The 56386-nt window shown below is 63.9% G+C and carries 54 protein-coding genes and 2 pseudogenes (2 of these 56 running past the window's edge); 32 read left to right on the forward strand and 24 right to left on the reverse strand.

Going from position 1 to position 56386, the window contains the following annotated elements; translation table 11 throughout:
* Window positions 1-30, reverse strand: the start of a protein-coding gene (locus tag KZJ38_RS19115) for an FAD-dependent oxidoreductase (protein WP_219797735.1). It extends 1611 nt beyond the left edge of the window; only the first 30 of its 1641 coding nucleotides appear in the window; it begins with the start codon at window positions 28-30; its stop codon lies beyond the left edge, outside the window.
* Between the two features lie 420 nt (window positions 31-450).
* Between KZJ38_RS19115 and KZJ38_RS19120 the strand changes: the two genes are divergently transcribed.
* Both KZJ38_RS19120 and KZJ38_RS19125 read left to right on the forward strand, forming a co-directional pair.
* Entirely contained in the window at window positions 451-945 is a 495-nt protein-coding gene (locus KZJ38_RS19120; RefSeq protein WP_219797736.1) for a (2Fe-2S)-binding protein, read from the forward strand.
* Between the two features lie 12 nt (window positions 946-957).
* The gene (locus KZJ38_RS19125; protein WP_219797737.1) at window positions 958-1758 is read left to right on the forward strand and encodes an FAD binding domain-containing protein; all 801 of its coding nucleotides are present in this window, start codon (window positions 958-960) and stop codon (window positions 1756-1758) included.
* Between the two features lie 130 nt (window positions 1759-1888).
* Here KZJ38_RS19125 and KZJ38_RS19130 read toward each other — a convergent pair whose 3' ends face one another.
* Together KZJ38_RS19130 and KZJ38_RS19135 are read right to left on the reverse strand one after the other, a co-directional pair.
* On the reverse strand, window positions 1889-2608 hold the full coding sequence (locus KZJ38_RS19130; protein WP_219797738.1) for a dienelactone hydrolase family protein: 720 nt from the start codon (window positions 2606-2608) through the stop codon (window positions 1889-1891).
* 3 nt (window positions 2609-2611) lie between these two features.
* Entirely contained in the window at window positions 2612-3394 is a 783-nt protein-coding gene (locus KZJ38_RS19135; RefSeq protein WP_219797739.1) for a class II aldolase/adducin family protein, read from the reverse strand.
* A 371-nt stretch (window positions 3395-3765) separates the two neighbouring features.
* Between KZJ38_RS19135 and KZJ38_RS19140 the strand changes: the two genes are divergently transcribed.
* Genes KZJ38_RS19140 through KZJ38_RS19155 form a run of 4 tightly spaced genes read left to right on the forward strand, consistent with a single transcriptional unit; the run spans window position 3766 to window position 9873 of the window.
* Window positions 3766-5142, forward strand: coding sequence for an MFS transporter (locus KZJ38_RS19140; RefSeq protein ID WP_219797740.1), 1377 nt, complete (start codon window positions 3766-3768; stop codon window positions 5140-5142).
* Window positions 5139-7559 carry a xanthine dehydrogenase family protein molybdopterin-binding subunit gene (locus KZJ38_RS19145; RefSeq protein WP_219797741.1) on the forward strand — a complete coding sequence of 807 codons (2421 nt, stop codon included), beginning with the start codon at window positions 5139-5141 and terminating at the stop codon, window positions 7557-7559. The genes KZJ38_RS19140 and KZJ38_RS19145 overlap by 4 nt, the downstream gene beginning before the upstream one ends.
* Window positions 7556-8314, forward strand: coding sequence for an enoyl-CoA hydratase/isomerase family protein (locus KZJ38_RS19150; RefSeq protein ID WP_219797742.1), 759 nt, complete (start codon window positions 7556-7558; stop codon window positions 8312-8314). Before KZJ38_RS19145 ends, KZJ38_RS19150 begins: the two co-directional genes overlap by 4 nt.
* Entirely contained in the window at window positions 8311-9873 is a 1563-nt protein-coding gene (locus KZJ38_RS19155) for a UbiD family decarboxylase (RefSeq protein ID WP_219797743.1), read from the forward strand. The genes KZJ38_RS19150 and KZJ38_RS19155 overlap by 4 nt, the downstream gene beginning before the upstream one ends.
* 94 nt (window positions 9874-9967) lie before the next feature.
* Here the strand turns inward: KZJ38_RS19155 and KZJ38_RS19160 are convergent, their stop codons facing one another.
* From KZJ38_RS19160 to KZJ38_RS19180, 5 genes are all read right to left on the reverse strand, one after another.
* Complete coding sequence (locus KZJ38_RS19160; RefSeq protein WP_219797744.1) at window positions 9968-10699, reverse strand: DUF2278 family protein; 732 nt, start codon at window positions 10697-10699, stop codon at window positions 9968-9970.
* Window positions 10700-10895: 196 nt separating this feature from the next.
* Entirely contained in the window at window positions 10896-11780 is an 885-nt protein-coding gene (locus tag KZJ38_RS19165) for a LysR substrate-binding domain-containing protein (protein ID WP_219797745.1), read from the reverse strand.
* Window positions 11781-11937: 157 nt separating this feature from the next.
* Window positions 11938-12663, reverse strand: a complete 726-nt coding sequence (locus tag KZJ38_RS19170; RefSeq protein WP_219797746.1) for a maleate cis-trans isomerase family protein — start codon at window positions 12661-12663, stop codon at window positions 11938-11940.
* 35 nt (window positions 12664-12698) lie between these two features.
* Complete coding sequence (locus KZJ38_RS19175; protein ID WP_219797747.1) at window positions 12699-13712, reverse strand: alpha/beta fold hydrolase; 1014 nt, start codon at window positions 13710-13712, stop codon at window positions 12699-12701.
* A gap of 92 nt (window positions 13713-13804) precedes the next feature.
* Window positions 13805-15139: an MFS transporter gene (locus KZJ38_RS19180; RefSeq protein ID WP_219797748.1), complete on the reverse strand. Its 1335-nt coding sequence runs from the start codon at window positions 15137-15139 to the stop codon at window positions 13805-13807.
* A 391-nt stretch (window positions 15140-15530) separates the two neighbouring features.
* Between KZJ38_RS19180 and KZJ38_RS37185 the strand changes: the two are divergent.
* Together KZJ38_RS37185 and KZJ38_RS19190 are read left to right on the forward strand one after the other, a co-directional pair.
* Window positions 15531-15641, forward strand: a pseudogene (locus KZJ38_RS37185) (hypothetical protein); the annotation flags it as partial.
* A gap of 91 nt (window positions 15642-15732) precedes the next feature.
* Window positions 15733-16248: an inorganic phosphate transporter gene (locus tag KZJ38_RS19190; RefSeq protein WP_219797749.1), complete on the forward strand. Its 516-nt coding sequence runs from the start codon at window positions 15733-15735 to the stop codon at window positions 16246-16248.
* Between the two features lie 81 nt (window positions 16249-16329).
* On the opposite strand, the gene KZJ38_RS19195 is transcribed toward KZJ38_RS19190, so the two are convergent.
* Genes KZJ38_RS19195 through KZJ38_RS19205 form a run of 3 tightly spaced genes read right to left on the reverse strand, consistent with a single transcriptional unit; the run spans window position 16330 to window position 18148 of the window.
* Complete coding sequence (locus KZJ38_RS19195; RefSeq protein ID WP_219797750.1) at window positions 16330-16974, reverse strand: glutathione S-transferase family protein; 645 nt, start codon at window positions 16972-16974, stop codon at window positions 16330-16332.
* A gap of 56 nt (window positions 16975-17030) precedes the next feature.
* Window positions 17031-17918 carry a transcriptional activator NhaR gene (nhaR, locus tag KZJ38_RS19200; RefSeq protein WP_219797751.1) on the reverse strand — a complete coding sequence of 296 codons (888 nt, stop codon included), beginning with the start codon at window positions 17916-17918 and terminating at the stop codon, window positions 17031-17033.
* Window positions 17915-18148 (reverse strand): hypothetical protein, encoded by a 234-nt coding sequence (locus KZJ38_RS19205; protein ID WP_219797752.1) that lies wholly within the window; start codon window positions 18146-18148, stop codon window positions 17915-17917. Before KZJ38_RS19205 ends, nhaR begins: the two co-directional genes overlap by 4 nt.
* 113 nt (window positions 18149-18261) lie before the next feature.
* On the opposite strand from KZJ38_RS19205, the gene KZJ38_RS19210 reads away from it, so the two are divergent.
* The 4 genes from KZJ38_RS19210 (at window position 18262) to KZJ38_RS19225 (ending at window position 21511) form a co-directional block, all read left to right on the forward strand.
* Window positions 18262-19650 carry an ATP-grasp domain-containing protein gene (locus KZJ38_RS19210; RefSeq protein ID WP_219797753.1) on the forward strand — a complete coding sequence of 463 codons (1389 nt, stop codon included), beginning with the start codon at window positions 18262-18264 and terminating at the stop codon, window positions 19648-19650.
* Window positions 19647-20660, forward strand: a complete 1014-nt coding sequence (locus tag KZJ38_RS19215) for a hypothetical protein (RefSeq protein ID WP_219797754.1) — start codon at window positions 19647-19649, stop codon at window positions 20658-20660. The genes KZJ38_RS19210 and KZJ38_RS19215 overlap by 4 nt, the downstream gene beginning before the upstream one ends.
* 63 nt (window positions 20661-20723) lie before the next feature.
* Window positions 20724-20861 (forward strand): DUF3563 domain-containing protein, encoded by a 138-nt coding sequence (locus KZJ38_RS19220; RefSeq protein ID WP_219797755.1) that lies wholly within the window; start codon window positions 20724-20726, stop codon window positions 20859-20861.
* Between the two features lie 152 nt (window positions 20862-21013).
* Window positions 21014-21511, forward strand: a complete 498-nt coding sequence (locus KZJ38_RS19225; protein ID WP_219797756.1) for a DUF805 domain-containing protein — start codon at window positions 21014-21016, stop codon at window positions 21509-21511.
* 4 nt (window positions 21512-21515) lie between these two features.
* Here KZJ38_RS19225 and KZJ38_RS19230 read toward each other — a convergent pair whose 3' ends face one another.
* From KZJ38_RS19230 to KZJ38_RS19245, 4 genes are all read right to left on the reverse strand, one after another.
* A complete protein-coding gene (locus KZJ38_RS19230) occupies window positions 21516-22379 on the reverse strand; it encodes an alpha/beta fold hydrolase (RefSeq protein WP_246641806.1) in 864 nt (287 codons plus the stop codon).
* A 130-nt stretch (window positions 22380-22509) separates the two neighbouring features.
* The gene (locus tag KZJ38_RS19235; protein WP_219797757.1) at window positions 22510-22647 is read right to left on the reverse strand and encodes a DUF3563 family protein; all 138 of its coding nucleotides are present in this window, start codon (window positions 22645-22647) and stop codon (window positions 22510-22512) included.
* Between the two features lie 258 nt (window positions 22648-22905).
* A complete protein-coding gene (locus KZJ38_RS19240) occupies window positions 22906-23739 on the reverse strand; it encodes a class I SAM-dependent methyltransferase (protein ID WP_219797758.1) in 834 nt (277 codons plus the stop codon).
* 418 nt (window positions 23740-24157) lie between these two features.
* Entirely contained in the window at window positions 24158-24406 is a 249-nt protein-coding gene (locus tag KZJ38_RS19245; RefSeq protein WP_219797759.1) for a hypothetical protein, read from the reverse strand.
* Between KZJ38_RS19245 and KZJ38_RS19250 the strand changes: the two genes are divergently transcribed.
* From KZJ38_RS19250 to KZJ38_RS19265, 4 genes are all read left to right on the forward strand, one after another.
* Window positions 24396-24857, forward strand: a complete 462-nt coding sequence (locus KZJ38_RS19250; RefSeq protein WP_219797760.1) for a (2Fe-2S)-binding protein — start codon at window positions 24396-24398, stop codon at window positions 24855-24857. The genes KZJ38_RS19245 and KZJ38_RS19250 overlap by 11 nt on opposite strands.
* A 3-nt stretch (window positions 24858-24860) precedes the next feature.
* A complete protein-coding gene (locus KZJ38_RS19255) occupies window positions 24861-27059 on the forward strand; it encodes a xanthine dehydrogenase family protein molybdopterin-binding subunit (protein ID WP_219797761.1) in 2199 nt (732 codons plus the stop codon).
* Window positions 27060-27631: 572 nt separating this feature from the next.
* Window positions 27632-28099, forward strand: coding sequence for a hypothetical protein (locus KZJ38_RS19260; protein WP_219797762.1), 468 nt, complete (start codon window positions 27632-27634; stop codon window positions 28097-28099).
* Window positions 28099-28299, forward strand: a complete 201-nt coding sequence (locus KZJ38_RS19265) for a hypothetical protein (RefSeq protein ID WP_219797763.1) — start codon at window positions 28099-28101, stop codon at window positions 28297-28299. Before KZJ38_RS19260 ends, KZJ38_RS19265 begins: the two co-directional genes overlap by 1 nt.
* A gap of 46 nt (window positions 28300-28345) precedes the next feature.
* On the opposite strand, the gene KZJ38_RS19270 is transcribed toward KZJ38_RS19265, so the two are convergent.
* On the reverse strand, window positions 28346-29236 hold the full coding sequence (locus tag KZJ38_RS19270) for a LysR family transcriptional regulator (RefSeq protein ID WP_219797764.1): 891 nt from the start codon (window positions 29234-29236) through the stop codon (window positions 28346-28348).
* Window positions 29237-29365: 129 nt separating this feature from the next.
* The gene (locus KZJ38_RS19275; protein WP_219797765.1) at window positions 29366-30259 is read right to left on the reverse strand and encodes an amidohydrolase family protein; all 894 of its coding nucleotides are present in this window, start codon (window positions 30257-30259) and stop codon (window positions 29366-29368) included.
* A 610-nt stretch (window positions 30260-30869) separates the two neighbouring features.
* Between KZJ38_RS19275 and KZJ38_RS19280 the strand changes: the two genes are divergently transcribed.
* The 4 genes from KZJ38_RS19280 (at window position 30870) to KZJ38_RS19295 (ending at window position 35344) form a co-directional block, all read left to right on the forward strand.
* On the forward strand, window positions 30870-31643 hold the full coding sequence (locus KZJ38_RS19280; protein ID WP_246641556.1) for a D-2-hydroxyacid dehydrogenase: 774 nt from the start codon (window positions 30870-30872) through the stop codon (window positions 31641-31643).
* Window positions 31627-32988: an MFS transporter gene (locus KZJ38_RS19285; protein WP_219797766.1), complete on the forward strand. Its 1362-nt coding sequence runs from the start codon at window positions 31627-31629 to the stop codon at window positions 32986-32988. Before KZJ38_RS19280 ends, KZJ38_RS19285 begins: the two co-directional genes overlap by 17 nt.
* A gap of 135 nt (window positions 32989-33123) precedes the next feature.
* The gene (locus KZJ38_RS19290; RefSeq protein ID WP_219797767.1) at window positions 33124-34470 is read left to right on the forward strand and encodes an MFS transporter; all 1347 of its coding nucleotides are present in this window, start codon (window positions 33124-33126) and stop codon (window positions 34468-34470) included.
* An 85-nt stretch (window positions 34471-34555) separates the two neighbouring features.
* Window positions 34556-35344, forward strand: a complete 789-nt coding sequence (locus KZJ38_RS19295) for a class II aldolase/adducin family protein (protein ID WP_219797768.1) — start codon at window positions 34556-34558, stop codon at window positions 35342-35344.
* Between the two features lie 13 nt (window positions 35345-35357).
* Here the strand turns inward: KZJ38_RS19295 and KZJ38_RS19300 are convergent, their stop codons facing one another.
* From KZJ38_RS19300 to KZJ38_RS19325, 6 genes and pseudogenes are all read right to left on the reverse strand, one after another.
* Complete coding sequence (locus tag KZJ38_RS19300; protein WP_219797769.1) at window positions 35358-35750, reverse strand: RidA family protein; 393 nt, start codon at window positions 35748-35750, stop codon at window positions 35358-35360.
* Between the two features lie 69 nt (window positions 35751-35819).
* A complete protein-coding gene (locus KZJ38_RS19305) occupies window positions 35820-36644 on the reverse strand; it encodes an isocitrate lyase/PEP mutase family protein (RefSeq protein WP_219797770.1) in 825 nt (274 codons plus the stop codon).
* Between the two features lie 64 nt (window positions 36645-36708).
* A pseudogene (locus KZJ38_RS19310) lies at window positions 36709-37185 on the reverse strand (methylated-DNA--[protein]-cysteine S-methyltransferase); the annotation flags it as partial.
* A gap of 92 nt (window positions 37186-37277) precedes the next feature.
* Window positions 37278-39200, reverse strand: a complete 1923-nt coding sequence (locus KZJ38_RS19315) for a methyl-accepting chemotaxis protein (RefSeq protein ID WP_246641557.1) — start codon at window positions 39198-39200, stop codon at window positions 37278-37280.
* Window positions 39201-39482: 282 nt separating this feature from the next.
* Window positions 39483-41867 (reverse strand): tetratricopeptide repeat protein, encoded by a 2385-nt coding sequence (locus KZJ38_RS19320; RefSeq protein ID WP_219797772.1) that lies wholly within the window; start codon window positions 41865-41867, stop codon window positions 39483-39485.
* Window positions 41868-42063: 196 nt separating this feature from the next.
* Window positions 42064-42999 carry a LysR family transcriptional regulator gene (locus KZJ38_RS19325; RefSeq protein ID WP_219797773.1) on the reverse strand — a complete coding sequence of 312 codons (936 nt, stop codon included), beginning with the start codon at window positions 42997-42999 and terminating at the stop codon, window positions 42064-42066.
* Between the two features lie 156 nt (window positions 43000-43155).
* Here KZJ38_RS19325 and leuC point away from each other — a divergent pair, with 156 nt between their 5' ends.
* The 12 genes from leuC to KZJ38_RS19385 all read left to right on the forward strand — a co-directional run bounded on the left by leuC (window position 43156) and on the right by KZJ38_RS19385 (window position 55482).
* Window positions 43156-44592, forward strand: a complete 1437-nt coding sequence (gene leuC / locus KZJ38_RS19330; protein WP_219797774.1) for a 3-isopropylmalate dehydratase large subunit — start codon at window positions 43156-43158, stop codon at window positions 44590-44592.
* On the forward strand, window positions 44585-45244 hold the full coding sequence (gene leuD, locus KZJ38_RS19335; RefSeq protein ID WP_219797775.1) for a 3-isopropylmalate dehydratase small subunit: 660 nt from the start codon (window positions 44585-44587) through the stop codon (window positions 45242-45244). Before leuC ends, leuD begins: the two co-directional genes overlap by 8 nt.
* Before the next feature lie 106 nt (window positions 45245-45350).
* On the forward strand, window positions 45351-46370 hold the full coding sequence (locus KZJ38_RS19340; RefSeq protein WP_246641558.1) for a 4-hydroxythreonine-4-phosphate dehydrogenase PdxA: 1020 nt from the start codon (window positions 45351-45353) through the stop codon (window positions 46368-46370).
* 118 nt (window positions 46371-46488) lie between these two features.
* Window positions 46489-47376, forward strand: coding sequence for an alpha/beta fold hydrolase (locus KZJ38_RS19345; RefSeq protein ID WP_219797777.1), 888 nt, complete (start codon window positions 46489-46491; stop codon window positions 47374-47376).
* Window positions 47377-47507: 131 nt separating this feature from the next.
* Entirely contained in the window at window positions 47508-48836 is a 1329-nt protein-coding gene (locus KZJ38_RS19350) for an MFS transporter (RefSeq protein ID WP_219797778.1), read from the forward strand.
* Between the two features lie 239 nt (window positions 48837-49075).
* Complete coding sequence (locus tag KZJ38_RS19355; RefSeq protein WP_219797779.1) at window positions 49076-50164, forward strand: porin; 1089 nt, start codon at window positions 49076-49078, stop codon at window positions 50162-50164.
* Between the two features lie 138 nt (window positions 50165-50302).
* On the forward strand, window positions 50303-51436 hold the full coding sequence (gene ribBA, locus KZJ38_RS19360) for a bifunctional 3,4-dihydroxy-2-butanone-4-phosphate synthase/GTP cyclohydrolase II (protein ID WP_219797780.1): 1134 nt from the start codon (window positions 50303-50305) through the stop codon (window positions 51434-51436).
* Window positions 51437-51522: 86 nt separating this feature from the next.
* The gene (gene ribH, locus KZJ38_RS19365; RefSeq protein WP_219797781.1) at window positions 51523-52050 is read left to right on the forward strand and encodes a 6,7-dimethyl-8-ribityllumazine synthase; all 528 of its coding nucleotides are present in this window, start codon (window positions 51523-51525) and stop codon (window positions 52048-52050) included.
* Window positions 52047-52484, forward strand: coding sequence for a transcription antitermination factor NusB (nusB, locus tag KZJ38_RS19370; RefSeq protein WP_219797782.1), 438 nt, complete (start codon window positions 52047-52049; stop codon window positions 52482-52484). Before ribH ends, nusB begins: the two co-directional genes overlap by 4 nt.
* A gap of 72 nt (window positions 52485-52556) precedes the next feature.
* Window positions 52557-53753, forward strand: coding sequence for a pyridoxal phosphate-dependent aminotransferase (locus KZJ38_RS19375; RefSeq protein WP_219797783.1), 1197 nt, complete (start codon window positions 52557-52559; stop codon window positions 53751-53753).
* Between the two features lie 140 nt (window positions 53754-53893).
* The gene (locus KZJ38_RS19380; protein ID WP_219797784.1) at window positions 53894-54184 is read left to right on the forward strand and encodes a helix-turn-helix domain-containing protein; all 291 of its coding nucleotides are present in this window, start codon (window positions 53894-53896) and stop codon (window positions 54182-54184) included.
* Window positions 54181-55482, forward strand: a complete 1302-nt coding sequence (locus tag KZJ38_RS19385; RefSeq protein ID WP_219797785.1) for a type II toxin-antitoxin system HipA family toxin — start codon at window positions 54181-54183, stop codon at window positions 55480-55482. The genes KZJ38_RS19380 and KZJ38_RS19385 overlap by 4 nt, the downstream gene beginning before the upstream one ends.
* Window positions 55483-55629: 147 nt before the next feature.
* Here KZJ38_RS19385 and KZJ38_RS19390 read toward each other — a convergent pair whose 3' ends face one another.
* Window positions 55630-56386 carry the 3' portion of a transglycosylase SLT domain-containing protein gene (locus tag KZJ38_RS19390; protein WP_219797786.1) on the reverse strand. The gene runs 452 nt beyond the window's last position, so the window shows 757 of its 1209 coding nt (coding positions 453-1209); its start codon lies off the right edge, out of view; its stop codon occupies window positions 55630-55632.

A 56386-nucleotide genomic window follows, 5' to 3' on the forward strand; every position in this document is an offset into this window, starting at 1 on the left:
GGCGCCGATGACCAGGATTTCGCATTCCAACAAGTCTGGTTTGGCTGTCATGTGAATTTGATTTTTTGATTGCATCGGCTTCGCGTCCCGCGCAATGGGCTCAGGCCCCGCGCACTTTGCGATCCTTACTAAATGAAAAAACATCGTGAGAGCACCGCCGATTCGATCGCTCTGTCTCCGTCCGTCCTCGTGTTTATTCGCTGCATTATTCGCAATGCGAATATCGATTCGCAAACAGTTTATGGTCGGGCGACTGTGTTGTCAACTCGTTGCGGCGCGGGTCGACGACGCTCGAGGCGCGCTCCTTGCGCGCTGATTGACAGTCGCATCCGCGAACCACTACTATTTGCTATGCGTTTTGTTATCCGCTTTGCAAATTAAAGCGGCGCAAGGCGGCAATCGCGCCTGGTCCGCGGTTGCTGCATGACGCCGCCCTCTGGAGGAGCACACATGCGTCGAATTACGCTAACGGTGAACGGGCAGCCATCGTCGGCTGAGGTGGAAGGCAGAACCCTGCTGGTCGAACTGCTGCGCGACAAGCTGGGCCTGACCGGCACGCATGTCGGTTGCGATACGAGCCAGTGCGGCTGCTGCGTCGTGGAGGTGGACGGCAACTCGGTCAAGTCGTGCACGTTCCTTGCCGTTCAGGCCGATGGCGCCACGGTCAGAACCATCGAAGGGCTGACTGCGGCGGACGGCACGCTGCATCCGATGCAGGAAATGTTTCGCCAGCACCACGCGCTGCAGTGCGGCTACTGCACGCCGGGCATGATGATGAGCGCGATCAACCTCGTCGAAACGCATCCGGAAGGGCTCACGTCCGAGCAGATCCGTCATGCGATGGAAGGCAATCTGTGCCGCTGTACCGGCTATCACAACATCGTGCGTGCGATCGAGGCCGCGTGGCCGCTGATGCAGGCCGATGCGGTGCCGGCTGCGCAATAGCGGGAGGCTCAGATGTACGACTTCGAATATGTGAAGCCCTCCGCCATTGAGGATGCGGTCAGAACGCTAACGGACGACGACGCGGCCAAAGCGCTCGCGGGCGGCATGACGTATATCCCCGTGTTGAAGCAGCGCTTCGGTCAGCCGTCTGTGGTGGTGGATTTGAGCGGCCTGGGGCTGGCCTCGATCCGCCGCGAAGACGACACGCTCGTGATCGGCGCGATGACGCCGCATGGCGTGGTAGCGGCGTCGCCCATCGTCCAGCAGGCGATTCCAGCGCTCACCTGGCTTGCGGGCCATATCGGCGACCGTCAGGTGCGGTACCGCGGCACGATCGGCGGTTCGCTCGCCAATAACGATCCTTCCGCGTGCTATCCGTCAGCCGCGCTCGCGCTCGGTGCGACGATCAGAACCGATCGGCGCGATATCGCAGCCGACGATTATTTTCAGGGGATGTTCACCACCGCGCTCGAGCCGGGCGAGTTGATCACGGAAGTCAGGTTGCCGATTGCCGAGCGTGCCGCGTATGTGAAATTTCCGAACCCCGCATCGCGCTATGCAATGGTTGGCGTGTTCGTGGCGAAGACGGCCGCGGGTGTGCGTTTGGCCGTGACCGGCGCCGGGCAGGACGGCGTGTTTCGTCATCGCGCGTTCGAGCAAGCGCTCGAGCGGTCGTTTAGCTCCTCAGCACTCGATGGCATCGAGACGCCGGTCGACTTGATGAACAGCGACATTCACGCGGGCGCTGCATATCGTGCGCATCTGGTTGGAGTGATTGCGCGGCGTGCGGTCGATATTGCAGCAAGCGCTTGAGAGGTGACTTCGTGGCCGCCTTTAAAGGCGGCTGCAACGAATCACCTTGAATAGCGATTCGCTTTCATACGGCGCCGCACGGCACGATGCGGCGCCATACAGTGCCGCTCCGCACCGCGCGGCTGACCAATCAGTTCGCCGCAGGCAAACCCAACACTTCACGCAACATCACCAGGGTCCGCGTGTCTGCTTCTGAAGCAGCTTCCGCGTGATGTCTATCAGTGCGTGACGGATTAAAGAAGCCGTGCTTTGCTTCAGGATAAAGGCGCACATCGACGCGCGGGTTAGGCCGCGACGCCGCTTCGATCCGCTCGACGAGCGTCACGGGGATTTGCGCATCCTGTCCGCCAAAATGCAGCAGCAGACGCGACTTCGCTTTTGCAATCTCGTCGACGTAATCGCTCAGTTGCACGCCGTAGAACGACACGCCGCCGTCGATCTCGCCCCTCGCGCCCAGCAGCGTCGCGAGTTTGCCGCCGATACAAAAACCGATCGCGGCAACTCGATGGTGCTCGCCCGAACGCTGTTTAAGCCACGTCACCAGCCGGCCAATATCGGCGAGCCCAAGATCGGTGTCGTAACCGCGCATGAGTTCACCTGCCCTCGCACGGTCCGGCTCGACATAGCCGAGCGAAATGCGCGGCTCGACACGCCAGAACAGATCCGGAATCAGTACCTCGAAACCTTCGCTTGCCAGCCTGTCGGCGACATCGCGCATCGCCGCGTTCACGCCGAAGATTTCATGCAACACGATGACAGTCGGCGCCGCTGTATCGCCTGCCGGAGCGACGCGGTACGCCTGCATGCCGAAGTCATGGCCGTCCGGCAGCGCAATCCATTCCCTCTGCATCGCTTATTTCCCTCGCGCGTTATCCGTATCGTGCTGGCCGTGCTCGCCGCCGCAGCAACTGCATGCGCCCACGCGAGACAGCTTGACGCGATTGGTCCAGTACTCCCACGCGCGCGTATAGGCCGGCGAATCAATCGGCGTTTTATGGCGAATCGCGATTTCACCCGGCGAGAGCGGTTTGATCTCGCCGCCAAGGCTCAGCGCCGCCATCATCACGCGCGCATTGAGCGGCAGATAGATTGCCGACTTAACCACTTCGATCAGCGTGCGGCCGACGGCAGTAAAGCCATGTCCGCGCATCAGCGTGACGCTGTTGCCGGCTAGCGTGCTCGCGAGATCGTCCGCTTGCTCGATGCTTTCCACGAGGATGTTCGTGTCGCCGAAACGGTCGCGAATGTCCCAGACCGGCACGTGCTCGCCGATGCCCGACGCGGTGTTGAGCACCGGCTGCAACGGCCGCGTGCTGATGGTGAACGGCAGCACGTCGGCCGCGTGGCTATGAATGACCGCGTTGACATCGGGCCGAGCCGCATAAACGCCCGCGTGAATAAACCGCTCGAGATACGGCTTCTTGCCGCCGGGCACGACCGGCTCGCCGTCGAAGCCGAATTCGAGAATGTCGTCAGCCGCGACGAACTCCGGACTGCGCGAACACGACAGCAGGAACCGCTGCGGATTCTCCGGATGCCGGACACTGACATGACCGTAAGCATCCACGATGTTTTCGTTGGCGAGGATGTGATTGGCCATCACAAGGTCCTGTATCGCCGCATCCAGCACATTCATCAATCGTCTCCGTTAATTTGCACAGCAAATATCAAAACGCACAGCAAATAGTACGGCGTTGCCGACTGGACTGTCAACGGAATGCCGCCGGCCCCTTGAAAAAGCCTGCAAAAGCCGGCGAAAGCCCCGCGAACCTCAGCCTGTCACCGCTGAAAGGCCCGTTTTAATTGACAGTCCCACCGCGTCGACTTTAAAATTCGCAATGCGCATCATATTTCGCTTAGCGAATTGAAGGCGCAAGGTAGACTGCGGTGCTGATGGGCTGACGCGTAGAAGCGCAAGCCGGGCGAGCCACCCATCAGCGAACATTGCAGCATATGAAAACGAGCCGATAAAAGCGCATGCAACCGTGCAGCGCAAGGAGACACGGCATGGCTGAACCGATCAACGTCGTCGAAATCATCGATACTCACAAAATCAGCTGGTTGCAGATACGCGTTGCAATACTCGGCGCGATCACGCTGATGCTCGACGGCTTCGACAACCAGATGATTGGCTATGTGGCGCCCGCGCTGAAGTCGGCGTGGCATCTGAGCGCCGGCGCGCTCGGCCCGGTGTTCAGCGCCGGCGTATTCGGCGTCGGCCTCGGCAGTATCCTGATCGGTCCGTTCGGCGACCGCTTCGGCCGCGTGAAAACCCTGCTCTTCACGGTACTGTGCTTTGCGCTGTTCTCCCTGCTGCTCGCGCAGGCCACCTCCATTAACGAGCTCACGGTGCTGCGCTTTTTCATCGGCCTCGTGCTCGGCGCCGTCATTCCGCTCGTGGTCGTGCTTTGCAACGAATACGCGCCGCTTCGACACCGCGCGAAAATGGTCACGATGATGACCTGCGGCTACGCGGTCGGCGCGGCATCGGGCGGCTTCCTGTCCGTGCATATGGTGCCGCTGTTCGGCTGGACCTCGGTGTTCTATGTCGGCGCCGTGTTGCCGCTGCTGCTCGGCATCGCGCTGATGCTGTGGATGCCCGAATCGATCCGCTTTCTCACCCTGCGCAACGACAACGCGCGCATTGCGGCGATCCTGAGCAAGATCGCGCCGTCGCTGAGCTTCCCCGTCGAAGCGCGCTTCATGATGCTGACCACGGGCCGCGACACCGGCAAAAACGACGCGTTCTCGCATGTGCGCGAACTCTTCACCGAAAACCGCACGCGCATCACGCTGCTGCTGTGGACCTGTCTTTTCATGAATCTCGTGGTACTGAACTTCATGAACAACTGGCTGCCCACGCTGGTGATTCAAACCGGCTTGCCGGTGCCGCAAGCGCTGCGCACCGCCACGATGCTGCAATTCGGCGGCTTTATCGGCATCGTGCTGATGGGGCTGTTCGCCGACCGGTTCGGCTACTACAAGGTGCTCGCCGCCGTGTTCGCGCTGGGCTGTGTTGGTATCGCGATGATCAGCCAGGCAGGCACGTCGCAAGCCGGCCTGATGGTCACGATCTTTATGGGCGGCTTCGCCGTAATCGGCTCGCAGATGACGCTCGGTGCGCTGTCCGCCACGCTGTATCCGACGCGAATCCGCGCAACGGGTTCGAGCTGGGCGTTCGGTGTAGCGCGGCTGTTGTCGGTAGTCGGCCCGTTTGTCGGCGGTCTGATGATCGCGCGCCACTGGCCGCTCGCAACGATCTTCTACTGCGCAGCCGCGCCGATGCTGTTCGCGATGGTCGCCGTGCTGCTGATGATGCGCAGCCGCCAACCGCCGAGCACGCGCCAGGAAGCGCGTGTCCAGACCAGCCGGGGTTTGTCTTGAGCAAGTCGCCATCCGTTCATAACGGCATCGGTCAACCGGTGCCGCGTCGCGAAGACCTGCGTCTGATCCAGGGACAAGGTTGTTTCAGCAACGACTTCTATCTGTCCGGTCAGGCCCACGCGTACTTCATTCGCTCTCCTCATGCGCACGCGGAAATCGTATCGATCGATGCCTCGGCGGCGCTCGAACTGGAAGGCGTGATCGCTGTGCTGACCGGCAAGGACGTCGAGGCCGATGGGCTCAAGTCGCTGCCGCACCGCCCCGTGCTCGGGCATCACGCGGACGTCAAGCTCACCAACACCGACGGCTCGGAGAAGTTTGTTTCGCCGCATCTGCCGCTGCCGCCCGACCGCGCGCGCTTCGTCGGCGAGGCCGTAGCCGTGGTCGTTGCCGAGACGGTGGAGATTGCGAAAGATGCGGCCGAGCTTGTCACTATCGAATACGAGGCGCTGCCGGCAGTCACCGGCACGCTCGCGGCGGCCGCACCCGACGCACCGCGCGTGTGGGACGAGCACGCGAATGTCGCGCTCGATGCGCAACTCGGCGACGCCGAAGCGACCCACGCCGCTTTCGCACGCGCCGCCCATGTGACTTCAATCAGGACGTGGATTCAGCGGCTAACCGGCGTGCCGATGGAACCGCGCGCCGCGGCCGCCAGCTACGATCCGAAAACGCAGCGCTATACGCTGTTCGCCGGCAGCGGCAACGTGGTCCGTCAGAAGCGCGAGCTCGCGCACATCCTCGGCATCGAGGAACCGATGGTGCGCGTGGTCGCGCGCGACGTCGGCGGCAATTTCGGCACGCGCAATGCGTTCTACCCCGAGTTCGCGATGATTGCGTGGGCGTCGCGGCGCATCGGGCGCCCGGTGCACTGGAACTGCGAGCGCCAGGAGGCGTTTCTTAGCGACTACCAGGGGCGCGACCTTTACGTCGATGCGGAAATCGCGCTCGACAAAGACGGCAAGTTTCTCGCGCTGCGCGGCTCGAACCTCAGCAACGTTGGCGCGCATACAGTGTCGTTCGTACCGTTGACGAAAGGCATCGGCCTGATGAGCAGCGTCTACGATATCCCGAGCGCACATTTTCGCGGACGCGCGGTCAACAGCAACACGCCATCGACGAATTCGTATCGCAGTGCAGGCCGGCCCGAAGCGATGTTCGTCATGGAGCGGCTGATCGATATGGCCGCGCGCGAACATGGCTTCGATCGCGTCGAGCTGCGCCGGCGCAATCTGATTCAGCCCGATCGTTTCCCGTACGCGAATCCGCTTGGCCTCACCTACGACAGCGGCGCGTATCCGCACACCATGGAACGCGCGCTCGAGCTCGGCAAATGGCAGACGTTCGCGGAGCGCCGCGCGGAAGCGCGCCAGCGTGGCAGGCATCGCGGCATCGCTGTCGCGAACTATGTCGAGATCACCTCGGGCATGCCGCGCGAGCGCGCCGAAGTGACGATTCAGCCGGGCGGAACCGTCGAGGTGGTGATCGGCACGCTGTCGAGCGGTCAGGGACACGAAACAAGTTTTGCGCAGTTGATCACCGAATGGTTCAACGTGCCGATCGAGCAGGTGCGCATCATCACGGGCGACACCGACATCGTGCCGGCCGGCGGCGGCTCACAGTCAGGCCGGTCGATGCGACTGGCAGGCATTGTGATCGGCAAGGCAAGCGAAGCGTTGCTCGCAAGGTCGAAACGTATCGCCGCGCATTTGCTGGAACTCGACAATCACGAAGAAGCGAAAGCCGTGCGCTTCGAAAACGGCCGCTTTACGGCAACCTGCAGCGGCAGCGGCAGCGACGGTGCGTCCAAGTCCTTCGATATCTTCGACATTGCCGCTGCAGCGACCAACCCCGATAGCACCCTGCCCGACGACCTACGCGGCCCGCTCGCCGCCGTATCCGACGAAACCGTGCAGGTCGCCGGCTATCCATTCGGCAGCCATGTCTGCGAAGTCGAAGTCGATGCCGATACGGGCACGGTCGAACTGATCGATTACATCGCCGTCGACGACGTCGGGCAAGCGATCAATCCGCTGATCCTGCATGGCCAGGCGCATGGCGGCATTGCGCAAGGCGTCGGGCAGGCGCTGCACGAGCGCTGTTACTACGAAGACGGCAGCGGCCAGTTGCTGTCCGGCTCGTTTATGGACTACCAGATTCCGCGCGCGTCCGATCTGCCCGACTTCATCACCGAGATCAGCGAGACGCCGTCGCCGACCAATCCGCTCGGCGTGCGCGCGGGCGGCGAAGGCGGCACGACGCCGGCGCTCGGCTGCGTCATCAACGCGATCGTCGACGCGCTCGCTGAATTCGGCGTCACCCATATCGACATGCCGGCGACACCGGAACGCGTGTGGCAAGCGATCCAGGACGCGCGCCAACAAAACAACGCCAGCCCGGCGGGAGCGAATCAATGAGCGGCACAATCATTCGGCAGTTACACGGACGCTGCCTCGAACTCACGATCGACAACGAAGAGCACGGCAACGCCATGTCCGACGAAATGGCGCGCGAACTGGCCGACATGCTCGACAGCGCAGCGGACGAAGCCGACCTCGTCGTGCTGCGCGGCGCCGGCGCCGACTTCTGCAGCGGCCGCATGTCGATGGGCAAGCGCAGCGGCGTCCAGCCGCAGGCGCTCGACCGGCGGCGCAAAACCGAGGTGATCTTCCGCTGCTACGACGCATTCCGCGCGACACCGGTGCCGGTAATCGGCGTCGTGCGCGGCCGCGCGCACGGCTTCGGCTGCGCGATCGCGGGGCTCTGCGACATCACGCTCGCAGCAAGCACGGCGACGTTCCAGATTCCCGAAATGGCCCACAACATCTTGCCGACCATGGTGATGTCGGCCTTGATCGATCGCGTGCCCGCCAAGGAACTGGCGTACCTCGTCTATTCGACGCGCGAGATCGACGCAGCGGCGGCGCAAGCCTATGGCCTCGTCAGCGAAGTCGCGCCCGACGCGACGCTCGATGCGGCCTGCAGCGCGCTGACCGCATCGATGCTGAACATGCCGCGCGCCGCACTCGTCGGCACCAAGGAATATCTGCGCTCGGCGCCGGACATGCCGATCCGCGGCGCGGTGGATTACGCGCAGAACCTGCACGCCACGATCAATTCGTCAAACGAAATGCTCAAGCAGAAAGATCAAGCCAACCAGGACCAACGATGAGCCACCCCGATACTCCCTTCGACTTCGATAAATTCCGTCTGCGACGCTTCGTCGAGAAGCTGATCGAAGCCGGTGAAGTCGCGATTCACGAAGACCCCGTTTCGCTGGCGGACCTGAGCGCGCGCGTCGATGAAACGGCGAAGGCGTCGCTGTTCAAACAGGTCGGCGACGAGAAGTTCGAGATGATCGCCGCCGTATCGGGCAGCCGCAAACGGCTCGCGATGGCCTTCGGCGTCGACGAAAGCAAGGTGATCGACGAGTACACGCGGCGCATGGCGAATCCGCAGAAGGTGGTCGAAGTATCGTCGGCAAGCGCGCCGGTGCATCAGGTTGTGATCACCGGCGACGACATCGATCTGATGAAGCTGCCGTTCCACCTTCAGCACGAATACGACGGCGCGCCGTATATCTCGTCGGGCATCGACTATAGCGTCGACCCCGCGACGGGCCGCACCAACGTCGGCTGCCGGCGCCTGATGTTTCGCAGCCGGAATACGATGCGCGCGAATCTGTCGCAGCCGTCGGACCTCAAGCGCGTGTATCTCGCCTGCGTCGAGCGCGGCGAAAAGCTGCCAGCGAGCTTTGCGATCGGCTCGCATCCGCTCGACTATCTGGCGGCCGGCTTGCGTATTCCCGTCGATGAATTCGGCCTCGTCGGCACGCTGCGCGGCGAGTCCGTGCCGATGGTGCGCGGCCTGACCAACGGCGTGCTTGCGCCGGCCGACGCCGAGATGATTGTCGAAGGCTACTTCGACGAGCTCGGCTATCGCGAGAAGGAAGGTCCGTACGGCGAGTTCTACGGCTACTACGGCCCCGTGCATATGGACCCCGTGTTTCACGTCACCGCGATCACAATGCGCAAGGACGTGCTGCACCAGACGGTGCGTCATAGCGGCCGTTATCTGAGCTGGACTGAATCGGCGAATCTCGGCGGCCTCAATTCGGAGCTGCAGATGTGGCGCCTGCTGCGCGCGGCGAATATCGAGCCCGCCGCGGTGTGCGCCGTGCCGGGCACCAACGGACGTCAAAGCGCGCGCGTCGCGCTCAAGCGCGGCACGCCGGGCCAGGCGCGGCTCGCGATCTCCGCGCTCGCGTCGATTCCGCGCCTCAAAACCATCTACGTGGTCGACGAAGACGTCAACGTGTTCTCGAACGAAGAAGTCGAATGGGCGATGTCGACGCGCTTTCGCAGCGATCGCGACATCGTCGTGCTGGAAGGCTTCGCGCCGTTCTATATGGACCCGACGACGGGCGACCACGGCAGCATCGCGAAGGTCGGCTTCGATCTGACCGCGCCATATGGCCGGCCCGAAACCGTCGAGACGCGGCGTGCATTCGCGCCGCGCTTTGCCGACGCATCCGCGGCGCCGAAGCAGTTCAACAGCGTTCGCGAGGCGCTCGCCTCGCGGCCGATGTTCTTTATGGAACTGATGACGGCACTTGGCAGCACGGACGGCCGCGAAATCGCGCTTGAAATCGATACGCTGACGCAGGAAGGCGTGATCTGCCGGCTCAGCGATGGCGAATGGGCACTCGAAGGCCGCGTCGAGAAGAAGTAGAAGCGACCACGGCAGCGATGTGAAAGGGCAGCGGCATATGAAATGACGGCGCCGCCCTTTCATCGCGACTCACGCACTACGACGCACCCACTACTCACTGCGCCCGGATAAACTCCGGCAACGGCCGCGCGTCTTTCGTCGGATTGCCCTTTGCGTCAGTCGGCAGCCGTTGCGTCTGAAACGCCGTGAAAGCAGCTGCAAAACCGTTATCGCGCTGAACGATCACGGCGCCGTCCTGAAACGCGCCGTTCTCCTTGAAGTGCCTGCCCTTCGGATTGCCCTGGTTCATGTGCGTTTCGTGCAGGCCATCCTGTTTGGGCAGAAACAGAAAGCCAAACCCGTAGACCACGACGTTCTTTGCCGTCGGCTCCCAGAAGTCGCGCTGTTGCAGCTTGCCGCTGCCGTTGTCATACGGCAGCTTCTGCGAGGGACGGCTTTCGTCGATCGTCAGCATCTCGTCGATGATGTCATTGACGTCCGCGCGATTGCCGTTTTCGTCCTTGTACGGAACGGGGCGCATGCGGCTTAGATCGAGCAGGCTGCGGTCCTGCCAGTAATCGAGCCGCGGAAACCCGCTCGTGTGCAGCCCTAAGCCGAGTGCTTCGAGTTTGGCCGTAAGCGGATCGTCGAAATTGAGGTCGGCGTAGAAATAGACATCGTCATCGCCGTCTTCGCCCGGTTCCGTCGATGCGGAGTTCACGACGATATTGAATGGCTTGTTGTCACTGCCCGCCACGGTAATCACATAGTGCGGGCTGCCCGGGTAAGAATCCTTGAAAGGCGCGGCGCGCAGCAGCGTTCCCTTGAACACACAGTATTCGTTCATGAATCGGGCCTCGGTGAGTTCATCGCGAATATCGACAATGTCAGCGATGGGAACCCATTCTATGCGGGCCGCGAACGGTACTTGATGACACACAGGTGACGTACGCTCGCAAGCGTAACCAATCGTTGCGCTGCTGGCGATGCAAGGAAATCTATGCTGCGAATGCGGGTTGTAAGCGCGGTTAATCGTCGCGCAATCAATCGTCGCGCCGGTCCTCGATCCATTTGATAAACGACTGCACCGCCGGATTCGACGCCGTTTCCCGCCGGCACACGAGATAAAACCCGCGTTCGCGGCGCAGCACGGCCGGCGCGAGCAGATGCAATCGTCCTTCGGCGAGGTCGCGCGTCAGATAACGGCGCTGCATCATGCCGACGCCGATGCCGTCGAGTGCGCTTTGATAGATCAGCGACATGTCGTCGAACGGCTGCCGATTCTGCGCGACGACCTCCTCCAGTCCCGCTGCTTCGAACCAGTCGGGCCAGTCGTCGAGATGCAGCGTATGCACGAGCAGCGTCGACGCTTCGAGCGCTTCCGCGAGCGGCCGGTCCGCGAAGCGATCGCGCATCGCCGTGTTGCCGACTGCGACGAGTTCGTCGGAAAAGAGCCGCGTCGCATGCAGGCCGGGCCACTGGCCTTGTCCGTAGCGCACGCCGAGATCGACCTTGTCGCGCTCGAAGTCGACCGCATCGAAGGCGGTGGTCAGACGCAGATCGACCTCGGGATGCTTAAGCTGAAAATCGGGCAGGCGCGGAATCATCCAGCGCACGAGCAGCGTCGTGAACGCGCGCAGCGTGATCTGCGTGCGCGCCGACGCTTGCGACAACAGATCGGTTGCCTCGCCCATCATTTCGAACGCGCGCGCCAGCGTGCGCGCATAGGTCTTGCCGTGCGACGTAAGCAGCAACTGGCCGCCTTCGCGATCGAACAGCCGCACGTTCAGCGACTCTTCGAGATTGCGGATATGCCGGCTCACCGCCGTCGGCGTGACATGCAGTTCTTCGGCCGCACGCGTGAGCGTGCCCTGGCGCGCGACGGCCTCGAATGCCCGCAAGGCATTGAGCGGGGGCAGGCGATGCATCGCTGCGGCTCTCCTTTCACTTTCGATCTGGAACGCCGCTACTTTACCGCAGCACCCGCGCGGGGCTGTGCCGCCGCCTGCCGCTGCTTCGGTCTCGCTGCTCTGGTATCGCGTCGGAATAAGCGCCTCGCTTAACGTATGGCGGCTGTCTTTGCGCTCAGCGCTCGCGCAGCAACTGACCGTAGCCGTCGACCGCTTCGCCGATGCCGCTCACGCGCAACGCGTGCCACATCATCGCGGACGCCGCGGAAATAACCGGCTTGCCGAGATCGCGTTCGAGGCATTCGAGCGCGCCGAGCGTCGGCATGCCGACACCGCTGAGAAAGATCGCTTCCGCGTTCTGGTGATCGACCTGCCGCGCAACGCTATAGGCCCGCTCGTCGTTCTCTTCGTAGATATTGCGCACGTTGTCGAGGCGGCCGTGGCTGACCACATCGATATTGTGTTCGCGCAGATGCGCGACGCCTTGCAGCGTCGTCGCTTCGTTATACGGCGTCGCGTATGCAATGCGTTTGACGCCGAGTTTCGCGACGGCCGCCATCACCGAACCGAACGCGGTGATAAAGCGAAACCCGAATTGCTGTTCGATACGTGCGGTCAGCGCCGCTTCGGCTTCGCGTCCGAGCGTATAGCTCGTCGCCGTGTGCGCCATCACGACGACATTCGGCGACACCATCGCAAGCAGTTCGAGGCAGGCGTCGACGCTTTCGATCTGGCTCCGGTTGCGCTCGTCCTGGCCGTCGTGCGTGCCGGCCGCGCCGTGCGCGGTCATTCGCGTGAAATGCACCGACACGCCGCGCGGCGCCATTTCGAACATTTCGGGCTCGACCGTCGGGTTGCCCGGTGGCACCAGGAACCCGATGCGCGCTCTCCATCCTTTCATGCATCACCCCCGTAGTGATCAATCTGGCCCGTGGCCTAACTCGCGACTTCAGTCGCGACCGCCAGCGCCCCGGCGGCCGCGTGCGCTTCATCGACGCGTTCGATAAACGCAAGCGCTTCGCGCGCGCAGTCGTCCGGATGCGTCGCGGCAATGTGGTACGAATCGGCCGGCACCTCGACCCACGACGATCCCGCTACGCGCTCGCGCAGCCGCTGCAGATCCGCCGCGGCCGGCCGCTGGTCGTAGCTCGACTTACCCGCAGCAACGGGCGCGCCTGCCGCGATAAAAAGCGTCGGACACTGCACGTGTTCGGGATAGCTTGGGCCATCGATGCCCGGCAGCAGACGGAAGCACGCCGCGACGCTCGCGGCCGGCGCGGTCGCCATCGCGCGCGTCCACCACTGCATTGCGGCCGGGGAAAGCGCGCTGCCCATGCGGCCCGGCATGGTTTCGTGCGCCCAGCGCTCGACGCCGCCGAGCTTGTCTCTACCCGTATCTTTGCCGTTGCCTTTGAGCTTGCCGTTTGCCTTCGCTTTGGCCTCGCCGCTGCTGTCGCCCTCGACCATCGCAAGCCAGTCGTTGATCCACGGCCCGAGCGCCTGGTTCGGCGACGGCAGCATGCCCGCCAGCGTCATCGATGCGACCCATTGCGGCTGCCGCTGCGCGAGTTCGAAGGCGATCAGCGCGCCGAGCTTGGTCGCGACGAGATGCACGCGCGGACGTTCCAGTGTGTCGACCATCTGGACGATGTCGTCGGCCCAATCGGCGATCGTAAAACCCGCCGGCAGCGCACTCGACCGCCCGAAGCCGCGCAGGTCCGGGCGCAGCACGCGGTAGCGGCGCGCCAGCTGCGGCACCCACGCGCGCCACGTCTCGGCGCGTTCCGCGATGCCGTGCAGCAGCAGCACGGTGTCGGGCGTACGCCAGCCGTCCGTGTAGTCGTCCTCGATGCAGAAGAGCTCGCCGGATCGGCCGCGATCGTGCGCCCCGCAGACGGCGATGTGGTGCGCGGCCTCAGCCGGTTCTTCGTGGAATTGGATGGTGTCCATCGTGGTCATCGTCGGTATCGGTTAAAACCCGGTTGAAACGCGGTTGAAACGCCGGTTCGCGGTTCGAATGCGGTTGAAACGCGGTTGAAACGTCAGCGCGCCTCTTGCAGGCGGCGGTCGGGCGAACCCGCCGAACCCGGTGGCAGCGGATGGCGGCGCTTGAGCGCAAGCGTCACGACCATGCCGAGCAGCGCGAGCACGACCATCGGCAGCAGGCCCATGCGGAAGCTGCCGGTCAGGTCGCGAATCCAGCCGATCAGCGTCGGGCAGATAAAGCCCGCCACGTTGCCGATCGCGCAGACCTGTCCGATGCCGGCGGCGGCTGCGTTCTCGGACAGCGATTCCGCGCACAGCGCGAACATCGGCGCCTTGACCGCATAGCAGCCCGCGAGCGCGACGGTCAGCGCGATCACGGTCGGCGCGAGCGTTGTGAGGAACATGCAAGCAAGCAGGCCCACCGCCGACACCGCGAGCGGCACCGCCGTATGCCAGAAGCGCTCGCGGCTACGGTCCGAGCGGCGCGCCCAGATAATCATTGCTGCTGTGGCAAGACCGAACGGAATCGCGTTGATCAGCCCCGTCTGGAAGTTGGTCAGGCCGAACGCCTTGATGATCTGCGGCTGCCAATAGCTGAGCGCGTAGTTGCAGCCGACCGAGCCCGCATAGACCACCGCGAGGCCGAGCACGCGCGGGTTGCGCAGCACCTGCCAGATCGAATGCGCTTCGACCGTGGCCGGCGCGCTGCTGCGTTCGGCGGCAAGACGTTCGTTAAGCCAGCGGCGTTCGTCCTCTGCGAGCCAGCGCGCTTTCGCGGGGTTGTCGGGCAGCACGAACAGACACAGCACGCCCATCAACACGGCAGGTACCGCTTCGATGATAAAAAGCCACTGCCAGCCGTGCAGGCCGAGCAAGCCATCGAGGCCGAGCAGCGCGCCCGAGATCGGCGAGCCGATAAAGTTCGCGAGCGGCATCGCCATCAGAAACAGGCTCAGCACATGCGCACGGTTGCCGCGCGGAAACCAGGTACCGAGATAAAGGATAACGCCCGGAAAGAACCCGGCTTCGGCCACGCCGAGCAGAAAGCGCAGCAGCAGGAACGACTTCACGCCGGTCACGAACGCGGTCGCGCCCGACACGAGCCCCCAGCTGATCATGATCCGGCAGATCCAGCGGCGCGCACCGACCTTCGCCATCAGCATGTTCGCCGGCACCTCGCACAGGCACAGCGAAACGAAAAACGCGCCGACGCCCCAGCCGAATACGGTCGCGGAAAAGCCGAGCTGACGGTTCATCTGCAATGCGGCGAAGCCAACATTGACACGGTCGATAAACGACACAAAGAACGCAAGGACAAGAAACGGGACGATGCGTCCCGAGATTCGGGCGATGGTGCGCGTCTCGATGGACGCGTGCGCAAGCTGCCGCATGGACGGTGGTCTCCTCGTGGCGCCGCGGTATTGAGATTACGCGACGCGTCTCCGCTGTATGGTTCGATTGTTGAATCGCAAGGATAGGAAATTCACTTCCCCGCCGCCATCGACTTTTCGTCGCGCTTTCGTGAAGTTTTTGTCGATCGTAAGCCGCGTGTCTTCGCGGTGCGCGTCGTCCCTTTAGACATGCGTTGCGTACTCCGCCAGGCCCAAAGGCCCCGTGCGGCCAGTAACGGCAGCTTCATTCACAAAAAATTCATGCACTCGGGCACGCGGTTGGCACTGCGGACGATGCCCCTCACCGTCCTTTTTTCGGAAAGTCCCGATGCTTGCTCATCTTGCTCCGTCGTCGCCGGTCGTTATCGTGATGCTGGTGGTTTGCCTGATCATGGTGCTCGCCTTCGAGGCGAGTAACGGCTTTCACGATTCGTCGAATGCGGTCGCGACGGTGATTTATACCCATTCGCTTGAGCCCGTGCCCGCCGTGGTGTGGTCCGGCGTAATGAACCTGATCGGCGTGCTGGTCGGCGGCATTTCGGTCGCGTATGCGCTCGTCGAAATTCTTCCGCCCGATGTACTGACGCCGCCCGATGCGTCCCGCGCGGGACGGCGAACGCGCCGCGAGGTCGCAATTGCGCGGCTATGTGTACGACATCGTCTCGGAGATGAAATACGTGAGCCAGCAGAAAAGCGTGCCTGCGGCGCAACGCAAACAGGCCGCGGACCTGCTCAAGTCGATGAGCGCGCCCGTCGAATACGCGCCGTGGTGGGTCCGCATCCTGAGCGCGATCTGCCTCGGCGCCGGCACCATGGTCGGGTACCGGCGCGTGGTCCGCACGCTCGGCGAGCGGCTCGGGCGTCAATCCATGACGCCTGGGCAAGGCGCGAGCGCCGAGCTTATCGGGTCCGTGCTGATCGGCACCGCGGGCTTCACCGGCTTGCCCGTCAGCACGACGCACATCTTCACGTCGGGCATCGCGGGCACGATGGCGGCAAGCGGGCAAGGCGTTCAGACGGGCATGCTGGTGCGGATCTGCATGACCTGGCTCGTCACGCTGCCCGTCACGATCGTGCTCGCGGGCGGGTTGTTCTATCTCCTCGACTGACCGCCGCGCGCGGTTTGCAAGACCTCGGTGCTTCGACCTTGCGCTTAGATATTGAATGGCGAAGCGTTCGCCGTTTCGTCGCTATGCCGCGACCGCGAGCGAAAAGCCCTCACGGCTTCTCGCTTGCGCAAGCCAACGCATGACGGAAGGCATCTCGGGCTCCGCACCGAGCACTTCGGCAAAGCGCTCAGCAAGCATGGTGAAGCGGTGCGCCGCCAGTGCGACGACGATATCCGCGATCGTGAAGCGATCGAGCACGATAAACGCACGTTGCTCAAGGTGGCCATCAAGCACGCGCAGCAATCGCGCCGTATCCCTGAACGCACCGCGAATCGCGTCGTAGTCGCGCTGCGGCTCCGGCGTGCGCGTCAACCCGAGGAACGTGACACGTAACGTCGCCCACAAGGTGCCGAGCTGCCAGTCCATCCAGCGCTCCACTTCGGAGCGCTCGCCCGCATCGGCCGGATACAGTGCATGGCCACCCGCACGCGTCGCGGCGACGTAGCGCAAGATCGTATTCGACTCCCACACCACGCGTTCGCCATCGACGAGCGTGGGTACCAGGCCGTTCGGGTTCATCGCGAGATAGTCGGGCGTGTTGTTGACGCCGAACTCGAGCCCCGCATCGATGCGCTGATAGTCGCGCCCTTCGGCAAGACCTAGTTCCGCGAGACACCAGACCACTTTCTGCACGTTGATCGAGCTGCGTCTTCCGTAAAGCTGCATCGTTAAGGCTCCGTCGTCGTTGGAGCCTGCGATTATCCACGCAGACGCGCGCAGTTTCAAAACTCGAGTTGCCTTCCCGCGCGTGTAATCTCGCCGACAGCCGGATGTTTGCCACGTCCGTCAAGCGAAATGGCGTAGAAATCGTGGCGCACTTCGTCGATTCGCCCAACCGGCAGCAGCGCATATTGCGTGCGCAACGACGCTTCAAGCACCGACGGCGCAACAATCGCGCCCTTGCCCTCTCCCGCGAACGCGACCATCAATGCGCCATCGTCGAATTCGCCGACGATCGGCGGCGCGAGCCCATTCGAATCGAGCCATGCATCGAAGCGTGCTTTCAGCACGCTGTCCGCGCCGGGCAGCAACATCGGCATATGCGCGAGGCATGCGGGAAACGCGGCATCGCGGAACGGTTCGGCCAATGCGGGCGTTGCGAAGACCGACATGCCGGTCGAACCGAGCTTGTCGCTGCGCGCACGCGGCGGGCCTTCATCGTGCAATGGCGCATCGCAGAGCACGACATCGAGCCGATGCTCGGCAAGCGCGCCGACGAGCGACGCCTGATTACCCTCGCGACACACGACACGCAAGCCCGCATGCGACGACACCGCCGGCTCGATCAGCCGGCACGCAATCGTCTTGTGAATCGAATCGGCAACGCCGACGCGCAGCACGTCGTCGCCGCGGCGCGGCGCGCGCAACTCGCGTTCGAGTTCCGCGCCGAGCGCGAAGATCTTCGCCGCATAGTCGGCGGCCACGCGCCCGGCATCGGTCAGCTCGACGAGCCGCCCGCGCCGCCGCAGCAACGCGCAACCGACGCGGTCTTCAAGCAGCTTGATCTGGCTGCTCACCGTCTGCGGTGTCAGATGCAGCCGCTCGGATGCGCCCGCAATGCCGCCGTGCTTCGCGGCCATCCACAGGTAATAGAGGTGCTTGTAGTTCATACGATCCACCCGAGCTTCGTCGATGTGTCGATGCTGCGGATCGTATCGGCGAAGAATGAGTCGCGAATTAGCACCGCTTGCTGGCCGTCAAAGCCGCGTGCTGCCTCGTTTCCGCGTGGATTGCAGCCGCCGCGTCGTCCTGTTTTTTCTTCGCTTCGCACTGTTTTTTCGAATATTCGAACCTGTGCCTTGCCCTCTACATTGCTGACACGGGCTTTCGTTCTTCGCATCGAACACCGCGAAGTGAGGCAAAGGCTTCAATGCCATGTGAACGGAAGCGACCTTATCTCTTGAGCCGCGCCTATCGCGGTTCTCATGCAGGAAATGTCAAGGAGACTTCATCATGGCAAGCGTAAAGGGCAAACTGATCCTGATCGTCGACGGCTACTCGACCGGGCGTGAACTCGTGCGCGAACTGAACCAGCGCGGCGCAATCTGCGTGCATCTGCGCTCGACGCAGCAGGTTCCGAAGCTCGCGGCTCCATGCTTCGACGCGACACCGTACGCGGCCAATCTCGGCTATCTCGGCACGGTAAGGGAAGCGCTCGTGCGGCTGCCGTCCGTGCGTTTCGACGCGGTCGTCGCGGGCTCCGAGTGGGGTGTGATGTACGCAGAAACACTCGCGCATGCGCTCGGCCTGCCGACCAACCGCATCGAAATGCTCAGTGCGCGGCGCAACAAGTTCGACATGATCAACCAGTTGCATGCGCATCGATTGCGCGCCGCGCAGCAGACACGCATCACGTCAGCGGATGAAGCGCATGCGTGGGCGCGCAATCATGGGAAGTGGCCCGTGGTCGTGAAGCCGTTGCTGAGCGCGGGTTCCGATGGTGTCGTGATCTGCTATGACCATACCGACATCAACCGCGCGGTGCATGCGGCGCTGTATCGCGACAATCTGCTCGGCGGCTTCAACGATAGCCTCGTGATCCAGTCGTATCTCGAAGGGCCGCAGTACATCGTGAACACGGTGAGCGAAAATGGCGCGCATCGCGTGACCGACGCGTGGCATGTCGACTATCGCAACGTGCGCGGCGCATCGAACGCAATGTGCTCGATGACGCTGCTCGACCCCAGCGCACCGAAAATCGAGGCGTTGTTCGACTATACGAAGCGCGCGATCACGGCGCTCGGCATCGAAAACGGCCCGGCGCACAGCGAACTGCGGCTCACCGAAGTAGGACCGGCACTGATCGAATCGGGCGCGCGGCTGATGGGCGGCATGATGGATGCGCCATCGTATGCGGTAGCGGGACTGCCGACCCAGGCGAGCTGTTTCGCGGACCAGCTGGTCGCACGGCCTGGCGACGAGCCCACGGTGCGCGAGATATACGAGCGCCGGCGCCACTTCGCGAAAGTGTTCTTTGTGTTCGGCGAAGGCGGCCGCGTTGCATCGACGGATGGGCTGCACAGGCTCGCGAAACTGCCGTCGTTTCATGCGCACTACCGGCCGCTTGAATCGGGTGCGCGCGTCTGGCGCAGTTCCGATTCGCTGTTTTGCGGCGGCGTGGTCTATCTGATCCACGACGATCCGATGCAGATCCGCATGGACATCGCACAGTTTCGCGCGTGGGAAGCCGCTCATGCGCTGTATGCGATCGTGCCTGAACCTGTGCTGGAAGCCACGCCCGAAACGGCCGCTGAATGGCTCGAAAACCCGACCCCAATGCAGCCGCAAATGCCGCCGCAGCCGAAAGTTGCATTCGCAACCGAATCGGATAGTGCGCCATGAGCTCCGCCCATGCGCTGTCGTTCCTTGCCGTGTTGCTGCAATCGACCGGCAAGGTCATGTACGGCACCTTCCTCGCCGCGATCGCGCCCGCGCAATTTCTGCTGATCAGTTTTTGCGTCGTCGCGGGCGTGTTCCTCGTGGTCGCGCGCGGCCGGCTGCCGGCCGGCTCGCGCGCGGCAATCGTGTCGGTCAACGTGTGGACTGCGGTGGCATTTATCTGCTTCTTCTTCGCGTTGAAGCATCTGTCGCCGGCCGCGGTCGGTGCGATTGAGATTGGCGTTGCGGTGCTGGTTGCCGTTGTGGCAGCGGCATGGCAAAGACGCGCGCGGGCGACGAGCGGCCAGGCATCCGAGGTACGGGCAACAGCCGAACCACGATCCGGGGGCCGGCCGGGTGCGGTAAAGCTGGTCGTCTGCGCGGGCATCGTCGGCGGATGCGCGCTGCTTGTGCCGGTTGAACTGGAACGTGCGGCGGCGGCATCGTGGAACACCATATTCGCGTTGATCGCGGCCGCCATCGCGGGCGCCGCGTCGACGCTGATCATCGGCTCGTTTCGCCGGCTCGCCGACAACGGCTGGCGGCCGTCATCGATCCTCGCGCACCGGTTCTATCTGACGATTGCGGTGGCGTTAGCGTGGGTGTGGTTCGAAGGCGGCATTGTTAGCGCTGGCACCGCGGGCAGCGCGGGTAGCGTGGCTGGTCTCGCGCTTCCCGCCCCGGCGGACGCGCTGACAATCGTCGCGGTCGCCGCGATCGGCGTGATGCTGCCTCTGTTGCTGCTGCAGTTCGCGGTGCGAAAGACCGACGGGTTGACGCTGATGATCTGCATGGCGCTACAGCCGGTACTGTCGTTCATGCTGTCGATGCTGTCACCGGCTTATGACTGGCAACCGGTCACGCTGGCGGGCACCCTGATCGTCGCGGGAGCGCTGCTTTTCGATGTGTTCGCCGGACGGCGCAAGCTCACGACGCGGCCCACGTCCGCGCCTGTGCGCGTATCCGCGCCCTAACTTTGTGCTCATTGTCGCGCCGTACGATTTCGATCACCGACTCAAAACACACTGGAGACTGCGATGGTTGCCTACCTTCTGACCAAACTGACCGAGTGGATCGAACAGGCCGACAAGGATCGCCGCGAGGAATACGTCGCGATGGCCAAAGACCTCGCCGAAATCGAGCGCCGGATGGTCCATCTCGAGACGACGAGCTGAAGCGGCGCGGCTTCGCTTCATTCGACAGATGGAGCGCATCGACACCACGATGCGCTCCGCATCCCTAAACTTTCCGCGGCAGCTGCCGTTAACCTCGACATCCATCTTTACCAACGTGAAGCGTTCACCCAAACCAGCAAGGGGCAACGGTGATGTCGAAGATTCTCGCAGCGTGCAGGTTCCAGGCCGACGCGGTCGTCGCGAATCGCCGTCTGGGTGCGGGCAGTTACCTGCTCGTGATGTCGCTTGGCGTGATCGTATGGTCGCTGCTTACCGCGCTTGCCTGCCTCGAGTTCGCCGCCCCGGGCCGCATCGGTCTCGCCGATTTGAATCTGGTCGTATCGCTGCTCAGCGCGGCGTTCGCGGCGCTGTTCTATAGCGCGTCGTCGCGGCGCCTAAGAGATCTGAGCTTTCCCGCCTGGTCCGTCAAGGTGCTGTCGATTCCGCCGTTCGGCGTGATCGTGCTGCCGATCCTCTGCTTTCTGTCCGGTCCGCGTCACGCGAACGACTTCGGCCCGGCTCCCGCGCCGTCCGGCTTCGCGAGGACGGTGCTGGCGCTCGTTGCGTGTGTCGTGGCGCTGGCGGTTTGCCGGTGGGCGCTGATGACTTATCTGCATACGCGCCATTTAATGGTGACCGGCGGTTTCTAGGTCCCTAGATCCGCGAAAGCGACCCGACCGCATCTTCCACGCTTTCTTTTTGTGCGCGAAACAAGCCGCGATCGGTCTCGGCGATATGCCGCACGATGGCCGCGTTGACTTCGTCGGCATGCGTGACGGGCCCCATGTGCCCTGCGCCCTCAACCACCGCAAGACGCGCCGCCGGCAGCAGCATCGGCAAGCGCTCGGCGATCGCCCGCGTTGGAGCCGGTGCGTGCTGTCCGCGCAGGATCAGTGCCGGCACACGCAAAGCGGCATACGCATTGGCGGGTGTCCGCTCGTCGAGCAAGGCACGAAAATCGAGCGGCGCTTTCGGAGCCCAGCGCGTCAGCGCCGCTTGCACATGGGGCCGCAGCGCTTGCCATGCGCCCGGACCGCCCCAGTAATCGACGAACGAAGCCGCCGCGCCGCGATAGTCGCCGCAACTCACGCCATCGGCGGTGCGCTTCGAGATCGCAAAGATTTCCGCGAGCCCATGGGCTCCGTACGAGCCCATCGTCTTGAGCAAATGAAACGCCGACGGCTCGTACAGCGTCAGACTCGCGATCCGCTGCGGCCGCTCGAGCGCGGCACGCAACGCTACGCCCCCACCATACGAGTGACCGACGAGATGGACCTTCGAGCAGGAAGCGTCGATGATGCTGACCGTCCTCGCAGCTTCGTCGGCGAGCGTGAATGCGCGCTCGCCGCTCCATGGTCCCGTGCTTTCGCAGCCGTAATGCTCGGGCGCGACGAGCGCATGGCGCGAACCAAGCGCCTCGCCGAGCTTTCGCCATTGAGTGGCTCCCGAACCGGAACAATGCAGCGCGATCACTGGCGTTGCAGATGAGAAGGCGTTCGATGCGGCAGTGCTATTCATGTCGTTCATGGACTTCATCATTTGGGCGCGGCGCTGCTGGACAGTGGCGGGTTGTGCTGCGAAGGCAGCGACGTCATGCACGCGCGTCGACGCTTGGACCGGTCGATAGCGGACACGCTGCGTTGTTACCTCATCCGTCGAATTGAGCCGAACGCATACGGCGTTCGAGGTCGCCCATGTCGACCGCGGATGCGAGGTACGCGTCGCGGCGATTGTGTTCGGCGTGCAATAAAGCCTTTCTAAACACAAAAAACAGGAAGATAAGCATGATGTCCTCCGGTCAATCGAGTATCGGCGTGAACGCCGTTACTCGCAGAGTCCATGCCATCTTGCGTCAAGCCATGTCGGGCGGGCTCGTTAGCCATCCATAACGATGCCGGCCGGGTGAAACGTCGTCGCGCCTCCAACAGATCACAGGTTTGAAGTTGGGCTTCGGCAAACACATGCGCAGCGTCATTCATGTACGTCGACGACTGCCGGTGCCGGCCGAAGCCTGGCGGCGGGGCAACGTGCCCTCCCGTTACATTTACCGTCGTTCCACCACGACTTCGAGATACTCGCTCGGCAAAACCAGCGTCGCGTCGTTCGAGCGGTTCCGGCTCTCGATCAGTGTCATCAGATCGGCGACGAATGCCCCCTGCCGTTCGCCTTCGAGTGCGGCGAAGGCCTTGTTCATCGGCCCATAGAACGTGCGGAAGACCTCGATGAAATGGGCCGGCGATCGATAGCGGAACACGAAATAGCGGTTGATCGTAGCGATGGTCCGCGCACGGCCTTCAAACAGTTCTTCGAGGCGCGCTTTCGTGCCCCAGAGCGCCGGCGACTTCACGCCTGCCGGTGGTGGAATGTATTTGCCGATGGTCCGGAACACCTGCCCGATGAAACTCTCCGGGGTCCAGTTGGCAAGGCCGATCCGTCCGCCCGGCTTGCAAACGCGCGCGAGTTCGGCCGCCGCTTTTTCCTGGTTGGGCGTGAACATCACGCCGAAGGTCGACATCACGGTGTCGAATGAAGCGTCCGCATAGGGCAGCGCTTCGGCGTCTGCTTCTTCGAACTGCACGGCGAGTCCTTCTGCCTGTGCACGCGCACGGCCCGCATCGAGCAGCGAGGGCACGTAGTCGGTCGACGTGACCTCGCACCCGCGCCGCGCCGCGGCTAGCGTCGCATTGCCGTTACCGGCGGCGACGTCGAGCACGCGGCTGCCGGCGCGCACGTCGAGCGCTTCGCAGAGGTTTTCTCCGACGATCTGCAGCGTGGTGCCAACGACAGCGTAGTCGCCTGTCGACCAGGCCACCTGTTGGCGAGCCTTGACGGCGGCCAGGTCAGCGACGGATGCGACAGCGGAATCAACAGCGGACATGAAACGCTCCTGAATGACGGTGGCGGTGCAGCAATGCACAGATGCGTGGATGCACTACACCGGATTGCGCCGCAAATTGATGGTGCTAGCGCGCCCGCGCGGCGATCGGGCAAAGCGCACAACCAAACCCGGAAAACGCGAGAGCTCTTCGGGGCTGGCTGATTCTCGGATTCGCGTGAGTGGAAGTATCGGCAAGCCGGTCGTTTTGAGATATGACCGGGCCTCCAGATGTTTTGCGCGGGACGCCGGGACTGCGGAGATCGAAGTTGGTCGATACGCGGCTGCGGTGCGGTGCGGTTCTGTGCGGTGCCCAGCCATGATCGCCGTGCCCGATGCGATGGCGCGCGTCGCTGCCGCCGAATGCACTGCGCATTGCGTGGCCGCGCCTCGGGCGATATTCACCCTACGGACCGGATGGTCAAACAGGATTAGGCAAATCTTCCAGAGTTTCGAACAAACCTGCGCGCGCTTTTTCGGCGACACTCTGGCACGTTGCCGCCACCGCGTCCGGCCTCGCTATCGGTTCAACGCGGACTTCAACGCGAACCTCAAAGCGGACCTCAACGCAGACGCCGGCAATGTCTTGCGCATCCTCGCCGCGTGCCACGCATGCGCAAAACGGACAACCAAAAATCATCCTCTCCACGGAGCAGTCGATGTCGACCACCCTGATACTCAACGGCAAGTCCACCACGCTGGACGCCGATCCCAACATGCCGCTGTTATGGGCGATTCGTGAAGTCGCCGGCCTGCACGGCACGAAGTTCGGCTGCGGCATGGCGCAATGCGGCGCTTGTACCGTCCATCTCGAAGGCCAGCCGATCCGCTCGTGCATGATGCCGCTGTCGGCTGTCGCCGGTCGCCACATCACGACCATCGAAGGGCTGGACAGCAAACAGGCGCACGCCATCCAGGCCGCATGGGTCAAACACCAGGTGCCGCAGTGCGGGTACTGCCAGTCGGGCCAGGTGATGTCGGCCACCGCGCTGCTCACGCAAAACCCCGCGCCCACCGATGCGGACATCGACACCGCGATGAGCGGCAACATCTGCCGCTGTGCGACCTACACGCGCATTCGCGCCGCGATTCACACGGCTGCCGAATCGATGCAGGGGTGAACCATGACGACCGATATCGTGGATGTCCAGCGCCCCGCACGGCGCACTTTTCTGAAAGGCGTCGGCGGCGCTGCCGCGCTCGCGCTGACCATCGGCTTCGAATGGGGCGGCCTTGGCAAGGGCGCGCTAGCCGCTGAAGCGCCGGCCGGCAGCAACACGTTCGCGCCCAATGCGTTCCTGCGCATCGGCGCCGATAACAGCGTGACCGTCATCGCGAAGCACGTCGAGATGGGCCAGGGCGCCTACACCGGCATTGCGACGATCGTCGCCGAAGAACTCGATGCCGACTGGTCCAACGTACGCGTCGAAAGCGCGCCTGCCGATGCAACCCGCTATGCGAACCTCGCGTTCGGCAAGATGCAAGGCACCGGCGGCAGCTCGTCGATGGCCAATTCGTGGATGCAGTTACGCGAGGCCGGCGCAAAGGGCCGCGCGATGCTGGTGTCGGCCGCCGCGCAGCAATGGCAGGTGCCGGCTGCGTCGCTGCGCACCGAGCGCGGCGTCGTCTATCACGACGCGAGCGGCCGCCACGCGAGCTACGGCTCGCTGGTCGCGCAGGCGTCCGCGCTGCCGGTGCCGGACAAGGTCACGCTGAAGGACCCGAAAAACTTCAGGCTGATCGGCACCCGCGTGCCGCGCGTCGACGTGCCGCCGAAAACCAACGGCACCGCGCAGTTCACGATCGACGTGACGTTCCCCGGCATGCTGGTCGCGCTGGTGCAGCGGCCGCCGCAGTTCGGCGGCGCCGTCAAATCGTTCGATGCGACCGCGACGAAGGCGGTGCCGGGCGTCGTCGAAGTCGTGCAGGTACCGCGCGGCGTCGCGGTGGTGGCGAAGAGCTTCTGGGCTGCCAAGCAGGGCCGCGACGCGCTGAAAGTGGAATGGGACGACACGCACGCGGAAAAGCGCAGCTCGGCCGCCATCATGGACGAGTACCGCAAGCTCGCCGAGCAGCCGGGCAAGCCCGCGCGTACCGAAGGCGACGCGGCGAAGGCGATTGCCGGCGCGCCGCGCAAGATTTCCGCGAGCTATGAATTTCCGTATCTCGCGCATGCGCCGATGGAACCGCTCGACGCCGTCGTCAAGCTGACCGCCGATAGCTGCGAAATCTGGGCCGGCGACCAGTTCCAGACCGTCGACCAGGCAAACGCGGCGCGCACCGCGGGGCTCGAACCGCAGCAGGTGAAGATTCATACGCTGTATGCGGGCGGCAGCTTCGGCCGGCGCGCGAATCCAGGCTCGGACTATATCGTCGAAGCGGTATCGATCGCCAAGGCGCTGGGCGCGAACGGCACGCCGCTCAAGCTGCAATGGACGCGCGAATGCGACATTCACGGCGGCCTGTACCGGCCGGTCTATTTCCATAAACTCGAAGCCGGGCTAACCGACGACGGCCAACTGGTTGGCTGGCAGCACCGCATCGTCGGCCAGTCGATCGTGGCGGACACGCCGTTCTCCGGTCTCGCGAAAAACGGTATCGATTCGACCTCGGTGGAAGGCGCGGCGAACATCGCCTACGCCATTCCGAACCTGTCGGTCGAACTCGCGACCACGCGCACCGGCGTGCCGGTGCTGTGGTGGCGGGTGGTCGGCAGCTCGCACACCGCGTATGCCGTCGAGGCGTTTATCGACGAAGCGGCCCATGCGGCGGGCCAGGACCCGTACACGTTCCGGCGCAATCTGCTCGCCAACCAGCCGCGCATGCGCGCCGTGCTGGATCTGGCAGCGACCAAAGCCGGCTGGAGCAGCACGCCGCTGCCGCCCGGCAAGGGCCGCGGCATCGCGGTCGCCGAGGCATTCCACACGCTCGTCGCGCAAGTCGCTGAAGTGACAGTGGACAAGGACGGCAAGGTCAAGGTCGACCGTGTGGTGTGCGCGGTGGACTGCGGCACGCCGATCAACCCGGACGTGATTGCCGCGCAGATCGAAGGCGGCATCGGCTACGGACTCGGCGCCGCGCTGTACGGCGCGATTACGCTGAAGGACGGGCGGGTCGAACAGAACAACTTCGACGGCTACCAGGTGCTGCGCATGAACGAGATGCCGAAGGTCGAAGTGCACATCGTGCAGTCAGGCGAGGCGCCCACCGGCATCGGCGAACCGGGTGTCGCGCCGGTCGGGCCGGCAGTCGCCAATGCGATTTTTGCGGCGACGGGTAAGCGGTCGTATTCGCTCCCGTTTGCTCGCGAAAAGACGGCGTGATGCGGTAATGCGCGTAACGGCGGATCGGGTTTCAGAGTACGAATCCTGATCCGCTGTTCGCGGGCTTCAAACCCTTCTGCACTTTCTGTTATTCCCCTCCCACGGCAAGCGCCGCAGTCTCACCACTGCCGTTTCGCTGCAGTCGCCGCCTTTGCGTCGCGTACTCGCGACAGCGCGTGACACCTGTATGTTTATACAGTATTCTATGCGCAGCCTGAACACCCGGTTTCCGGCCGATTCCTGGCGCGACAGTAGCCGCTACATGCACGCGAAAATGGCCGGTCGATCGGAACCGCTGGGCACGCCGCGTACAATGCATGGCACGTCGCTGGCAATACATTGCGCGACCGGTATTTCTGCGCAGGGTGCGACGGTTCGTGCGTCGGCCAAAGCGTCAGTTGCCGCGTCAACGGCCGGTAAGCCGGATGGCGGGATGGGATGAGCGGAAAGGAGTAAGCGGAATGGAGAATGAAATGCTGCGACTTTCAATGAGCCCTGTGCTTCGAACGCGTCGAGTGCTTTGGGCTCCGCTTCGACGGGTGGCGTCCGCGCCAGCCCCTCTCGCTTCGGCTTTGCTTGCCACGTCGCTGTTCGCCGCAGCGCCCGCTGCTTTTGCCGGTGAGCGCATCATCGAAATCTGGAATCCGCCCGAGGCACGTCAACCGTTGAGCCGTTCGCCGGAGGCCAAACAAGGCGCGCATCTGATCGGCAAGACCGCCACGCCGCCGCATCATCGAAAGGTGCTCGCGCATCGCAATGCGCCGACGCCGCATCAACATCAAACCGCTCAGCAGAGTCTTCAGCAGGCTATGCCGCAAGGCTCGCATCAAGCTGCAAGCCAGGCTCCAAACCAGGCCGCTAACGAAAGCGCTCATCACGCCACCGCACCGGCCATCGATGCGAGCCGCCTCAAACACAACGAAGTCCCGCCGCCGAAGCACGACATCTCGCACTTCGAAGATATCCCGCGCATCGTCACGCCGGAAGGCAACGTGTTGCGCGTCGGAACCGATGGCGCGACAGCGCAGGTCACCCGCTAATGCAAGCGCGGTACTACAAGGGCTATTCGATCTGGGGTCACTCGATCCGCCAGCAGGAAGGCTATGCGGCAAGCGGCACGATCACGTCCGGAACGAAAGTCGTCGAAGCGTCCGGGATCCTTGCGAACGTCAACACCGAAGAGGAAGCGGAGACGGTCGGCCTCGAATGGGCCGAGGCGTGGGTCGATAGCCATAGCTAGCTTTTGGCTACTACGACGGCCTACGGGTTAAAGCGCGCTCACGCGTTCAAGCGGCCAGCAACTGATCGACAAACGCCGCGAGCGCGGGCCGCAGTGCGCTGCGCTCGGTCGCCGACATGCAGATATAAAACTGCCGGCGCGCCCAGTCATCGAGCAGGCGAATCGCCTTTAAGCCATAGCGCGACAGGTACGTGGCGGCAATCAGCTCCGGCATGATGCCGATGCCGATCTGCTCGCGAATCAGCCGGCAACGCGCTTCATAGTTCGACACTTCGATGCGCACGTTGAGCGGCCGTGACAGGCTCGCTTCGGCAAGCGACAGAAACGCCTCGTACGAGTGGCGCGGAAAGTAGCCGACGAACGGATAGTCTTTCGCCGCCTCGAGCATCGTCTCATCGAGACTCGCAAGCGGATGATCGAGCGGCACGACGAGCACGACATGATCCTGCCGGTACGGCAGCGAGTGAACGCCGGGCGCCGGTGTCAGTGCGTGATAGATGCCGAGGTCCGCTTCGGCGTCGGTCACGAGCCGCGGAATGTCGTAGCTGTACCGCTCCTGCAAATCGATCTGCGCGCCCGGTTCGCTCGCGAAATAGCGGCTCAGCACCTGCGGCAGGTATTGAATGATCGACGAGCGGTTCGCGGCCAGACGAATCTTCGGCATGCCGCCCGCACCGAACTCCGCGACGCTGTTCTGCGCGAGCTCGACGCTGCGCAGAATCGCCTTCGCGCGGTGATAAAGCGCGGCGCCCGCGGGTGTCGGCTCGACACCGCGCGCATGACGCACGAGCAGCACGGCGCCCAAACGCCGCTCGAGTTCCGCGATGCGTTTGCTCGCTGCCGAGGTCGCCAGATTCTCGCGCTCGGCCGCTTTCGACAGGCTCTTCGACTCGATCGCCGAGACCAGCATCTGCAAGCCCAACAAATCCATTTTCATGTGACGCGCTACCGGTCGTGAGGACAGGCGGCAGCGCTCCGCAGGCGCCGCCGCTTTCGCGATGATACGCGCCGCACCTCGGTCAGCCCTTCAGTGACCCACGCGGTGATCACCGCGGCCATCGCGTTTTCAACCGGCAAAGCCGTACAAGCGCGCCGGGTTATCGACAAGAATCGCGCGCCGCAATGCATGGTCGGGCACCGCGCGCGCGAAACGCTCGAGCAGCACTCCATCGTCGGGCATCTGCGCCGCGTCGAAGTAGTTGACGTGCGGCCAGTCGCTGCCCCATACGACCTGCTGCGGGTTCGCCGCGAGAATCGCATCGAAGAACGGCGCGACGTCGTCATAGGGCGCGCCTTGCGCGCTGACGCGATCGGCGCCCGAAATCTTCGTCCACGCGACGCCGTCCGCGAGCATCGCGATCAGACGCTGAAAACCCACGTCGGCGGTGCCGTTCGCGATGCTCATGCGGCCCATATGGTCGATCACGAGACCGATCGACAGCGCGCGCAGCAGCGGCTCGAGTTCAGGCAGATCGGGCGCGTGAACCCAGATCTGCGCATGCCAGCCGCGCGCGGCGAGCTTCGGCGCCAGCGCGCGCAATGCGTCGAGCCCCGCGCCATTGCGATAGACCGCCTGCCCGTCGCGGCGAAACAGATTGAAGCGCGCGGCGCGCACGCCATGCGCAGACAGGCGGTCGAGTTCGGCTTCCGGCGTATCCGCGCCGAGCACCGCGACGCCGCGCAAACGCGACGGATAACGCTGCAACGCATCGACGAGCGACGTGTTCTCCATCCCGTAGACGCTGGCCGTCACGAGCACGCCGCGTTCGAAGCCGAGGCGATCGAGATGCGCGATAAAGCGGTCCGCGGGGTTTTCCGGTGGCGTGTAGCTGCGCTCATCGGCAAGCGGAAAGCGTGCGTAAGGGCCGAATACGTGTGCGTGGCAATCGCAGGCATGCGGCGGCATCGGAATCGGGGGAGCGGCAGGCGTCGGTAAGGGACCGAGGCAAGGTTTCGTCATGGCGATCGTGTTCGTTGTGGGGGCGGCGCCGTTCCAGAACCGTGTCTCCCCGGCGACGGCGCATGACGCCATGGTACGGCGGCGCAGCACGGCGAGCGTTATCCAGATGGAAACGGTGCGTTCACCAAAAGGATCAACACGTGCGCTGGAGGCGGCCAGAATAAAGACATCGCGCTTGCGCTTTTCCCGAACGAGATAGCCGCACGCGCCGAGCGTGAGAACAATAACGACCGAGGCAGCGGTCGAACCCATTCGAACAATACGGAGACAAAGCGCCCCTTGGACATCCTGCTTTCACGCCAGGCCGCCGCGCATTTCAGCGACGCCATTGCACAGACGCTGCGCGCGGTGCCGCACCGGATCGTCACGCCCGACGACGTTTTGGACGCCGGTGCTGTGCGCGCAGGCGCCGCGCTCGATGTTGCGTCAGCCGCGCAGATCCGCCCGGTTGCGCCGATCGCCGCACTGATCAGCCGCGATGTGACAGGCCGCTCGACAAAGGCTGTGATAACCGCAGAAACGCAGCACTTCTACGACGCGTTACTCGCCTCCAGGCATCTGCGCTGGATACACACACTCGGCGGGTATCGACCGGCCCATCTTTCCCGCATTGCTGCGACGCGGCGTCAGAATCACCACGTCTGCTGGCGCAAACGCGCGCCCGGTCGCACACTCGGCGCTTGCCGGCCTGCTGTCGCTCGCGCGGCGTCTACCGCAACTGCGGGCCGCGCAACGCGAGCACGCCTGGAAGCCGCTACTCGACGACGCCACGCCGCGCGATCTCGCGGGCCAGAATGCGCTGATCGTCGGCTACGGCGCGATCGGACAGCGGCTCGCGAAGCTGCTTGACGCACTCGAAATGAACGTGACCGTGGTACGTCGCGAAACCAGTGGGTACAGGAGTGGCTGCTTGAGCGAAACCCGCAGCATCGCGCGCGCCATCGCACTTTCAGAAATCGACACCGCACTTCCCCATACCGACTGGCTGATCCTTGCCTGCCCGCTGTCGCCTTTGACCGCACGGCTCATCGATGCAGGTCGCCTGCGGCTGCTGCGGCCGGGCGCGCATCTGATCAATGTCGCCCGCGGCGAAGTGGTCGTCGAAACGCATCTGATCGCCGCGCTGCGCGAAGGCGTGCTTGCAGGCGCGTATCTCGACGTGTTCGAACACGAACCACTCGATACGTCGTCGCCGCTGTGGGATCTGCCGAACGTGCTCGTCACACCTCATACGGCGGGACACGCGGACAGCCATTACGCGGCGGTCGGGCGCATCTGGCTCGATAACCTCGCGCGCTTTATCCGCGGCGAACCGCTAGTCAACGAAGCGCAATCGCATGAGGCGCCTATAACGGAGACCACGCAACATGAGCATCAGCATTGAAGCCTCCCGGCCCTCTTCGTCGGACGCTGCCGTCGCGCCCGCCGACGCACAGCGCGAGCGCGCGATCTATCGCAAGATCGCGTGGCGGATTCTGCCGCTGCTCGTGTTCTGCTACATCCTGAACTATCTCGACCGCATCAATATCGGCATCGCGCAGCTACAGTTCAAAACGGATCTCGGCTTTAGCGATGCCGCCTATGGGCTCGGCGCCGGTCTGCTTTTCGTCGGCTATGTTCTGTTCGAAATCCCAAGCAATCTGATGCTCGATCGCATCGGCGTCCGCAAGACGTTTCTGCGCATCATGGTCGCGTGGGGCGTGCTCTCGACGATGACGATGTTCGTGCGCACGCCGATGCAGTTCTACATCGTGCGCTTTCTGATCGGCGTCGCCGAGGCGGGCTTTACGCCGGGCATCTTTCTGTACCTGAGCTACTGGTTTCCCGCGCGGCGCCGTGCGCGCATGACGTCGATTTTCTATCTGAGCATTCCGATCGCGGCAATCGTCGGCACGCCGCTGTCGGGCTGGATCATGCACGCGTTCGGCGGCGGCTTCGGCCTGCGCGGCTGGCAATGGCTCTTTATGCTCGAAGGGCTGCCGTCGGTGCTGTTCGGCGTGATCGCCTATTTCGCGCTCAGCGACCGGCCGCAGCAGGCCGCATGGCTCGATGCGAGCGAACAGGCCTTCGTGCTCGCGCAACTGAAGGCCGACGATGCGCGGAAGCAGAAGCCGCGCCGCATCGCACACAGCGCGTTGCGCGCCATTCTCGGCGACCCGCGCGTGTTCTGCGCGGGCTTCACGTTTGCGTGCAGCTTTTCGCTCGGCAATACGCTCGCCTTCTGGGCGCCGGTCGTGATCCGCAACTCGGGCATTGCGCAGGTCGCGAACGTCGGCGTGCTCGCCGCGATTCCGGCGCTCGTCGGGATCATCGTGATGCTGGCTGTCGGTCGCCATTCGGACCGTACGCTCGAGCGCCGCTGGCATGCGGCCCTCGCGCTATTCGCGGCAGCAGGCGCGCTTGCGCTGCTGCCGCATTTCCGCAGCGATACGGTGATCGCACTTGTGCTGCTCGCGATCGCATCGGCGGGGCACTACTCGTGCCTTGCGGTGTTCTGGTCGATTCCGCCCACTTATCTTCCACGCGAAACCGCCGCGGCCGGCATCGCGCTCGTCAACGTGATCGGTTCGCTCGGCGGCGCGCTGAGCACCGCGGCACTCGGCTGGATGAGCAAGGGCTCGGAAGGCTTCGGTATCGGGCTCGTTGTACTCGGAGCGGTGATCGCGTGCGGCGCGGCCGTGCTGCTCGTCGCATTTCCGGCGCGCATCCTGCGTTCGGGCGCGGCGTGAAGTCGCTGCATGAAGTCGCTACATGACGTCGCTGCATGAGGTCGCTACATGAGGTCGCTACATGAAGCGACGCGAAGCGAGCCAAACCAGCACGGCATGACGCATAGAGACACATCCAATAAAAGGAGACGACACATGCACGATCCCTCCGCTACCGCAACGACTACCGCGACGGCCGCGGCCGCCGGCAACCTCGACAGCGCCGAGGATCGCGCCGCGCGCCGGCGCACGGCGGTCAAGTCGATCGTCGGCGGCTCGATCGGCAATCTGATCGAGTGGTACGACTTTCACGTCTACACGACCTTTTCGATTTACTTTGCCGCATCGTTCTTCCCGCGCGAGAACCGCACGATCCAGTTGTTGAGCGCGGCCGCGATTTTCGCGCTCGGTTTCCTGTTACGCCCGGTCGGCAGCTGGATGATTGGCCTCTACGCGGATCGCCACGGGCGCCGCGCGGGACTCACGCTATCGGTTGCATTGATGTGCGCGGGGTCGCTGGCAATCGGCCTGTGCCCCACGTATCCGCAGATCGGCTTTGCCGCGCCCGTCGTGCTGCTGCTTGCGCGCCTCGTGCAAGGCTTCTCGCTCGGCGGCGAATACGGCGCGAGTTCGGTGTATCTGAGCGAAATCGCAAAGCCTGGCCACCGCGGCTTCTACAGCAGCTTCCACTACGTGACGCTGATCCTCGGCCAGTTGCTCGCGACGATGGTGCAGGTCGTGCTGCAAGGCCTCATCTTCTCGCATGCGCAGCTCGTCGCATGGGGTTGGCGCGTGCCGTTCCTGACCGGCGCGGCACTTGCGCTCGTCGCGTGGTGGGTACGCCGCAATATCGACGAAACGCCCGACTTTCGTGCGCTGTCCGAAAAGGCCAAACGCGGCCTGCATCTCGCAGAGCTGCGCAAGCACTGGCGGCCCGTGCTGCTCGTGTTCGGCCTCACGACCGGCGGCACGCTCGCGTTTTTCACCTACACGGTCTACATGCACAACTATCTGGTCAATACGGTCGGCTTGAGCGCGCAACAAAGCGCGTGGGTGTCGCTGTCCACGCTGGCGCTCTTTATGGTCGTGCAGCCGCTGTTCGGCGCGCTGTCCGATCGCATCGGCCGGCGCCCGCTGTTGCTGTGGTTCAGCATTGCCGGCACGTTCGGCACCTATCCGCTGATGACGGCGCTCGCGCATACGCGCAATGAAACCACCGCGTTCTTTCTGCTCGCCTTCGCGCTGATGATCGTGTCGGGCTACTCGTCGGTGTGCTCGGTCGTGAAGGCAGAGATCTTTCCCGCGCGGCTGCGCGCGCTCGGCGTCGGCGTGCCGTATTCGGTTGCGACTGCCATCTTCGGCGGCACCGCCGGTTATGCGGGGCTCTGGTTCAAGAGCATCGGGCACGAAAGCGGGTTCTATCTGTATGCGTCGGCCTGCATCGCCTGCACGCTGATCGCGACATTGAACCTGCGCAAGAGCGACGTGCAGATGCAGCCATGAACGCCGCTTTATGTCGACATTCTTTCCACTCATCGCGGGCGATGCGCCCGCTGGTTTCGCTGTACCGATCAGCAGGAGTCTCTTTATGACGAAGCAACCGGAATTTTCGATCCCGTCGATGCGCGAGCAGTGCTCAGAAACCGAGTGGCAGGCGCGCGTCGATCTCGCCGCCTGCTACCGGCTTGTCGAGCTGTACGGCATGTCGGACATGGTCGCCAACCACATCTCCGCGCGCGTGCCGGGCGAAGACGACGCGTTTCTGATCAACGCATACGGCATGCTCTACGAAGAGATCACCGCGTCGAGTCTGATCAAGATCGACCATGAAGGCAACATCATCAGCAAGCCCGCATTCGTCGGCGCCGACTACGGCATCAACCGCGCGGGATATGTGATTCATGGCGCGATTCACGAAGCGAAGCCCGACATCAACTGCGTGATTCATACGCATAGCTGGCCGGGCATGGCCGTTTCGTCGCTGAAATGCGGGCTGCTGCCGCTTACGCAAACGTCGATGCGTTTCTACAAGATCGGCTATCACGACTACTTTGGCGTCGTGCTCGATACATCCGAGCGCGAGTCGCTCGTGCGCGATCTCGGCGACAACAATGCGCTGATTCTGCGCAATCACGGGCTACTGACGGTGGGCAAGACGATTCCCGAGGCGTTCAATGCCATGCACCGGCTCGAGCTGTCGTGCAGGTCGCAGCTTGCGGCAATGGCCTGCAATGTCGAGTTGAATCCGGTGCCGAAAAAGGTGCTCGAGGAAACGTACCTGAACTATCAGCCGCAGACGCGCCGTCCGTATGGCTTGATGGAGTGGCCGGCGCTGCTGCGCAAGCTCGACCGGATCGATGCTTCGTATCGCGACTGACCGGCAGACGCAGTCAGTACGCGGCAACGCAATCGATCTCGATGTCGAAGTGTCCGGGCCACGCCGGCACGTTGATAAAAATCCGTGCCGGCGGATTCGGCCCGAAGAAACGCGCGTAGATCTCGTTGACTGCCGCGAACTTGTCGACCGACGTGCAATAGACATTGCATTTCAGCACCTGATCGAGCGACGAACCCGCAGCCTCGACGCATCGCTTCAGCTGGTTCAGCACAAGCTCGGTTTGCCGTTCGATCGGGGCGTCGACGATCTCGCCGGTTTCCGGGTCGAACGGCGGAAAGCCGGATACATAGACGGTGCCGTTGTGGCGCGTGACGGCCGAAGTCGGCGCTTTCCAGCGCTCGAGCCATGTCGAAAGCGGTTCGACGCGAATGGTTTCGCGAGCCATGTATGAAGCTCCGTTAGCGCGTTTGCGTGACGCGCTCGTGTGACGCGTTTGCGTAACGCGTGTGTGTAATCAGGCGCCGGGTTTGAACAATCCGTTGATGTCGCCAGCACTCGGTGCATCGGGAAAGCCCTCGAAGCGCCCAACGGCCAGCCCCTGCGCCGCGCGCATCAAACCACCCCATGCGGCGCGCGCCAAGCCGCCGCCGACGCTGATGCGCCGCACGCCGAGCGCTTCGACATCGCGCAACGTCAGCTCCGAATTTCCGCCGATCAGCAGATTCACCGGCTTAGGCGCGACGGCGGCGACCACGGCCTCGATCTGCTCGCGCGTGTGAATGCCCGGTGCGTACAGGCAATCGGCGCCGGCTGCCGCATAGGCCTTGAGGCGCGCAAGCGTATCGTCGAGATCGGGCACGCCAGCAAAGAAATTTTCAGCGCGCGCGACAAGCAGCGTATCGCCGCCGGTTTTGTCGATCGCGCGGCGTGCCGCGCCAAGCCGCTTTACCGCTACGTCGATCGGAAAAAGCGGCGCATCGGCGCGCCCAGTCGCGTCTTCAATCGAGAGCCCCGCAACGCCCGCTTCAACCGCAAGCGCAACGCTTTGCGCGACACCTTCAGCGTCGCTGCCAAAGCCGTTTTCGAAATCCGCGTTGATCGGCAAATCGGTCGCTTCGACCATCTCGCGCAAATGCGCAAGGATTGCGTCGCGCGGCAGGTTATTGTCCTGGCGTCCGCTCGACCATGCGAAGCCCGCGCTCGTCGTGGCAAGCGCCTTGAAGCCGAGCGACTGCAAGTAGCGTGCACTGCCGGCGTCCCAGGGATTCGGCAGAATAAAGCAGCCTGATGTGTGCAACGCGCGGAAAGCAGCGCGCTTTTCTGCGGTGGTGCGTGACATCGCATGTCTCCTTGAGTAGGAATCGCAACCGCAACTGCGCTTAAATCAGCAACGGCTGCACCGCGCCCGATTCGAGCGCAATCAATGTGGCTTTGGTTTGTATGCCGCCGGCAAAGCCGGTCAGATCGCCGGACGCGCCGATCACACGATGGCACGGCGCGATAATAGAAATCGGATTGCGCCCGTTCGCCGCGCCGACCGCGCGCGTCGCATTCACATCGCCAATCTGCACCGCAATGTCGCGGTAGCTGCGCGTCTCGCCAAACGGAATGGTCAGCAATGCGTTCCACACTTTCTTCTGGAATTCAGTGCCGATGAATTCGGTGGCCACCTCGAAACGCGTGCGCGTGCCGGCGAAGTATTCGGCCAGCTGGCGTGCGGTTTCGACCAGCACCGGATCATCGTCCGCCTCGTGCATCTCGCCGAGCTTGACGCGTCCAGGCCGATCGTTTTCCCACAGAATCGCGACAAGGCTTGCGCCGCGCGCAACAAGTTTCAGCTTGCCGACCGGCGACGCAACAATCTTGTACACATACGACATGGCCTGCTCCTTTGCCGCGGACCGTGCGGTGTTTCCGCCGCCGGCCCGCTCAACACCGAAAACAGCAGCATAAGCGCAATCTTGCGACAACGTTACACGTCAACGTGAAATGTCGCGACCACTTCCTCCATCATCAGCGCCTGCTCTTTCAGCGACGTGCTGGCGGCCGCGGCCTGTTCGACCAGCGCCGCATTCTGCTGCGTCGTGCGGTCGAGCTGCGAGATCGCAAGATTGACCTGCTCGATTCCTTCGCCTTGCTGCAGCGACGCGCCCGCAATTTCATTGACGATCGCGTCGACATTCGTCACCGAATCGATCACGCTGCGAATCGCCGCGTGCGCATCGGCGAAAAGCTTCGCGCCGCCTTCCACGCTCGCTGACGAACGTTCGATCATCTCCTTCACATCCTTTGCCGCGGTCGCGGTGCGATGCGCGAGCGTGCGCACTTCGCCGGCGACGACGGCGAAACCCTTGCCCTGCTCGCCGGCGCGCGCTGCTTCGACGGCGGCATTGAGCGCAAGAATATTCGTTTGAAAGGCGATCGCTTCGATGGTCGAGATCATCGCGGCCATTTCCGTCGCGCGCCGGCCGATTTCGTTCATTACGTCGACGGCGCGCGTGATCACCTCGCCGCTCGCCGATGCTTTCGTCGACGCTTCGCGGCTCAGCTGTCCCGCCTGTTTGGCGTTGTCCGCGTTGTGGCGCACGGTGGCGGTCAGCTGTTCCATGCTCGCCGCGGTTTCTTCGAGCGACGCCGCCTGCTCTTCGGTGCGCCGCGATAGATCGAGATTGCCGGCGGCGATTTCCTGGCTGCCGGTCAGCACCGACTCCGCGCTCGTCTTCGTCGTCGTGATCGTGCGGCTGAGCGCCGCGAGCAGTTCGTTCATGCGCAGCTTGATCGAGGCGAGTTCGTCGCGGCCGCTTGCGTCGAGGCGGCCTCGCAAGTCGCCCGCGCTCGCCTGCTCCATGCTGCTGGCGAGTTCGTTCACATCGGCGCCGGTTCTGCGCGCGAACGCGACGAACAGATACAGCGCAACGCCCACCGACACAGCGCTCAATACACTGAGCACCGCGATATGCACGGCCTGCGCGTGCGCACGCGCGTCAAGCAGCGACTTCAGCAAGGCGGACAGTTGGCCATGCACACGATAGACCGCATCGACGGCGCGCGTGCCGGCATCGAAATACGCATTCGATTCAGGCACGGGCGCGTTCGCGTTCGATCCGAGGTCCGCAACGATCTTGTCGAATGCATCGGCGTCGTCGAAGTTCAGGTTCTGCATGGCGGACGCGGCGTCGATTGCGCCGAGGGCGCGTTGCACGCGCTTCAGATCATTGCGCACGGCGCCAATCTGATCGCGCAGAAACGCGGCGTGCACGCCGAGCGCGGCACGGTCGGCTTCGCTCAGCGGCGTCTGGCTTTTTGCAGCAGCCGCGAGCGCGGCCGCGCCTTTGCCGCGCGTGATCGCGGCCATTTCAGCCGCGCCCGGCAACGACAGCGCCACCGAATTCGCCAGATAGTACGTCGCGGCGTCAGGATCGAGCGCGAGTTGCGAGGCGTCCGCGAGATCCGCGGTGAACGCGAAGATCGCACGGACGAGCGCCGTATGCGCATCGAACACGTCCTTCCCCGAGCCCGTGAGCGGCATCTGCGCGAGCTGCGCGTATTGCGCGGACAACGCGTCCGTTTGGGCGGTCAGATCGAACGACTTTGTCGCCGCCGCCTGTGTGCGCAGTGCTGCAATGAGCCGCTCTGCGTCGGCATTCGCTGCGTCGAACGCGGGACGAATCGACGGATTGCCGGCCATCAGCGACGCACTTGCGCCGCGGCGCTTCTGCACCGCTTTCAGCAGCGCCTGGCTGGTCTCGAGCAGGCGAACGCCATCGAGTTCCTCGCGCGTCGATACATAGACATTCACTTCATCATTGAGGATCGCGTACAGGCACACCCCAAGCGGCAGCAAAAATAGCAGCGCAAGCACCGCAAGCTTGCGCGACATCCTGAGGCGGCCCATCAAAGCCATTCCGGGAGCAAACAAACGCATCGTGTACATCCTGTCATTCGGGTTCGGGTTGCAACGGCGGCGTGTGTGCGGGCCTTGTCGAATTTCAAAGGCCTTGTCACGTCGACGTCACCTCGCTATTACGGCGGGCAAACCCTGAACTGAAACGATGCGAAGCTGATTTTTCGCATGGCACCAACGCGGGGCGCGATACGCATTGCGTTGGTGCCGACGCGCAAAAAACCCGTTAAAAAAGCGCTTATCTGGTGCGGCGGTACGACGCGAATCTTACGTTCACGCAGCGCCGCACCAGCGTTCCCATGCGGTGCGAAACGCGGCTTCGACTTGCGTCGCGAAGCGCGCGCCGTCCATCAGCGGCGAAGCGGCAATGCGTGCGCGCAGGCCTTCGCGCAGGCGCGCGACACGCGGCAAATCGCGCGCGAGTTGCAATGCGATGTCGACGAACTGCTCGTCGCTGTGCGCGACGAGTTCGGCGAGGCCGAGGTTCATCGACTGGCTCAAGCCCGCGCGTCCGACGGCCGTCGCGCCGACGCGCGTGACGACCGGCACGCCCATCCAGCTCGCGTCGAGGCTCGTCGTATGGCCGTTGTAGGGGAAGGTATCGAGGCCGATATCGATCTCGCGATAGGTGCGCAGATAGTCGGCGCGGGACTGGAACGGCACGAAGCGCACACGCTCGCCGGCGATGCCGTGCGACGCGAGCCGCGCGAGCAGACGCGTGCGCGCGGCGCCGTGAGGCGCCATCAGCAGCAAGCGGGCATCGACGGCTTCGTGCAGCACGCCACGCCACATTTGCAGCGTGCGGTCGGTCAGCTTGCACGGGTTGTTCAGGCATCCGAACGTCAGGAAGCCGTTGTCTCGCGCAGGCAGCGCGTTGACGTCCGGCATGTCGGCGGGCTTCGTCGATGACGTCAATGGGTCGTAGCACCAGAACGAGTCGGCCAGACGAATCGACTGCTCGCTGTAGTGGCGATCGCTGCCCGCCGGATCGAGCCACGGATCGGTCAGCCGGTAGTCGATCGCCTCGATGCCCGTGGTACCCGGGTAAGCCAGCCACGCGATCTGCACCGGCGCCGGTTTGCGCGCGAACAGCAACGGACGCGCGTCCGACATATGCATCGTCAGATCGAGCAGGATATCGATACGGTCGTCGCGGATCTGCTGCGCGAGTTGATCGTCGTCGAGTGTGCGCACGTCGCGCCATACGTCGGCGTGGCTTTTGAGGCGATCGGTTACGTCGTCGGGCCGCACGACGGTTGAGTAGCAGTAGATTTCGAAGCGCGCATGATCGTGATGCGACAGCAGCGGCATCATGAAAAGCGCCTGGCAATGGTTGCGGAAATCGGGCGACACGTAGCCGATGCGCAGGCGTCGCGTGCGGTCCTGGTGGCCCGGCCGCGCATGCGGTTGCCGCGTGGCGCGGTAGCGCGCTTCGTGCTGTGCGGACCAGCGCCGGCATGCTTCGAGAGGCGTTTCGGGATCTTCCGCGCTGAACGTCAACGCATATGCGAGATTGCTGTGCGCGATCACGTTGTCCGGATCGCACCTCAGCGCTTCGCGATAGCTCGCGATGCCGTCTTCGATGCGGCCCGCGTCCTTCAACACCGTGCCGAGATTGTTGTGCGTGACCGAGTGATGCGGGTCGATCTCGAGCGCACGGCGCAAACGTGTCTCGGCTTCGTCGATGCGGCCGAGCGTGCGCATCAGCGTGGCCGCGTTGTTGTGCGCGGCGACGAGATCGGGGCGCAGTGCGATGGCCTGGTCGAACGCTTCGGCGGCGCGCGTGGCGTCGCCGAGTTCCCGGAATACATTGCCGAGGTTGTTATACGCATCGGCGTGCGCGGGGTTCACCGCGATTGCGTGTTCATAGAACAAGGATGCTTCGCGCGCGTTGCCGAGCGCATGCAGTGCATTGCCGAGGTTATAGGCGGCCTCGGGGAAACGCGCGTCGAGTTCGAGCACGCGCGCAAGCAGCGTCACGGCGGTCGCGTTATCGCCGCGCGCCCTCAGCGCAACGCCGAGATTGAGCAACGCATGAGGCGAAGCCGGCGCGGCCTTGACCGCCGCTTCGAGCAGGGGAATCGCGGCATCGATACGTCCGCGCGCCTGTAGCAGCGTGCCAAGGTTCGTCAGCGCATTCGCGTCGTGCGGTGCAAGCGCGAGCGCTCGACGATACGCGTGTTCCGCATCGTCGTGCGCATGTTGCTGGCGATAGGCGTTGCCGAGATTGTTCAGCGCATCGACATGCGCCGGGTCGAGTTCGACGGCGCGGGCGTAGGCCTCGATTGCGCGCGGATAATCCGCGAGCGCCTGGTGCGCCGTGCCCATCGCAAACATCAGATCGGCGGATGGCGCGTCGAGCGTCGACACGCGTTCGTAGGCGCGCACCGCGTCGGTAAACCGCTGCGCGGCTGCGAGCACCTGGCCGCGCGCGAAGTGAAGGCGCGCGACATCGGGCGCATGAACGATCGCCTCGTCGAGCCAGGCAAGCGCGGCATCGTAAGCGCCGCATTGCAGTTCGAGTACGCCGAGCCGCAGCAGTATGTCGGCGTCGGCGGGACGAACGGCGAGAATGCGTTGATAAAGGTCGCGCGCCGCGGTGAAATCGCCTGCGAGATGCCGCTCTTTGGCTAACGCGAGAGTTTGATCGACCTCCATGCTGCGCCCCGTTGTGTCGCGCGAAGAACTTGCGCGCGTATGTCTATGTGTTTGCGTGGAGGCGATCATATCGCGGCACTAGCGGTCCGCGGTTACAGCCGATCACGCAAGCTTACGGATAGCCATCAAGCGCAAACTCAAACATGAAACTTTGCGCTGCTGCGCGTTCCGGCAGCAACTTCGATAGATAAGCCCGCTAGTCGCCGTGTGCCATCCACGTCTGCGTCTCCTCCATCTGGTCCACGGCATGACCGAACCATTCGACCAGAAAGTCGACGAACGCGACGACCTTGGCCGATACGTTGAGCCGCTCGCCATACACCGCATGCACATCGGCGCCCGGCAGCGACCACTCGGGCAGCACCAGCTGCAACGCGCCGGAACGCAGATGTGTGTACACGTCCCACTCCGAGCGCATCAGCACGCCGTGACCGTCGAGCGCCCAGACCAGCGCGGTCTCGCCGTCGTTGCTGCTGAGCGCGCCGCGCACCTTGATGGTTTCGTGCTTGCGGCCGCGGCGCAGATGCCAGGTGCCGTAGGCGGCGTCGTTTTCGCGCAGCACGATGCATTGGTGGCCGTGCAGATCGCGCGGCGTGGCCGGCACGCCGGCGCGCGCGAGATAAGCCGGCGACGCGCACAGAAAGCGCCGGTTCGGCGCGATCCTGCGCGCGACGAGCCGCGAATCGGGCACATCGCCGAACCAGATGCCGACGTCGTACGCTTCATCGGCAAGCCGGATCGAACGGTCGGTCAGCGTGAGCTGCACTTCGACTTCGGCGTAGCGCCGCGCGAACTCGGACACCGCGGGCGCGATATGACGCCTGCCGAAACCGAACGTCGCATTCACCCGCAATAGCCCCTTCGGCACGGCGCGCGCGCTCGACACCATGCGGTCTAGCTCCTCGAATTCGAGCAGCAGGCGCGCGCCGTGCGACAGATACAGCTCGCCTTCCTGCGTCACGCTGATACGCCGCGTGGTGCGATTCAGCAGCCGCACCCCGAGGCGCGTTTCCATCCGCGCAAGGCGCGCGGTCACGGCAGGCGGCGTGACACCGAGTTCGCGCGCCAGCGCCGACAGGCTGCCGTGCTTGACGAGTTGCACAAAGAACGCGAGATCGGAGATCGAATCCACTTACCGGCCCACTTATAAATTGAAGTTAAAAATAGATTAAAGAAGAATGCATTATATGCGCCGACCATCTGTATAGACTATTTCCCGTAACGAAGCTGTCAGCGTCGTTAGCCAGAAAAAAGCTCTCTACCCGGCCCCCACACCATTGGAGGAGATGTGCCGCGCACGTTGTATCAGAAGCTCGTCGAGTCACACACCGTGGCCCGTCTCGATGCGGAGCACGTCCTGCTTTACGCGGACCTGCACATCATGAATGAGTACACCAGCCCGCAGGCGTTCAACGGCCTCGTCGAACGCGGTATCGGCGTGCTGCGGCCGAAACAGCAGATGGGTGTCGTCGATCACGTGATTCCGACCAAACCCGATCCGGTCGGCAAACGCGTGATCGCCATCGACGCGGCCTCGCGCCAGGCCGCCAATTTCACGCGCAATTGCACGCACTACGGCATCAAGCTGTTCGACGTCAACGATCCGCTGCAAGGCATCGAGCACGTCGTCGCGCCTGAAACAGGCTTGATTCGCCCCGGCATGGTCGTGCTGTGCGGCGACAGCCATACCACCACGTACGGCGCATTCGGCGCACTCGGCTTCGGTATCGGCACATCGGAAATCGAGCACGTGCTTGCCACGCAAACTCTGTCGTATCGCGTGGCGCGCACGATGCGCATTCATATCGACGGCCTGCTGCCCGCCGGCACCACGTCAAAAGACCTCGTGCTGCGCGTGATCGCGAAGATCAGCGCACAAGGTGCGCGCGGCTACGCAGTCGAATACACAGGCGAAGCGATTCGCGCGATGTCGATAGAAGCACGCATGACGCTGTGCAATATGACCGTCGAAGCGGGCGCGCGCGCCTCGCTCGTCGAACCCGACGAGACGACATTCGCGTATCTGCGCGCACATCGCGGCAACCTGAGCGAAGCGCAAATGGAACAGGCGATCGCGGTATGGCGCTCGCTGCGCTCCGACGCGGACGCACAGTTCGACACCACGATCACGATTGCCGCCGCCGAGGTCGCACCGTACGTGACGTGGGGCACCAGCCCCGACCAGGCGATTCCGGTGGACGGCTTGATTCCGGCGCCGGCCGATGGCGCCGATCACATCGTCAGCGCGGCGACCGCGCGCGCGCTCGATTACATCGGCCTCGCCGCCGGTTCGAAGATCGAAGGCACGCCGATCGACCGCGTGTTTATCGGCTCGTGCACGAACGGCCGCATCGAAGACCTGCGCGCCGTCGCCGCGATGCTGCGCGATGGCATGCGCGTCGCGCCGACCGTCCGCGCGATGATCGTGCCGGGTTCGGGCGCCGTGCGTCAGCAAGCGGAACGTGAAGGCCTGTCCGACCTCTTTATCAAGGCCGGCTTCGAATGGCGTCAGCCCGGCTGCTCGATGTGCCTCGCGATGAACGACGACGTATTGCGTCCGGGCGAGCGCTGCGCATCGACGACGAACCGCAATTTCGAAGGCCGCCAGGGCCGCGACAGCCGCACACATCTGATGAGCCCGGCGATGGCCGCGGCCGCGGCGATCGCGGGCCGCATTACCGATATCCGCAATTGGGAGCAACAGGGGGAGCACTACCGTGCCTGATTTCTCGCGCATAGAAGGCGTCGCAGCCCCGCTGCCGATCGCGAATCTCGATACCGACCAGATCATGCCGAAGCAGTTTCTGCTCGGCACCGACAAATCGGGCCTGGCCGCCGGCCTGCTGTACGACCTGCGCTTCGCGCCCGACGGCAGCAAGCGCGCTGACTTCGTGCTCAATACGCCCGCTTACGCCGGCGCGAAGGTGCTGGTCGGCGGACCGAATTTCGGTTGCGGCTCGAGCCGCGAGCATGCGGTGTGGGGCCTGCTGCAAGGCGGTATCGAAGCCGTGCTCGCGCCAAGCTACGGCGAAATTTTCTACTACAACTCGGCGAACAACCGGCTGCTCGCGATCGTGCTGAAGCCTGAGGAGATCGACGAGATCACAGCCGAAGTGTCGAACACGGCGACGAACGCAATTCAGATCGACGTCGCGGCGCAACGCGTGCGCACCGCATCGGGCCGCACGTACGCGTTCAAAATGGACGAGCGCCATCGCCAGATGTTCCTCGAAGGGCTCGACGTGCTCGGCGCGTCGCTGAAGATGCTGCCGCAGATCGAAGCGTTCGAGAAGCGGCATCGCGCGGACAACCCGTGGGCGGTCGTGCTGCCGCTGCCGGACGGCGATAGCGCGAATGCTTCGGCGCCGCGCGCTTAGGCGGCCTTGCAAGCGGCCTTGCAAGCCGCCTTGCAGGCCACCTCATAGGCTGCACCGGCGTCTGCCCTTTTTAATTCACTAGAACCACAGTATGGAGAACCTCGCAATGAAACCCCTGATCGGCCTGATGCTCGGCGACGTCACTGGAATCGGCCCGGAGCTGGTCGTCAAGTTGCTGTCGCTGCCCGAGACGCGTCAGAAGGCGAACGTCGTGATCATCGGCGACGAGCGTGTGCTCGAACTCGGCATGAAGGACGCCGGCCAGCGTATTCCGTACACGAAGATCGCGAACGTGAAAGACGCGGTGCACGATGCGGCCGCGGTGCCGTTCATCGATCTGCACAACATCGACCCGGCCTTGTACGAGCGCGGCCAGCTGAACGCCGAATCGGGACGCCTGACCGGCGAGACGCTGAAGGTCATGACGGACCTCGCGCTGGCCGGCGAACTCGACGGCATCTGCTTTGCGCCGCTGAACAAGGCGGCCCTGCACCGCGGCGGCTGGAACTACCACGACGAGCACCAGATGTTCGCCGCATGGACGAAGCACGAAGGCTACTTCGGCGAAGTCAACATCATTCCGCAGTTCTCGACGTTTCGCGTGACGTCGCACGTCGCGCTGCGCCAGGCCGTCGATATGGTGAAGCCCGATCGCATCGAAGGCGCGCTCACGCTCGCTCATGACACGATGCGCGCCTTCGGCAAGAGCTCGCCGCGTATCGGCGTCGCGGCGCTCAATCCGCACGGCGGCGAAAACGGCCTGTTCGGCGACGAGGAAATCAAGATCATTCGCCCGGCGCTCGAAGCGCTGCGCGCGAAAGGTCTGGCGAGCGAAGGCCCGTTCCCTTCGGATACCGTATTTATCAAGGCGCGCCGCGGCGACTTTGACGCGGTCGTGATCATGTACCACGACCAGGGGCAGATCGCGACGAAGCTGCTCGGCTTCTCGCAGGGCGTAACGCTGACGGGCGGACTGAAGACCGTCTATGCGACGCCGGCGCATGGCGTCGCCTACGACATCGTCGGTCAAGGCACCGCGGATGTCGGCGCGACCGCCGCCGCGTTCGACGTCGCGACGCGCACCGCCGCCGCCCGCAAGACCGCACGTGAAGCACTCGCGCACTAACGGTCACTGCAACAACGCGCAGCACCTGCAGCACCCGCATCGATACCGCTGCGCCGCCAGGAGACGGCGCGCGCAGCGGACCGCAACAACATAAACACGCATTAGCCTGGAGTCAGCCATGCCCATGTTTGAGAATTTCACAAAAACCACGATCAAGACGAGCGGTGCCGAAATTGTGACGGTCAAAGGCGGCGAAGGCCCGCCGCTGTTGCTGATGCACGGCAATCCGTTCAACCATCTGTCGTGGCACAAGATCGCTCCGCGGCTGGCTAAGGAATTCACCGTCGTCTGTACCGATCTGCGCGGCTATGGCGACAGCTCGAAGCCGGCCGGCGGCGGCGATCACTCGAACTACTCGTTCCGCGCCATGGCGCAGGACCAGGTGGAAGTGATGGAAACGCTCGGCTTCACGAAGTTCCACGCGGCTGGGCATGATCGCGGCGCGCGCGTGCTGCACCGGATGTGCCTCGATCATCCGACCAAGGTGACCAAGGCCGGCTTCATGGACATGCTGCCGCAGCACCATCTGCTGAACAACGTGACGCGCCAGTGGGGCAAGTTTTCGTGGCACTGGTTCTTCATGACGCAGGACTACCCGACGCCGGAAACGATGATGGGCGCGGACCCGGAGTTCTTTATCCGCCGCAAGCTGTCGAAGACCGACCAGGGCACGAGCTTCTTCGGTCCCGAGGCGCTGCAGGATTACATCCGCTGCATCAAGAACCCGGAAGTGATCCATGCGATGTGCGAGGACTACCGCGCGACCTTTGGCGTCGACCTCGATATGGATACCGCCGACTTCGACGCGGGCAAACGCGTGACCACACCTTCGCTGATTCTGTGGGGCGCGAAAGGCGGTGTCGGGCGCAATCACAACGCGGCCGAAGTGTGGGGCCGCTACGCGACGAACATCGTCAAGACCGGAACGGTGCCGTCGGGCCACTATCTGCAGGAAGAGTGCCCCGACGAAACGTATGAAGCGCTGTCGAGCTTCTTCCGCGACTGATACTCGACTGAGCGCCGGCATACCGGCAAAACCCTCTCGCAGCAGCGCGCGCGGCGCTGCATCCGCTGCAGTTCGACAGCAGCGCCGCGCACCTCAACACCTCTGCCTTATAAAAACGAATGGAGGAAGACATGTCCCCTTCGCAGCCAACGCGAAGCAGGGCGAGGATCACGTTCATCCTGCTCTGCCTCATGGCCTTCATCATGTACGTCGATCGCACGAATATTTCGGTCGCGGCGCCCGTGATGAGCAAGGAACTTGGGTTCAACAATACCCATCTCGGCTTTATCTTTTCCGCTTTCGCCATCGCCTATAGCTGCTTCATGATTCCGGGCGGCTGGCACAGCGACCGCATCGGTTCGCGCAAAGGCCTGTTGCTGTACGGCTCGCTATGGGCCATCGCGACGATCGTCACCGGCGTGGTGGGCAGTCTTTACGCGCTGGTTGCCGCGCGGTTCTTCGTCGGCGTCGGCGAAGCGCCGATCTATCCGACCGCCGCGCGCATGATCGCCCGCGTGATTCCCGAAGACCGCCGCGGCTCCGCGCAAGGCGCGATGCATGCGACGGGCCGTATTGCGAATGCGCTCGCGCCGCTGATCGTCACGGGCTTGATCGTCGCGTTTTCGTGGCGCTTTACGTTCATTATTCTCGGCGCCATTACGCTCGTATATATGGTCGTGATGTATCTGGGCCTGAACGAAGCGAAGAAGCATAGCGACGACGTGCAAAGCCATGGCGCGCAATCGCAGGCTCAGGCGGCAGCGGTACCCGTGCCTCAACGCAAACCGCTCGACTGGCGCGACATGATCCGCCGCGTATGGCCCGCTACGGCCGCGTGCTTCTGTCACGGCTGGGTGCTGTGGTTCTTCCTGAACTGGATTCCGTCGTTTTTCTCGCAGCGCTATGGCATGAAGCTCTCGCACAACGCGATCTTCTCCGCGCTCGTGCTGCTCGGCGGTTCGCTCGGCACCTTCGCGGGCGGCATGCTGACCGACTGGCGCTTCAAACGCACCGGCAACCGGCTGCGCGCGCGCCGCGAAGTGATCATCCTCGGCTTCCTGTCGTCGATCATCTTCCTGATTCCGCTGCTGCTGACGCGCGACGTCACGATCAGTTCGGCGTGCCTCGGGCTCGCGTTCTTCTGCTCGGAACTCGCGGATTCGCCGCTCTGGGTGGTCGGCACGGAAGTCTCGCGCGAGCACTCAGCGACGTCGAGCGCATGCACGTTCACCGGGATGGCGCTGGCGGGCGCGGTGTCGCCGCTTGTCGTCGGCATGCTGCTCGATATGTCGCACGGCCGGTGGGCGGTGGCCTTCGTCGCCTCGATCGTCGTGCTGCTGCTAGGTCCGATCTTCACCTTGAAAATCCGGCTCGACGACGAGCCGCCATCCTCTTCCGGCAAAGCCCGGGAAAAGGCAGTGGCCGCTGGACCGAACGTGGCGCACGCGCCATCGCGTTAGCACGACACCGTACGCGTGAACGCGGCTGCGAGGCACGGCGTTCACGCGTTCAAAAGGCGTTCAAAGCGCTTTAACCGGAAAACACGTATCGGCACGCGCAACGACCCGCGCATGCCGGACCGAAACATCGAAACGGATGTGGCGCTCTCACGTCCGTACTCAGCATTACTAATTAATGATCGACGCGCGACCTGGCTATTCCGTCAGGTGGCCGCCGGTCGACTAAAAGAGGAAACGAGATGAGCATTGGAGGAGCAGCAATCAGGATCAGGCCGCTTTTGCTTGGCGTGCTGGCGACGTCGTTCAGCGCGGGCGCTTACGCGCAGTCGAGCGTGACGCTGTACGGCATCGCCGATGCGGGCCTGGAATTTCTCACCGGCGCGCCCAACGCGCAGGGTAAAGCGTCGCATCTGTTGCGCGAGGAATCGGGTGGCGTAAAGAGCAGCCGGATCGGGTTCAAGGGGGCGGAAGACCTTGGCGGCGGGCTGAAGGCGATCTTCCAGCTCGAAGGCGGCGTCGACATCACGAAGGGCAAGTCGCTGCAGAGCGGACGGCTGTTCGGCCGCCAGGCCTACGTGGGGCTCAGCAGCCGCTATGGCGCGCTCACGTTCGGCCGGCAGCGCGTGCCGATGTACGACTTCTCGGTGCGTTACGATCCGCTCGATTACAACATCTACGGTCTGAAGCAGACCGACGGGCAGTTCACGGGCCGGGCCGACAACTCGGTCAAATATCGCGGCAGCGTCGGCCCGGTCAGTTACGAGGCGCTCTATAGCACCGGTTACGACGCGACGATCCCGAACGGCGGCCAGGTGCCGGGCGAATTCAAGGTTGGGCGGGAAATCGGCGCGGCCGTGCAATACGCGAGCGGCCCGTTCTCGGCGATGGTGACCTACGATCTGCGCAACGGCACGTCGATCGCGACGCAGTCCGGCAAGGAGCAGCATCTGGCGGCGGCGGCGATGTACAAGATCGGCAAGGCCAAGGCGTACCTCGGTTACCGGTGGCTGAGCAGCACGCTGCCGCTCGATTCGAGCACGCAAGGGCATGCGAACGAGTTCTGGACCGGCCTCGAGTACCGCGTCACCGTGCCGCTCTCGATCGCCGGCGCGGTCTTCTATACCGACATCACGTCGGCAAGCCAGCGGCCGATCTATCTGGCCGCGACGGCCAAATACGCGTTGTCGAAGAGCACGACGCTGTATACGGAAGTCGGTTACGTGAAGAACAGCAACGGCTCAAACCTCGGTCTTAACGGCTACGACACCGACATCGTCGCCGGCCACAATCAGACGGGCGTCATGCTTGGCGTGATCCACTACTTCTAGCCTGAACGGGCAGCGCGGCCCCCGCCCCGCCTCGTTCGGGGGCCGCGGCAGTCTTGCAACAGCTTTCTTCCGTGCCGACGAGCGACTTGGCGGGCCGCGTGGCGTAAAATACGCGTCTTTCCCGAATCGCTCGCCATCATGACGCTCGCCTCCACCCCCGAGATCATCGCCGAACTCAAAGCCGGCCGGATGGTAATTCTCGTCGACGAAGAAGACCGCGAAAACGAGGGCGACCTCGTGATCGCAGCGGAATTCATCACGCCGGAAGCGATCAATTTCATGGCCCGCTACGGCCGCGGCCTGATCTGCCTGACGCTGACGCAGGAACGCTGCAAGCAGCTGAACCTGCCGCTCATGACGTACCGCAACGGCACGCAATACGGCACCGCGTTCACGGTCAGCATCGAGGCGGCCGAAGGCGTCACCACCGGCATCTCGGCCGCCGACCGCGCACGCACGATCGCCGCAGCCGTCGCGCACGACGCGCGCCCCGAGCACATCGTGCAACCGGGCCACATCTTCCCGATCATGGCGCAGCCGGGCGGCGTGCTGATGCGCGCCGGCCACACCGAAGCCGGCTGCGACTTCACCGCGCTCGCGGGGCTCACGCCCGCCGCGGTGATCTGCGAAATCATCAAGGACGACGGCACGATGGCGCGGCTGCCGGACCTGATCGAGTTCGCGCACGAACACGGTCTGAAGATCGGCACGATCGCCGATCTGATCCACTACCGCAGCCGCACCGAATCGATCGTCGAACGCGTGGCGGAACGCACGATGCAAACGGCGCATGGCCCGTTCCGCGCGGTCATGTATCTGGACCAGCCGAGCGGCCAGCCGCATATCGCGCTCGTGCGTGGCACGCCCTCGCCCGATCGCGACACGCCGGTGCGCGTGCACGAACCGCTGTCGGTGCTCGATCTGCTCGAAGTCGGCTCGTCGTGCACGCACTCGTGGACGCTCGACGCGGCGATCCAGGAAATCGCCTCGCGCGATATCGGCGTGATCGTCATGCTGAACTGCGGCGACTCGAAGGAACATCTGGTCGACCTGTTCAAGGCGTTCGACCAGCAGGACAAGGCGGAGGCGTTAAAGCGCCGCCCGGTCGACTTCAAGACCTACGGAATCGGCGCGCAGATTCTGCGTGAACTGGGCGTGGGCAAAATGCAGGTGCTGTCGAATCCGCGCAAGCTCGGCAGCATGTCAGGCTATGGGCTCGAAGTAACCGGTTTCGTGCCCATGCCGGGCGTCGCGGCCGAAAAGCCGTGCTAGCCGCCGTCGTGTTCGCTTGTTTAACACCTGCATAACCCGCGCGTCAGTCAGTATGCTGCGCTCACCCTTCACTACACGGACCTGATATGGAAATCGGACAATACCAACCGAATCTCGACGGCGACGGGCTGCGCATCGGCATCGTGCAGTCGCGTTTCAACGAACCCGTATGCAACGGGCTGGCCGACGCCTGCATCGAAGAACTCGAACGTCTCGGCGTTACCGGCGAAGACGTGCTGCTGGTCACGGTGCCGGGCGCGCTCGAAATTCCGCTCGCGCTGCAAAAGCTCGCGGAAAGCGGCCAGTTCGACGCGCTGATCGCGGTCGGCGCGGTGATCCGCGGCGAGACGTATCACTTCGAACTCGTGTCGAACGAAAACGGCGCGGGCATCTCGCGCGTCGGCCTCGACTTCGGTATTCCGGTTGCCAACGCGGTGCTCACCACCGACACCGACGAACAGGCGGTCGCGCGCATGACCGAAAAGGGTCGCGACGCGGCGCGCGTGGCCGTTGAAATGGCGAATCTCGCGGTCGCGCTCGAACAGCTCGACGGCGATGACGACGAAGAAGAAGACGAAGAAGAAGATGAAGGTGACGAAGAGGATCGGGCATGAAGAGCGCACGCCGACGTTCGCGCGAACTGGCCACGCAGGGGCTTTATCAGTGGCTGCTGTCGGGTGCGCCCGCCGGCGAGATCGATGCGCAGCTGCGTGGCGCGCAGGGTTTCGACAAAGCCGATCATGACCACCTGAATGCGGTGCTGCATGGCGTGATTCGCGAGGCCGACGACCTGTCGGCCGCGATCGCGCCGTGCCTCGACCGGCCGATCGATCAGCTTTCGCCGGTCGAGCGCTCGGTGCTGCTCGTGGCCGCCTATGAGTTCAAGCATCACATCGATATCCCGTATCGCGTCGTGATCAATGAAGCGGTCGAGCTCGCTAAAACATTCGGCGGGTCGGACGGCTACAAATACGTAAACGGTGTGCTCGACAAGCTCGCCGTGCAGTTGCGCGAAGCCGAGACGCAGTCCGCGGGGCGCAAGCGCTAGACAGCGGAAGTCAAATAGCACTGAAGCAGGATTGAAGTCAGATTCAGGCAGGACTCGAACGGGACTCGTCGAATGAACAGCGTGAGCGAACCTCTGATCCATCTGGCCGCGCGCGTCGATGCGATCCAGCCGTTCCATGTGATGGAAATGATGAAGGAGGCCGCGCTGCTCGAACGCGCCGGCCGCGACATCATTCATATGAGCATCGGCCAGCCCGATTTCACCGCGCCGCAAGCGGTGCTCGATGCAGCGGCGAATGCGCTCAAGCGCGGCGACATGCACTACACGAGCGCGCTCGGCATCGAGCCGCTGCGTGCGGCGATCGCCCGCCATTACCAGCACGCATATGGTCTCGAGGTCGATCCGGCGCGGATCGTCGTGACGGCCGGCGCGTCGGCGGCGCTGCTGCTCGCCTGCACGGCGCTGATCGATCGCGACGACGAAGTGCTGATGCCGGACCCGTGCTACCCATGCAACCGCCATTTCGTGACCGCCGCCGAGGGCAAGCCGGTGCTCGTGCCGAGCGGCCCCGTCGAACGCTTCCAGCTGACCGCCGATGACGTCGAGCGCCTGTGGACGGCGCGCACGCGCGGCGTGCTGCTCGCGTCGCCGTCGAATCCGACCGGCACGTCGATCGCGCCGGACGAACTGAAGCGTATCGTGGCGGCCGTGCGTGCGCGCGGCGGCTTTACGGTCGTCGATGAGATCTATCAGGGGCTCAGTTACGACGCGCCGCCGGTGTCCGCCGTGTCGTACGGCGAGGACGTGATCACCGTCAACAGCTTCTCGAAGTACTTCAACATGACGGGCTGGCGGCTCGGCTGGCTCGTCGTACCGCCGTCGCTCGTCGGCGCATTCGAGAAGCTGTCGCAGAACCTTTTCATTTGCGCCTCGGCGCTCGCACAGCACGCGGCGCTTGCGTGTTTCGAGCCGGAAACGCTGGCGATCTACGAAATGCGCCGCCTCGAATTCAAGCGTCGTCGCGACTATCTGGTCCCGGCGCTCGAATCGCTCGGCTTCAAGGTGCCGGTGATGCCCGATGGCGCGTTCTACGTCTATGCCGATTGCCGGAACGTGCCGCACGCCGCGGCCGGCGACAGCTCCGCACTGGCGAACGCGATGCTGCACGACGCGGGCGTCGTGATGGTGCCGGGGATGGATTTCGGATCGGCCGCGCCGCAGCACTACGTGCGCGTGTCGTACGCGACCGCTTACGCGCGGCTTGAAGAAGCGGTCGAGCGGCTGCGCGGCGTGTTTGCCCTTCCCTGAGCACCCCGACTCTGACACGGTCGGGCGACCGTATGAAATATCATAAAAAATGGGCTAAATTTATGATATTTCATACTCGACGAGAGATGAGTTCGTTTGGCGCGTATAATTTATAAAACAAATGACGCCAAAAGTATGAAATGTCATTCCTGACTCAGCTCAGACAGCTTGTTGCCCAACGCGGCACGACGCCGACGCGCCTCGCGGACGTCGTCGGCATCGCGCGGCCGAATCTCACGACCACCCTGGCCGGCAAGCACGACACGCGCGGCTCGACGCTCGAGGCCATCGCCGGCGCGCTCGACGCGCAGTGGGTGCTGGTCCCCAAGGAACATCTCGCGGCGGTACAGCAGGTCCTTGAAGGACGCGACGCTGGGCCCGATCGCGCAGCGAAAGCCGCCGTGGACCTGCTGCTCGAGAAGAAACCATGACCGACGGCCTGCATCCGCGATATCTCGAAGTCCGTCTGTACGGCGAGATCGTTGGATATCTGTGCGAGCTCGAAGGAAATTGCCGGTTCGTGCCGTCGGAGCGGTTCAAGGCCGCTTCGGGGCAGCCAACGTTGAGCCTCTCGATGTCGATTCCGGGCGCGCCGGCGATTGCCGCCACGATCTTCGCCAATCCGTTCCACCCCGCGCTCTTCAATACAGGCGGACAGCTGCCGCCGTTCTTCGCCGGGCTCCTCCCCGAGAGCGAGCTTCGGCTGCGCCTCGAGCACACGCGGCACAACCCCGAAGACCGCGACGACTTCGGTGTGCTCGCCGCCGCGGGCGCGGACCTTCCCGGCGCAGTCGTGGTCGCGCCGCCCACAGACCCGCACGGCATCCCGGAGTACGCGCGCACGTTCGGCGTAACCGGCGGTGCCGACAATCTCGAATCGGCGGTGACCGAGGGCGCCGCGGAAGGCGCTGCGTCGGTATCGGGTGTGCAGAACAAGCTCGCGTTGTCGACCGTACAAAAAGGCAAGCGGTACACGATGCCGGGCCACGGGAAGCTGTCCGACGTGATCGCGAAGCTGCCCGCGCGCAACGACGACGCGCAGATCTTCAACGAGTACGCATCGATGCAGCTCGCGAGAGCGGCCGGCGTCGATGTGGCCGACTGCGAGCCGATGCCGATGGCCGCTCTGGACATTCCGGGCATTATCGAAGCGGCCGGTTCCGCGCAATCGTTCCTGGCTGTTCAACGCTACGACCGGGTGGACAACGTCCGCGTGCATGCGGAGGATGCGTGCCAGGTGCTCGGGCGCATGCCGCGCGCGAAGTACGGGAAAATCGAGCAGTTCCAGAATCTGGTCGCGGTGCTCGACCGGCTGAGCCCGAAGGGTGTCGAAGACATTCGACAGTTCTTTATCCGGCAGGCCGTCAACACGCTGATCGGAAACAGCGACGCCCACCTGAAGAACTTCTCCGTGCTCTATGCCGACCGCGCGCGTCCGCAGCTGACGCCCGCATACGACATCGTGTGCGTCGCGGCGCTGCCGGGCTTCGCCGGATATGGCACCAATGTCGCAATCGACAAGATGCAACGCGCGCAAACGCTCGACGACTACAAGACAATGGCGCGCGCGAGCGGCATCGCCGAGCGAATCGCGACGGCTGCCGTGAAATCGGCCGTGTCGGCGGCGCGCGCGACATGGCCTCAACTGCTCGATCGGCTTCCCGCGCCGCCCGCGATGAAAGACATCGTGCGCGAAAGGCTCGCGACCTTGCCATTGGCGCAGGTTTGAGCGGCCTTCGCGGCTCGTCCGTTCACGCAGACGTGAGCTGACGCGGCTGACCCGGCTGGCCCGACATGGCATGAAAAAGCCCCTGTCGGTCAGTGACCAACAGGGGCTCTGTTTCTATTCAGCGTGTTTCGCGCAACGCAGCCCGGATCAGGCGCCGAGTTGCTCCGACGTCGCGCCATGCTGCTTTTGCGCGGCGCTCGCATCGTCCTGCTCGGATGTGCCGCTCGTCGAGCTGGTCGGCTTCGCTGCGGCGATCGCGTGACCGCCGTCGAGCGTCACCTGCACGCGCTTGCCGGTGCTACCGTTCGCGGCAGCCTGCTGCTGCGTGGAGGCCGTCACCGTCGCGGGCGCTTGCGGCGCGTTGATCGGCACCTTGCGGCCGCGTGCGACGTCACGCAGACGCGAACGCTCGGCCATCACCTTCGCGCCGTACCCGCCGTCATCCTGCGTCGACGAGCCGACGTACAGGCGCAGGCCGCCGGGCAGCGAACCGCCGCGCGCAATGCAGTCCTTCAGCACCAGCGCGCCAACCTTGATGTTCGCGAGCGGCTCGAGCGCCGCGCTCTGGCCGCCAAAGTAGCGGAATTTGTCCGAGTGAACCGTCGACATCACCTGCATCAGGCCCTTCGCCCCCACGCCGCTTTCCGCGTAAGGATTGAAGCCCGATTCGATCGCCATCACGGCGAGCAGCAGCAGCGGGTCGAGACCGACCTCGTGCCCCGTATCGAAGGCAGCCTTGACGAGCTCGCTGACCGGTTCCTGGGCGACGCGATAGCGGCGCGCGAGGAACGTCGCGACGAGGTCCTGCTCACGCGACGACACGAGCACGCGGTCGTCGCGCGCATCGGCGCTCACGCGTTGCGACGGGATCATATTGGCGATCGACGCGACGCTTGGCAGCGTG

It is taken from the genome of Paraburkholderia edwinii, assembly GCF_019428685.1.
Taxonomy (GTDB): domain Bacteria; phylum Pseudomonadota; class Gammaproteobacteria; order Burkholderiales; family Burkholderiaceae; genus Paraburkholderia; species Paraburkholderia edwinii.

Excerpts from the sequence above, each read along its gene's own strand:
- KZJ38_RS19120 (WP_219797736.1), top strand. The coding sequence starts at position 451 with ATGCGTCGAATTACGCTAACGGTGAACGGGCAGCCATCGTCGGCTGAG.
- KZJ38_RS19125 (WP_219797737.1), top strand. The coding sequence starts at position 958 with ATGTACGACTTCGAATATGTGAAGCCCTCCGCCATTGAGGATGCGGTC.
- KZJ38_RS19130 (WP_219797738.1), bottom strand. The coding sequence starts at position 2,608 with ATGCAGAGGGAATGGATTGCGCTGCCGGACGGCCATGACTTCGGCATG.
- KZJ38_RS19135 (WP_219797739.1), bottom strand. The coding sequence starts at position 3,394 with ATGAATGTGCTGGATGCGGCGATACAGGACCTTGTGATGGCCAATCAC.
- KZJ38_RS19140 (WP_219797740.1), top strand. The coding sequence starts at position 3,766 with ATGGCTGAACCGATCAACGTCGTCGAAATCATCGATACTCACAAAATC.
- KZJ38_RS19150 (WP_219797742.1), top strand. The coding sequence starts at position 7,556 with ATGAGCGGCACAATCATTCGGCAGTTACACGGACGCTGCCTCGAACTC.
- KZJ38_RS19155 (WP_219797743.1), top strand. The coding sequence starts at position 8,311 with ATGAGCCACCCCGATACTCCCTTCGACTTCGATAAATTCCGTCTGCGA.
- KZJ38_RS19160 (WP_219797744.1), bottom strand. The coding sequence starts at position 10,699 with ATGAACGAATACTGTGTGTTCAAGGGAACGCTGCTGCGCGCCGCGCCT.
- KZJ38_RS19165 (WP_219797745.1), bottom strand. The coding sequence starts at position 11,780 with ATGCATCGCCTGCCCCCGCTCAATGCCTTGCGGGCATTCGAGGCCGTC.
- KZJ38_RS19170 (WP_219797746.1), bottom strand. The coding sequence starts at position 12,663 with ATGAAAGGATGGAGAGCGCGCATCGGGTTCCTGGTGCCACCGGGCAAC.
- KZJ38_RS19175 (WP_219797747.1), bottom strand. The coding sequence starts at position 13,712 with ATGGACACCATCCAATTCCACGAAGAACCGGCTGAGGCCGCGCACCAC.
- KZJ38_RS19180 (WP_219797748.1), bottom strand. The coding sequence starts at position 15,139 with ATGCGGCAGCTTGCGCACGCGTCCATCGAGACGCGCACCATCGCCCGA.
- KZJ38_RS19190 (WP_219797749.1), top strand. The coding sequence starts at position 15,733 with ATGCGTCCCGCGCGGGACGGCGAACGCGCCGCGAGGTCGCAATTGCGC.
- KZJ38_RS19195 (WP_219797750.1), bottom strand. The coding sequence starts at position 16,974 with ATGCAGCTTTACGGAAGACGCAGCTCGATCAACGTGCAGAAAGTGGTC.
- nhaR (WP_219797751.1), bottom strand. The coding sequence starts at position 17,918 with ATGAACTACAAGCACCTCTATTACCTGTGGATGGCCGCGAAGCACGGC.
- KZJ38_RS19205 (WP_219797752.1), bottom strand. The coding sequence starts at position 18,148 with ATGCGAAGAACGAAAGCCCGTGTCAGCAATGTAGAGGGCAAGGCACAG.
- KZJ38_RS19210 (WP_219797753.1), top strand. The coding sequence starts at position 18,262 with ATGGCAAGCGTAAAGGGCAAACTGATCCTGATCGTCGACGGCTACTCG.
- KZJ38_RS19215 (WP_219797754.1), top strand. The coding sequence starts at position 19,647 with ATGAGCTCCGCCCATGCGCTGTCGTTCCTTGCCGTGTTGCTGCAATCG.
- KZJ38_RS19220 (WP_219797755.1), top strand. The coding sequence starts at position 20,724 with ATGGTTGCCTACCTTCTGACCAAACTGACCGAGTGGATCGAACAGGCC.
- KZJ38_RS19225 (WP_219797756.1), top strand. The coding sequence starts at position 21,014 with ATGTCGAAGATTCTCGCAGCGTGCAGGTTCCAGGCCGACGCGGTCGTC.
- KZJ38_RS19230 (WP_246641806.1), bottom strand. The coding sequence starts at position 22,379 with ATGAATAGCACTGCCGCATCGAACGCCTTCTCATCTGCAACGCCAGTG.
- KZJ38_RS19235 (WP_219797757.1), bottom strand. The coding sequence starts at position 22,647 with ATGCTTATCTTCCTGTTTTTTGTGTTTAGAAAGGCTTTATTGCACGCC.
- KZJ38_RS19240 (WP_219797758.1), bottom strand. The coding sequence starts at position 23,739 with ATGTCCGCTGTTGATTCCGCTGTCGCATCCGTCGCTGACCTGGCCGCC.
- KZJ38_RS19250 (WP_219797760.1), top strand. The coding sequence starts at position 24,396 with ATGTCGACCACCCTGATACTCAACGGCAAGTCCACCACGCTGGACGCC.
- KZJ38_RS19255 (WP_219797761.1), top strand. The coding sequence starts at position 24,861 with ATGACGACCGATATCGTGGATGTCCAGCGCCCCGCACGGCGCACTTTT.
- KZJ38_RS19265 (WP_219797763.1), top strand. The coding sequence starts at position 28,099 with ATGCAAGCGCGGTACTACAAGGGCTATTCGATCTGGGGTCACTCGATC.
- KZJ38_RS19270 (WP_219797764.1), bottom strand. The coding sequence starts at position 29,236 with ATGAAAATGGATTTGTTGGGCTTGCAGATGCTGGTCTCGGCGATCGAG.
- KZJ38_RS19275 (WP_219797765.1), bottom strand. The coding sequence starts at position 30,259 with ATGACGAAACCTTGCCTCGGTCCCTTACCGACGCCTGCCGCTCCCCCG.
- KZJ38_RS19285 (WP_219797766.1), top strand. The coding sequence starts at position 31,627 with ATGAGCATCAGCATTGAAGCCTCCCGGCCCTCTTCGTCGGACGCTGCC.
- KZJ38_RS19290 (WP_219797767.1), top strand. The coding sequence starts at position 33,124 with ATGCACGATCCCTCCGCTACCGCAACGACTACCGCGACGGCCGCGGCC.
- KZJ38_RS19295 (WP_219797768.1), top strand. The coding sequence starts at position 34,556 with ATGACGAAGCAACCGGAATTTTCGATCCCGTCGATGCGCGAGCAGTGC.
- KZJ38_RS19300 (WP_219797769.1), bottom strand. The coding sequence starts at position 35,750 with ATGGCTCGCGAAACCATTCGCGTCGAACCGCTTTCGACATGGCTCGAG.
- KZJ38_RS19305 (WP_219797770.1), bottom strand. The coding sequence starts at position 36,644 with ATGTCACGCACCACCGCAGAAAAGCGCGCTGCTTTCCGCGCGTTGCAC.
- KZJ38_RS19315 (WP_246641557.1), bottom strand. The coding sequence starts at position 39,200 with ATGGGCCGCCTCAGGATGTCGCGCAAGCTTGCGGTGCTTGCGCTGCTA.
- KZJ38_RS19320 (WP_219797772.1), bottom strand. The coding sequence starts at position 41,867 with ATGGAGGTCGATCAAACTCTCGCGTTAGCCAAAGAGCGGCATCTCGCA.
- KZJ38_RS19340 (WP_246641558.1), top strand. The coding sequence starts at position 45,351 with ATGAAACCCCTGATCGGCCTGATGCTCGGCGACGTCACTGGAATCGGC.
- KZJ38_RS19345 (WP_219797777.1), top strand. The coding sequence starts at position 46,489 with ATGCCCATGTTTGAGAATTTCACAAAAACCACGATCAAGACGAGCGGT.
- KZJ38_RS19350 (WP_219797778.1), top strand. The coding sequence starts at position 47,508 with ATGTCCCCTTCGCAGCCAACGCGAAGCAGGGCGAGGATCACGTTCATC.
- KZJ38_RS19355 (WP_219797779.1), top strand. The coding sequence starts at position 49,076 with ATGAGCATTGGAGGAGCAGCAATCAGGATCAGGCCGCTTTTGCTTGGC.
- ribBA (WP_219797780.1), top strand. The coding sequence starts at position 50,303 with ATGACGCTCGCCTCCACCCCCGAGATCATCGCCGAACTCAAAGCCGGC.
- ribH (WP_219797781.1), top strand. The coding sequence starts at position 51,523 with ATGGAAATCGGACAATACCAACCGAATCTCGACGGCGACGGGCTGCGC.
- nusB (WP_219797782.1), top strand. The coding sequence starts at position 52,047 with ATGAAGAGCGCACGCCGACGTTCGCGCGAACTGGCCACGCAGGGGCTT.
- KZJ38_RS19375 (WP_219797783.1), top strand. The coding sequence starts at position 52,557 with ATGAACAGCGTGAGCGAACCTCTGATCCATCTGGCCGCGCGCGTCGAT.
- KZJ38_RS19380 (WP_219797784.1), top strand. The coding sequence starts at position 53,894 with ATGTCATTCCTGACTCAGCTCAGACAGCTTGTTGCCCAACGCGGCACG.
- KZJ38_RS19385 (WP_219797785.1), top strand. The coding sequence starts at position 54,181 with ATGACCGACGGCCTGCATCCGCGATATCTCGAAGTCCGTCTGTACGGC.